Source organism: Oceanospirillum maris DSM 6286, assembly GCF_000422865.1.
In the GTDB taxonomy this organism is placed as follows: domain Bacteria; phylum Pseudomonadota; class Gammaproteobacteria; order Pseudomonadales; family Halomonadaceae; genus Oceanospirillum; species Oceanospirillum maris.
The window spans coordinates 1-57,671 of sequence record NZ_AUGW01000014.1 but is presented as its reverse complement, the minus strand read 5'-3'; the positions used below and the strand labels follow the sequence as shown (position 1 = coordinate 57,671).

Genomic DNA, 57,671 nt, shown 5'->3' with positions numbered 1-57,671 from the left:
GTGAGACAGCGTTACCGGTGTTACATCTTTATTTTCAGTATTTAAACAATAAGAATAACGACACCTGTGTTTTAAGGTGGCGCCTTTTCCAGAGCGTTAAAGGGTTTTGTTATGGCAGAGTTACTTGGTTTTCCGCCGCAGGTTCTATTTGGACAGTTGCTAATCGGCCTAATTAATGGGTCTTTCTATGCGCTGCTGAGCCTGGGTCTGGCTATTATTTTTGGTTTATTAAACATCATTAACTTCGCTCACGGTGCTCAGTACATGCTGGGTGCATTCGTGGCATGGTTAGGGCTTAAATTTTTAGGTGTTAATTACTGGGCCGCCCTAGTGTTAGCTCCTGTGGTGGTTGCAGCAATAGGCATCGTCATTGAGAAAACGATGCTGCGTCGTCTCTACAAAGAAGATCATCTGTATGGATTGTTACTTACCTTTGGTTTGGCACTGATTATTGAAGGGTCTTTTACTCACTTCTTTGGTGTTTCAGGTCAGCCATACTCTGTGCCGGCTGCATTGAGCGGTGGTAATAATCTAGGCTTTATGTTCCTGCCAACGTACCGGGCATGGATTATTGTTGCCTCTCTTATCATCTGTTTTGGTACTTGGTACATGATCGAGCGGACTAAGCTGGGTGCTTATCTGCGAGCGGGTACAGAGAACCCTCAGTTACTGCAGGCCTTTGGGATTAATGTTCCTCTGCTTATTACGCTTACTTACGGCTACGGTGTTGCTCTAGCAGCCTTTGCTGGAGTGCTAGCGGCTCCTATTTATTCGGTAAGCCCTGTGATGGGTTCAAATCTACTTATCGTTGTATTTGCGGTAGTTGTTATTGGTGGTATGGGCTCCATTGCGGGTGCCATTGTCACGGGTCTTCTAATGGGTTTGATTGAAGGTCTTACGAAAGTCTTTTACCCAGAAGCGTCTACAACAGTGATCTTTTTAGTGATGATTATTGTGCTCTTGATTCGCCCTGCTGGACTGTTCGGTAAGGAGGCTTAACCATGACGACTCAAGCTTTAAAAAGTGCTACGAAGGGCAAAACAATGAATAAAACAAAACTGTCTTTTCTTGTACTTCTGTTGATTGGTTTGGTGGCACCCTATGCCATTTACCCTGTCTTTTTGATGAAGTTACTTTGTTTCTCTCTGTTTGCCTGCGCCTTTAACTTGATGTTGGGCTATGGCGGCTTACTCTCTTTTGGACATGCGGCGTTTCTGGCGACAGGTGGGTACATTACTGGCCATACGATAATGCAGTGGGGACTAACCCCAGAGCTAGGTGTTCTGTTCGGTACGCTTTGCGCTGCGGCAATGGGCTTTCTCTTTGGGAAGTTAGCGATCCGCCGACAAGGTATCTACTTCGCGATGATCACTTTGGCGTTATCGCAGCTTGTGTTCTTCCTTTATGTTCAAGCTCCGTTTACCGGTGGTGAGAATGGCCTTCAGGGGATTCCCCGTGGCAAGTTGTTTGGTCTATTCAGCTTGGAAGACAATTTACCAATGTACTACTTCGTCTTGGCTGTCTTTGTGATTGGTTTTGCGATTATCTATCGTACTATTCACTCACCGTTTGGTCAGATTCTTAAGGCGATTCGTGAGAATGAACCAAGAGCGGTTTCTCTTGGCTATGATGTGACTAAGTTTAAACTGGTTGCTTTTGTAATCTCTGCAGGCCTTGCAGGTCTTGCGGGTTCGACTAAGAGCTTGGTTTTCCAGTTAGCTTCTTTGACCGATGCCCATTGGCATATGTCCGGTGAAGTGATCCTGATGACACTGCTTGGTGGCGTGGGTACCATTTTTGGTCCTATCGTTGGTGCTGCAACCGTTGTTACTTTGCAAAACTACCTGTCACAGGGGCCGCTATCTTCTTGGGTTCCGGTTATTCTCGGCCTTATTTTTGTTATCTGTGTACTCTTGTTCCGCAGTGGTATTGTGGGCGAGATCCAGAAGTTTATGAAGAAAAACTTTAACTGAGTTCACTTTAGCTTTTCGTATTGCACTGTTTTATAAGAATTTTTATATGATAAGTGCCTGTAGGCCTGCAGATTTCATGCAGGCTTTTTTTTGCTTTACGCTGCGGATAAAATTGCGTGCTGGTAATGGAGAGATTGGATGTCTGATATTCTACTTTATAAACAGAAAGGGGCGGTGGTTACCCTAACGATCAATCAAGATGAGACTCGCAACGCTATCTCATCGGATGAAATGATTGATGCTTTTGACAGCGCAGCAAAGCGCATTAATCGTGATGATTCGGTTTCGGTGGTTATTTTGACAGGCGCAGGCAAGGCCTTTTCATCGGGCGGCAATGTTAAGGATATGAAAGACAAAGCCGGTATGTTTGGTGGCTCCCCGGTTGAGTTAAGGGAGGGATATCGTCGTGGTATTCAGCGTATTCCTCTCGCGATGAATAATTTAGAGGTACCTCTGATTGCCGCTGTTAATGGCCCTGCGATTGGTGCAGGATGTGACTTAGCGATGATGTGTGATATTCGTATCGCATCAACAAAGGCCAAGTTTGCGGAAAGCTTTGCCAAAATAGGCATTATTCCTGGTGATGGTGGTGCATGGTTTTTACCCCGTGCAATAGGTATGTCTCGAGCCTGTGAAATGGCGTTTACCGGTGAAGCGGTTGATGCCAGTACGGCTCTAAGTTGGGGAATGGTTTCTCAAGTGGTAGAGCCTGAAGATTTAATGGCTGCGGCAGAAACAATGGCGAGTCGTATTGCAGTAAACCCACCGAGAGCGCTAAGGATGACTAAAAAATTGCTCAAAGAAGGACAGCGTGTTTCTTTGGAAACGCTACTTGAGTTGTCAGCTTCGATGCAGGCGTTAGCTCATCATACTTCGGATCATACCGAAGCGGTGTCTGCGATGCTGGAGAAGCGAGCGCCTGAATTCAAAGGAATGTAAAATTACGTTACGCTTTGTTCTACGGGTAACAATTCTTTCGACGCTAAATTTTTTTTAGAGGTTAAATACTGTTAACGTGTGTTCTTTTTAACGCTTGGATTTGTGATAATCTTTGCTGTTAAATATTGATCCTAAGATCTCCTAGGCCATTTGGCCTGATTGCTGGCTGCTTAATGAAAGAACAATCCACACGTTATTGGACATTTCTGATTGTGTTACTTGGTGTCTCTTTATCCTTAGGGGCTGCTCGGTTGATGCAGTTGTCTGAACAAGAACAGCTGCAAAATGGATTTGAAAAAGCGGTCTCCGATCGAGCTTCTGTCTTTGGGCGGGAGCTTAATGGGACATTAGAGACTCTTTACACGCTTCGCACGCTGTTTATTCCTCAAGTAATCCCTAAATCCGATGACTTTGACTATGTGGCTCGTACTAGCCGTCATCGTCATAAAGATATCGTTGCTTTATATTGGGTGTCCGAAATTGATGCCCAGAAGCGGGCTTTATTTGAACGGGATGTTCAACGGGTAAATGGCTCGTCTCAGTTTCAGGTTTTGCAGCAAGATGAACAAGGACTATTACATCCTTCAGCTCAGGCAAAGGGCCTGCAACGGCCTTTAGTCTATTATCATGGCGGGATGGCTCAAGCACTACCCGTCGGAATTGACCTTAAAAATAACCCCTCTATTGAAGACCTATTGAATGAGGCCAAAGCGAGTGGTCGCTTGGTACTGTCCTCAGGACATATTGATCTGCAAGATCGTTTTGTTAAAAAAGTAGCTTATCAAACCTCCTTGGTTCATGCGGCGCTTGCGATTCCGTTAAGAGGCTATCCCAGTAAAGTGGCCGGTTATATCGTTGCTACTATCAATCTTGAGGTCTCATTTAAAGATGCTCTGCGGCAGCTACGAGTGGCGGGCATTGATATGAAGTTGTGGGACCAAACCGGTAGGCAGTCTCCCGTTTTGCTTCATCACCATATCAGCCGAACACGCCTTGATGTGGATGCCTCGCGCTCAATTTTGACATCCGTATACCCCGCAGGTAACCGTGAGTGGTTCTTAGAAGGTATTCCTAGTTATTATTATTTTAATAATAGAGCCACCTGGTTACCTCAGCTGGTATTTCTCATAGGCTTGTCAGTGACAGGGTTTTTGATCTTTGCTTTTAGGAGTATGGCCAGTAAAAATGCTCGGATGCGACAGGAGTCATCCCAGCTGATGAGCTCTAATCAAGAGTTAGCGGTAATCTCCCGTACCGATGCTTTAACTGGCGTCGCCAACAGACGCTATTTTGATGAAACCCTTGATAATGAATGGAAACGGGCATTACGGAACGGAACGCCGCTGACTCTTATTATGGTTGACGTTGATTGTTTTAAGCTTTTCAATGATTATTATGGGCATGTAGAGGGCGATGAGTGTATTTACACGGTGGCGCAAACATTGAAAGATATGATGTCTCGCCCGATGGATCTTGTGGCTCGCTATGGTGGTGAAGAGTTTACGATCTTGTTACCAGACACTAATGAACATGCGATCATTTTGGCGGAACAGTGTCGTAAGGCTATTGAGCAGCAGCATATTCCTCATGCAGCCTCAAAAGTTTCACCTTATGTCACTATCAGTATGGGTATCGCAACCCTTAAGCCTGAACAAAGTTTAGATGTATTGGAGTTGATACTCCAAGCTGATCGCGCCTTATATCGCGCGAAAGAAAAAGGGCGTAATCAAGTCGTGCAGGCAGAAATAAATGATGAGTCTAATATTGACTCTGTCGTGCCGCCCTTAACGTAACGCGCTTTTAATTGCTGAATACTGGTTTCCAGTCACCGGATTCTGTACTAGATCAATAGACATTCTATTGTTGCCATTGTTAACGCCTCATCGCTTGAGATTTTTTTGGGGCTGGTAGATAGTCCCTGTTTAACCTGTGATATAAATGCACTTTTAGCCAATTAAGGAAGAAATTATGGCCGAAGAAAAAATAGGTAATACGAAAAAAATTAGTAAGAAACTCTACGAGCAAGAGCTTGAGCGGCTACAAATTGAACTGGTTAAGTTACAAGAGTGGGTAAGACACACCGGTATGAAGGTGGTTGTGATCTTTGAAGGCCGAGATGCAGCCGGTAAAGGCGGTAGTATTAAGCGCATTACCGAAGCACTTAACCCTCGGGTTTGTCGTGTGGCCGCGTTGCCTGCACCGACAGAGCGTGAAAAAACGCAGTGGTATTTTCAGCGTTATGTTGAGCACCTTCCTAGTGCCGGTGAAATTGTCTTGTTTGACCGTAGTTGGTACAACCGTGCAGGGGTTGAGCGTGTGATGGGTTTTTGTTCTGATGATGAGTATCAAGAGTTTTTACGCTCATGCCCAGAGTTTGAACGCATGCTGGTACGTTCCGGTATTACTCTTGTTAAGTATTGGTTCTCTGTTTCTGATGATGAGCAAGAGCGTCGCTTTAAAGATCGAATTAATCGCCCTCACAAGCGTTGGAAGTTAAGCCCAATGGATCTGCAGTCTCGCACCCGCTGGGTTGAATATTCGAAAGCGAAGGATGCGATGTTTGTACATACCGATATCCCAGAAGCGCCTTGGTATGTCGTTGATGGTGAAGTTAAAAAGCGTGCGCGGCTTAATTCGATTAGCCACTTGTTAAGTTTGATTAACTACGAAGATTTAACGCCAGAGCCTATTGAGCTGCCAGAACGTCAAGCGGATACCGGTTATGTTCGCCCTCCACTGGATTCTCTCAACTTCGTTCCCGATATGTACTAGAATTGGGTCTGGCTTAATTTACGCCAAACAGAAACCCTATAATAGACATTCCATAACAGCCTCGGTTTGCCGAGGCTTTTTATACGAGAGAACTTTATGCTAGACGTTAATGCGTACTTTGATGATCAGGTTAAATCGATCGGTTTTGAGAACACTCAAGGCCAACTTACTGTTGGTGTTATGAATGCTGGTGAGTACACCTTTGGCACCCGTCAGCATGAAACAATGACCGTGGTCTCTGGCGCTTTAACGGCTAAACTGCCAGGCAGTGATACGTGGGTTACGTACAGTACGGGTGAGCGATTTGAGATCGATGCGAATCAAAGTTTTGATCTTAAAGTAACAGAACCAACGGCGTACCTGTGTCAGTATCGTTAGAGTCTCCCGTTAGACAGAGATAAATAGCCATTAAAGCCCGCTGCCGCGGGCTTTTTATTTTGCTACGGGCTTCTTTTGTAGCGAGCTGTTTTGACAATGAAGAGGAAAGTAATATGTTACGCCGACGATTTATTCAAGGGGTTGCAACAGGTGTTGCAGGTTTGTGGCTTCCTTCTGTCTATGGGCTAACATTTGATGAGTATAAAGCGCAGCAAAGTACTTCTTTTCAGGACTATAAAGCGCGTTTTAAAGCCGCAGAGTTGGTTTTTAGTAGCGAGATTAGACAGCATTGGATGACGGCAGAGCTAAGCTCTAGTTATCAGTTTGTGCAGTATTCAAATGATTTATGGCTTCGCTCTAAGGTGGATTTTGAAGCGGGCACGATCACTCTTGAGGCTCAAGGTAGCTCTCCGGCAGAATCAGGCAAAAAGATTAAACAGGCACTACAGGACTTGTTAGGTCTTGATACTCAGCAAGCTTATTCTAATGACCCTGTGCAGCAGTTGGTTGATCGTTCAGACGCCAAAGGCAATGCTAAAGTAGTCCCTAAGCAACCTGTAGTAGGAGATCTGTATCAGGGGGTTTCCGTTGCTGAGATTCTAGCCACCGCGAAGATAAGTATTGAGGAAGACCGTAAACCTGTTGCTAAAGTAGTGATCAAGCTTCCAGAGGGTAGTACGTCGAAAAAAGCATCGCAATATAAGGTAATGGTAGAAAAATATGCCGCTAAGGAAAAAATATCAGCAGCCTTAGTGATGGCGGTAATGCATACCGAAAGCTATTTTAACCCGATGGCTCGAAGCCATATCCCAGCGTTTGGTTTAATGCAGATCGTACCCGAAAGCGCAGGGCTGGATACAACGCAGTATTTATCCGGCAAAGCTAGAATTATGCGCGCAGCAGAGCTGTACCAGCCCGAAACCAATATCCAGTCCGGTGCGGCTTATTTACATTTATTGTACTACCGCTACTTGAGCCATATTGATGATCCTGTCAGTCGGCTTTATTGCACGATCGCAGCTTATAATACGGGGGCTGGGAATGTTGCTAGAAGCTTCACCGGTAGAACAAATGTTGGTCAAGCGGCGGTGATGATCAATCGATTGCAGCCTCAGCAAGTTTACACGCATCTACGCAAAAACTTACCCTACACCGAAACCCGTGATTATTTAGAAAAAGTGACAAATCGAATGGCGCTCTATACTGCCTAGAACGCTGTTCGTTAAAAAGAATGGCCTTACTTAGGCGCCGCCCTGCGCTCAAGCCCTGTTTCATCCATCATGCGCGTTGAAATCTCTTCGACAGAAAAGTGTGTTGAATTGATATAGGGAATACCAAAACGCTGATAGAGCATTTCTGCCTCTTCGACTTCCATTTTGCACTGCTTTAAAGAAGCGTAGCGACTATCAGGCTTTCGTTCATGACGAATATTAGCTAGACGCACAGGGTCAATGGTTAAGCCGAACAGTTTGTGTTTGTAATGGCGTACGGATTTTGGCAGTTCCCCGTACTCAAAATCATCATCCGTCAGCGGATAGTTTGCTGCCCGAATACCAAACTGAAGCGCCATATAAAGGCACGTTGGTGTTTTACCGCAGCGAGAAGGGCCTAGCAGGATGATATCAGCTTTGTCGTAATGGCGTGTGCGCCCACCATCATCGTTCTCAATGGCAAAGTGCACAGAATCGATTCTATCCTTGTAAACCTGATCATCTTCTCTGATGGAGTGAGACTTTCCAACGCTATAAGAGCTTGCAGAACCGAGCTCCTCTTCCAAGGGAGCTAAAAATGTTGAGAAAATATCTAATGTAAAAGCGTTAGCGCTTTCAAGAATCAAGCGGATATCATCGTTGACAATCGTATCAATGACGACCGGACGAATGCCATCGGTTTCGTAGACCTCATTAATAAAAGCCACAAGTTTGGCGGCTTTCTCCGTGGAGTCGACAAAAGGTTTAATAATATAGCTAAATTCGGTGTGCTCAAATTGGGCCAGAAGACTACGACCCAGGGCCTCGACAGTAATGCCGGTGCCGTCGGAAATAAAAAAGGCGGTACGTTTCATGATAAATCGCCTGCAACTTCATGGTATCATTAGGGAATTGTGGCTCTATTGTCGAATAATTCGTCTGAAAAGCAAGCTCAGGGGGAAATATAAGTTGAACGCATACATCGCGTGGTTTGATCAGCTTGGCATGAATGATGTTGAGCATGTCGGTGGAAAGAACGCCTCTTTAGGTGAAATGATTAGTAATCTGGCGGGAGCCGGTGTTTCTGTTCCGGGTGGCTTTGCTACGACGGCACAGGCTTATCGTGAATTTTTAAATTATGAAGGTCTGGCAGATCGCATAAACACAGAGTTGAATAAACTTGATGTTGATGATGTGAATGCCTTAACCAAAACCGGTGGCGAGATTCGGCGCTGGATCTTAGAAACACCATTTCCACCCGCTCTAGAAACGGCTTTAGAAGAAGCCTACTGTCAGCTACAAGATGGTAATGAGAATCTTAAAGTTGCAGTGCGGTCTTCCGCTACGGCAGAAGATTTGCCAGATGCCTCTTTTGCGGGACAGCAAGAAACCTTCCTAAATATTCAAGGGTTAGAGCATATTAAAACAGCGGTCAAAGAAGTGTTTGCCTCTCTGTTTAATGATCGCGCTATCTCCTATCGTGTACACCAAGGCTTTGATCACTCGTTAGTGGCGCTGTCTGCAGGCATTCAGAAAATGGTGCGCAGTGAGACAGGCTCCAGTGGTGTCATGTTTACGCTGGATACCGAATCTGGTTTCCGTGATGCGGCCTTTATTACGGCATCTTATGGCCTGGGTGAGACCGTCGTTCAGGGCGCTGTTAATCCCGACGAGTTTTATGTACATAAGCCAACGCTGGCTGCAGGTCGTTTTGCTGTTTTACGCCGTAATCTTGGTAGTAAAATGATCAAAATGGTTTATGGTGAAGCGGCTGAAACCGGTAAGTCTGTTGAAACTGTTGATGTAAGCGTCAAAGAGCGCAATCAATTCTGTATCAGCGATGAAGAAGTCATGGCTTTGGCTCGCCAAGCGGTGATTATTGAGCAGCATTATGGTCGTCCGATGGATATTGAGTGGGCTAAAGATGGTGATGATGGCCAGCTTTATATCGTTCAGGCGCGTCCTGAGACGGTTAAAAGTCGCGCTGATACGAATGTCATGGAGCGTTATCTGCTTAAAGAGCGCGGTGAAGTTCTGGTTGAAGGCCGCTCGATTGGTCAGCGCATCGGTAAAGGTGCTGTACGCATCATTATGGGCCCTGACGAAATGGATAAAGTTCAGGCAGGGGATATTCTGGTTACAGATATGACCGACCCTGATTGGGAACCCGTGATGAAACGTGCATCTGCTATTGTCACGAATCGCGGTGGCCGTACCTGCCATGCGGCTATTATCGCCCGTGAACTGGGTATTCCTGCGGTCGTTGGCTGCGGCGATGCCACAGAGCAATTAAAAGAAGGTCAGCTTGTTACGGTTTCTTGCGCAGAAGGTGATACAGGTTTCATCTACGAAGGAGAGCTGGACTTTGAACGCATGACCAACAATGTTGATTCCATGCCGGATATTCCGTTCAAAATCATGATGAACGTAGGTAATCCTGATCGCGCCTTTAGTTTTGCCAGCTTACCTAATGAAGGTATCGGCTTGGCGCGGCTAGAGTTTATTATCAATCGCATGATCGGCGTACACCCAAAAGCCCTGATGGATTTTGATACTCTGACGCCCGAGCTACAGCGCAGTATCTCTAAGCGTATTGCTGGGTATGCATCACCGGTTGATTTTTATGTTGATAAGCTGGTTGAAGGTATCTCTACGCTTGCTGCGGCTTTTTATCCGAAGAAAGTGATTGTGCGTCTGTCTGACTTTAAGTCAAACGAGTACGGTAACTTGATTGGCGGTAAATTGTATGAGCCTGCAGAAGAAAATCCGATGCTGGGCTTCCGTGGTGCGTCCCGCTATATTTCTGAATCTTTCCGCAGTTGCTTCGAACTAGAATGTCGAGCTTTGAAGAAAGTACGTGATGTCATGGGGCTGACCAATGTTGAGATTATGGTGCCATTTGTCCGCACCTTGGGCGAAGCTCGGGAAGTGATCGACTTGCTGGCAGCCAATGGGTTGAAGCGAGGCCAAAATGATCTGCGCGTGATCATGATGTGTGAATTACCGGCCAATGCTATTTTGGCGGATCAATTCTTGGACTACTTTGATGGCTTCTCTATTGGTTCCAATGATTTAACCCAGCTAACGTTGGGATTGGATCGTGACTCGGGTATTGTGGCGCATCTATTTGATGAGCGTAATCCTGCGGTTAAAGCTCTGTTGCATATGGCGATTAGCGCGTGTCGAAAAGCGGGCAAGTATGTTGGTATTTGTGGACAAGGCCCATCGGATCACCCTGATCTGGCAAAATGGCTGATGGAGGAAGGGATTGATAGTGTTTCTCTAAACCCAGACGCTGTTTTAGAAACTTGGTTTATGCTGGCTGGAAAAGATAGTAAGTAGTTATTGGTTTTTATACTCTATTAAAATAGACCTCTTTAATTGTTGTTAAATTAAAGAGGTTTTTAATATGCTTTTGTTTTACTTTTTTCTATCAATATCAATTAGATAGATATAAATGTAAAATCACTCTTTATCGATAGACAATTGTTAATAAAAAAAGTAACTTGTCGGCAGTCAGTCAGATTAGCTGCTGACGCCTTTCTTTTAAGATTGATATAACATTACAAGGACTTGTCCATGAAAAAGCTTATTGCAGGCGCAATTCTACTAACATCTTCTTCCATGGCATTTGCTGCTGGTAACCACGGCCCTGCAGGTTGTGGTTTAGGTTCTTCTGTACTTTTCCCAGATGCTTCCAAGTGGTATGAGCACGTTATGGCTGCAACCACTAACGGTACTTCTGGCAACCAAACATTTGGTATGACTTCTGGTACTCTAGGTTGTCAAGACGCTAACGGCCCTCTTGCAGGTGGCTTGGCTTTTATCGATAACAACATGGATCAACTAGCGATGGACGCTGCTAAAGGCGAAGGCGAGTCTTTGGCTGCTTTGGCTGAAGTAATGGGTATCGAATCTCAAGATACTGTTGCATTCAACCACGCTGTTCAGTCTAACTTTGATAGCATCTTCAATGCAGATGCAACATCAGGTTCTGCATACGAAGCTATGAAAGCTGTGATTGCTAAAGATGCTTCTCTTCAGAAGTACCTAGGCTAATCACTTAGTTTTAATAGTGTTATAAGAAGCGCGCCTAGGCGCGCTTTTTTATTGTCTGTTTATTGATAGCTTTTTATTAAAGTAAATATCTACTTATGGAGTGTCTGATTATATGCGCTGGTCAGGGATACTAGGCCTTGCTATGGCAGCGGCGACTGTTTCATTACCACTGGTTGCTTATGCAGAGACAAATGATCTGCCAGATACCAATAGATTGCAGGCGATTGCCGATCAAACCCAATGGGCTCACTTACTGCACTATCGTCCGCATCCTTACACTTTTCGTTATGAAAGCCAGAATGATAGCGCTGATTTTTTCCTCGCAGAGGAAGGTAAAACCAGTCTTCTTGCTGAGCTGACCGCAGATTTAACCGCGTTTATGCAAACGGGTATGGCAGATAATAGCTCTGCGCAATGCCAATTCCCTGCGCGCTATCAATGGGTAAAACAACAGCTGCCTGACATCGCGTTTGTGGATCAACCTTGTTCTGATTTTTCTCAATGGGAGAGTGAAATTGACGCCTCTTCACTGACATTGATCTTTCCGGCTGCCCATATTAATTCGCCATCGTCTATGTACGGTCATACCCTTGTTCGGATGGACCGTGAGGGCAAGTCGAGTAGTAAGCTTTTATCCTACAGTGTCAATTTTGCAGCCAATGCTGACCCCTCCGATAATGAACTTGTTTTTAGTTATAAAGGCTTGGCTGGTGGTTATCCGGGCGTTGTGTCCGTTATGCCGTATTATCAGAAAACGAATGAGTACCAACATTTAGAATATCGAGATATTTGGGAATATAACCTGAACCTAACAAAGCCAGAGGTGGATCAGTTTGTACGCCATGTTTGGGAAACCAAAGACACCTATTTCGATTACTACTTTTTTGATGAAAACTGCTCCTATCGTTTGCTGGCGCTATTGGATGCCAGCTCGGAGCGTTCAGATTTAGCCAAGCACTTTAAGTTTACAGCTGTGCCGGTTGATACGATTCGGGCGTTGGATGATGCGGGTCTGATTGATGATACGGAATATCGAGCCTCTGCCGCCTCTGGACTTGAATATAAGCGTCAACAGGTTTCTAGGCAGGTTCTTGATACGGCAAAATCGCTTATTGATAATGAGGTTGATGTTGAGCGTGCTCTGGCCGCGTTAACGGAGCAGGAGCAAGCTCAGGCCTTAGAGTTGGCCCATGCCTATGCTCGGTATTTAGCCATTAAGAAAAAGAAAGATAGCCCTGAACTAAGAGAGAGAACGATCAAAATTTTGTCGGCTCGCTCTAAGCGATCTATTGATGCTGGTTTTATCGAGCCTCCAACACCAGCTATTCGTGATGATCAAGGCCATTTAAGTTCTCGGCTGGGTGGTTGGGTTGGACAGGTTTCGGGCGATGGCCCTATTACAAAGTATGCTGATTTGAGCTTACGGCTGTCGTATCACGATATTATGGATCTGCCTGATGGTTATGTGCCTGGCTCCCAAATTCAGATGGGGCAATTTGATGCTCGTATCTGGGAAGATGGCGATATTCGGTTGCAACGCTTTACGCTAATTGATGTCCTATCGCTAAGTCATCAAACCTACTTCCAAAGCCCTATCGCTTGGGCGGTGACGACAGGGTTAGAGCGATCTCTGGGAGAGAATGCCGAGCTATATGCCTTTCTTAAAGTAGGGTTTGGTCAAGCGTATTTAACCGACTGGGGGCGTTTTTATGGTTTAGCGGATGTTCAGCTACTTGCCGATAATCAATTTGATAAAGGCTATCAGTTAAGCGTTGGGCCAAGAATCGGCTGGTTGCTGCAGAAGAGCTTGGTTCAAGCACAGATTGAAGCTAACTTCCAAGAGTTTAATGTAGGTGATAAAACTCAGCGCCGAAATATCTTGGCAGCGCTTGGCTATAAACTGGCAGATAATGTGCAGTTGCGTTTAAAAGCTCAGTTAAGCCAGTTTGAGCATGATGCATTAACGCTTGACCGTGAAGAGGTGTCTGCCGGTGTGCAGTGGTATTATTAAGCGGCCTCTGTCTAAGTTGATTGTACTTGTTGCGGCCTCTTTCCTGCTGGTGGGCTGCTCTAGTACGACATCTTTCTTTTTTTATCCTCAAACCCGCTGGGTATCAACGCCGGAAGACGTTGTCCAGCCCTACACTAATGTTATTCTTACGGCTCAAGACGGTACACGTTTGCATAGCTGGTGGCTTCCAGCGCAAGGCGAGGATAAAAAGATTGTTGTGTTGTACCTGCATGGTAATGCGCAAAATATCAGTACCCACAGCCATAGTATTTATTGGCTTGTGAAGCAGGGGATTAATGTTTTGGCGCTAGATTATCGAGGCTTTGGCGCGTCCCAAGGAGAGGCTTCATTGCCTGATATTTTTCAAGATATTGAATCGGCGACGATTTGGATTCGACAGCAGCATCCTAACAAGCGCTTGGTGATTTTAGGTCAGAGTATTGGTGCTGCCCTTGCCATCGACTTTACGGCTAAAGCTGCTGAGCGCTATCAGATCGAGGCACTGGTTCTGGACGCGCCTTTTGAAAGCTTTGCTGGGGTTGCTCGTGATGTTACCCGTCAGAATATGATTAGCATGCTACTGTATCCTTTTACGGTGCTGGTACCGGATACATGGGACCCTATTGATCGTATCGCTGAAATCAGCTTGCCGACGTTAATGATGCACAGTCCTGATGATGGTGTTGTCCCTTATCGGCATGGGCTGCAGCTGTTCCATAAGCTGCAAACAAATCCTAAGGCTCAGGGCTGCTGGATAACCAGTCGTGGTGCGCATATTGCTTCTTTTGCTTATGAAGATATTCGACTGGCAACGCTCCAGTTTATAGAAGAAAATAAATGTCATTAGTGTTTTAATAGCAAAAATATCTATATTGTAGCATGCTTGGTGGCGATAACGCCTAAAGGCTAAACTCTGGCCGATTTATTCTGCTAAAATAGCGGCTTAAATTTAACTCTTGTAAATAGTAGGGGCTGGAAATGTCTATTGAGCGTATTGAAGTCGGTCAGCGTATGAGCCGTATTGTAAAAAACAACGGTACAATTTACCTATGCGGTCAAGTTGCGGTGGACTCTAGTGCTGATATTAAAGAGCAGACGCGTACGACTCTTGAAAAAATCGAGACGCTGCTGGCTCAGGCAGGTTCCGATAAACATAATATGCTATCGGTGACGATTTATGTGCGTGATATGAAAGATTTTTCAGCGATGAATAAAATTTGGGATGCATGGGTTCCTGAAGGTGCAGCCCCGGCGCGTGCCTGTGTTGAAGCGCGTATGGCAAGCCCGGAATTACTGGTTGAAATGTCAGTGGTTGCCGCAGAAATTGTGGCGTAAGTCACGGTTTAAGGTCTGCTAAGAATAAGAACGACTAAAAAAAAAGGGGGGCTCGCATTGAGCACCCCTTTTTTGTTTTATTTTTTCTATACCACATTATACCGTGTCATGCATTTCTGTCGCTTGCAGTGTGTTTTCTAGCAGTGCAGCTCGGGTCATTGGGCCAACACCACCGGGAACAGGGGTGATCCAACCGGCTCGCTGAGATGCCGTTTCAAACTCAACATCACCGACAAGCTTGCCTGTCTCTAAGCGATTGATACCGACGTCAATAACAATAGCACCTTCTTTAACCCATTCGCCTTTTACTAAGCCGGGCTTACCAACAGCAACCACAAGAACATCCGCTTCAGAAACTTCTTTCTGCAGATCTTTGGTGAAACGGTGAGTAACCGTCACGGTGCAACCTGCCAGTAAAAGCTCAAGTGCCATCGGGCGACCTACGATATTGGACGCACCAACAATCGTTGCTTTCTTGCCATGCATATCTTCACCGGTGCTTGCCAGTAGGGTGATGATGCCCTTGGGTGTGCAAGGGCGTAATACAGGCAAGCGTTGCGCTAGGCGGCCAAGGTTATAGGGGTGGAAGCCGTCTACATCTTTGTTGGGTTGGATGCGTTCAAGAATAAGATCTGAGTCGAGATGCGCCGGTAACGGAAGTTGAACCAGGATGCCATCAACTTCTGCATTGGCATTTAAATCGTCGACCAGTTTAAGTAACTCATCTTGAGACGTTGTTGCAGGTAAGTCATAAGAGAAGGATTTAAAGCCTGCTTGTTCGCAATCTGCTTTCTTATTGCGTACATAGACTTCAGAGGCAGGGTCTTCGCCCACGAGGACAACGGCTAAGCCGGGAACGCGTTGACCGTTGTTAATGCGTTCATTAACTTTCTGAGTGATGTTGTCTCTAATGTTTTGCGCAATTTGTTTGCCATCAATGATTTTGGCGTTCATTGTCTAGGTGTGCTCCTGACCGTGCTATGTGACTGATAGGCCTATTTTCGCATGTTAGTCACCTTGGGGGAATATCCCTGTCTAATGTCTTGTATTTAAATGAAAAACTTAAATTTTTTTTGAAAATAGTATTGACGACTTAACTGGACGTATGTAGAATGCGCCCCATGTTGAGACAGGCACTGCTTGAAGCCGCTCACATATGTTAGTCGAAAGAAAATCGGGATATAGCGCAGTCTGGTAGCGCGCCTGCTTTGGGAGCAGGATGTCGGGGGTTCGAATCCCTCTATCCCGACCAATTCTGGACTTGTAACGCGCCTATAGCTCAATTGGATAGAGCAACGACCTTCTAAGCCGTAGGTTGCAGGTTCGAGTCCTGCTGGGCGCACCAGTGTTCGGCTTTCAAAGTTTTAACTGGGTAGCCAGTATCGTTATTAAATTTTTAACGTTCTGAATATTTAGTTTCGGCGGTGAGCGTAGCTCAGTTGGTAGAGCCCCGGATTGTGATTCCGGTTGTCGTGGGTTCGAGCCCCATCGTTCACCCCAGTTTGATTGATGTTTGTTAGTAATAAGTGGTTTATGTTTGTTATAGCGCAGTCTGGTAGCGCGCCTGCTTTGGGAGCAGGATGTCGGGGGTTCGAATCCCTCTATCCCGACCATCTCCTTCTCATTTATGCATCTGCATAGATGAATTGTGGTGAGCGTAGCTCAGTTGGTAGAGCCCCGGATTGTGATTCCGGTTGTCGTGGGTTCGAGCCCCATCGTTCACCCCAGTTTGATTGATGTTTGTTAGTAATAAGTGGTTTATGCTTCCGGCAACGCAGTCTGGTAGCGCGCCTGCTTTGGGAGCAGGATGTCGGGGGTTCGAATCCCTCTATCCCGACCATCTCTTTCTGTTGGTCTTGCTCCTTCTTTGTTTTTGCCTTCCTTTGATTTTTCCTAACCCTTTGATTCTTAATATTTTATATTTTTTCAGGTTAGTGGTGATTAAAATTAAGAGTTGGATCCATTTTTTTCATATTCTTTGCCTTCTTATAGCCTGTAAGAGCGATAACCGCTTGCTTGCGAGTGTATCTACTCTTAAAATCTCCCTCTTTCGGCTTATTTAAAGAAGCATTAAAGTATTGCGAGGATTTTTCATGCAAGTTTCCGTTGAAACGACTTCTGGTCTTGAGCGTCGCGTCACAATTCAGGTGCCAGCAGCGCAAATTGATGAAGCAGTTGAGGAGCGTCTGAAACAGACTGCTAAAAGCGCACGTATCAACGGCTTCCGTCGTGGCAAGGTGCCAATGAGCCACGTACGTCGCCAGTTTGGTGGTGAAATACGTGCTGAGATTGTTTCTGACGTTATGCGTAACAAATACGTAGAAGCAATTACTGCTGAGAAGCTTAACCCAGCTGGCTTCCCAGAGATCGACGCTACTGTTAATGAAGCAGGTAAGGATCTTGAGTTTATTGCAACACTGGAAGTTTACCCAGAAGTTGAAGTAGGTTCTGTTGCAGATCTAGCGGTTGAAAAACCAGTAGCCTCTGTTTCTGATGAAGATCTGGATAAAATGGTTGAAGTTCTACGTGAGCAACAAGCTAAGTGGAACGAAGTTGACCGTGCAGCGACAGAGCAAGATCAAGTTAATATCGATTTTGAAGGTTTCATCGATGGTGAAGCATTCGAAGGTGGTAAAGCTGAAGGCCACGATTTAGGTCTATCTTCAGGTACTTTCATTCCAGGCTTTGAAGCACAGCTAGTAGGCGCTAAAGCAGGTGAAGAGAAAGACGTGAACGTTACGTTCCCTGATGATTATCAAGCTGAACAGTTGAAAGGCAAAGATGCTGTATTCAAAGTTAAAGTGAATAAAGTATCCGAGCAGCAAAAACCTGAGCTAAATGACGAATTCTTCAAGCAGTATGGTGTTGAAGAAGGTGGTTTAGAAGCATTCCGCGCCGATGTTAAGAAAAACATGGAGCGTGAGCTGGCTCAAACGATCAAAGGTAAGGTTAAAGAACAGATCGTTTCCGCTCTTGTAGAGCGTAATGAATTTGACGTTCCTAAAGCTTTGATCAGCAATGAAATTGATGCACTGCGTCAGCAAGCTGTTCAACAGTTTGGCGGTCCATCTAATTTTGATGCGTCTGCGCTACCTGCAGAGCTGTTCCAAGACCAAGCGGTAAAACGCGTTAAGTTGGGTCTTTTGATGGCTTCTGTTGTTGAAAGCAAAGAGCTAAAAGCTGATGATGCAACGATCCGTGCCTATGTTGAAACACTGGCTGAGTCTTACCAAGACCCTCAGCAAGTTATTGAGTACTACATGGGTAATGAGCAAATGCGTCAGCAGCTAGAGTCTGCGGTATTAGAAGAGCAAGTTGTTGAGGCGCTATTGTCTGAAGCAGCTGTAAATGAAGTTGAAATGTCTTATGACGATGCGATTAAACCAGCTGAAGAAAAAGAAGCTGCTTAATCTCTAATATCGTTTTGACGACTTCATAGCCTGACCCCTATTATGGGGGTCAGGCATTTTTACGAAGGGAATATGCATATGAGCAATTCGCACGATATGATTAATTCAGGCGATGTTATTAATTCAGGCTTAGTGCCGATGGTTGTTGAGCAATCAGCTCGGGGCGAGCGTGCATACGATATTTATTCGCGGTTACTGAAAGAGCGCGTTATCTTCCTTGTCGGCCCTGTTGAAGATCATATGGCCAACTTAGTCGTCGCTCAGCTGCTGTTTTTAGAGTCAGAAAATCCGGATAAAGATATTCATCTCTACATTAATTCTCCGGGTGGCTCGGTAACGGCTGGTATGTCTATTTACGACACCATGCAGTTTATTAAACCTGACGTTAGTACTATGTGTATTGGCCAAGCAGCCAGTATGGGTGCTCTATTGTTGGCTGGTGGTGCTGAAGGTAAGCGTTATTGTCTGCCTCATTCTCGTATGATGATCCACCAACCATTGGGTGGCTTCCAAGGGCAGGCAACGGATATTGAGATTCATACTCGCGAAATTTTAACCATTCGCGAAAAACTGAATAAAGTATTGTCTCACCATACCGGTAAGCCGATCGAAGAGATCGCTAAAGATACTGACCGTGATAACTTCATGGATGGTGATACAGCGGTTGCATACGGGCTGATCGACAAAGTTCTGGATCAGCGAACGCAGGGCTGATTGTTCAGCGCTGTTGAATTTTACGCGGCAGCATACTTCCTAATGAGGTCGCTGTTGCGCTTGAATAAACCGAGGTAACGAATGGGCCAAAATGATTCCGGTAATGATGGCGGCAAGCTATTGTACTGCTCATTCTGCGGAAAAAATCAGAATGAAGTACGCAAGCTGATTGCCGGCCCTTCTGTTTATGTTTGTGATGAGTGCGTTGATCTTTGCAACGATATTATTCGTGAAGAGATTATGGAAGATAAGCCTGAATCTGAGTCAGACCGTCTACCTGCACCGAAAGAAATTCGTACGACACTTGACGAATATGTTATTGGTCAGCCAAAGGCTAAGATGACATTAGCGGTTGCTGTTTATAATCACTATAAGCGTCTGCGCCATGATAGTCGTACCAAAACAGATGTTGAGCTAGGCAAGAGTAATATTTTGCTTATTGGTCCAACAGGTAGTGGTAAAACACTGTTGGCAGAAACCTTAGCGCGTTTATTGAACGTACCCTTTACAATCGCTGATGCGACTACGCTGACAGAAGCCGGTTATGTGGGTGAAGATGTTGAAAACATCATCCAAAAGCTTCTGCAAAAATGCGACTATGATGTTGAAAAGGCGCAGCGCGGGATCGTTTATATTGATGAAATCGATAAAATCTCCCGCAAGTCTGATAACCCATCGATTACACGAGATGTTTCCGGTGAAGGTGTTCAGCAAGCACTATTGAAACTGATTGAAGGTACGGTTGCTTCTGTTCCTCCTCAGGGCGGACGTAAGCATCCACAGCAAGAGTTCTTACAGGTTGATACCTCTAATATTCTCTTTATTTGTGGTGGTGCATTTGCAGGCCTTGAGAAGGTGATTCAAGATCGCTCCTCCAAAGGCGGCATTGGCTTCTCTGCTGAAGTGAAGAGTAAAGAACTTGAAAAATCTGTTGGTACCATGCTGCTTGATGTTGAGCCAGAGGATTTAGTTCGTTTTGGTCTGATTCCTGAGTTTGTTGGTCGTTTACCTGTCGTAGCGACGCTGCAAGAGCTGGATGAAGAAGCGCTGGTTCAGATCTTGAAAGAACCTAAAAATGCATTAACCAAGCAGTATGCTAAGCTATTTGAGATGGAAGACGTAGAACTAGAGTTCCGCGATGAAGCCTTGCAAGCTGTTGCTAAAAAGGCAATGGAACGCAAAACAGGTGCTCGTGGCTTGCGCTCTATTCTTGAATCCGTTCTTCTGCCAACCATGTACGAGATCCCTTCAACGGAAGGTGTCTCTAAAGTTGTGGTTGATGATAGTGTTATTCGTGGTGAATCAGAGCCTCTGTTGATTTACAGTAACGAGAAACCAGATCTTGTCTCCGGTGATAAGGGATAAGGTTTGTATCAGAAAGGGGCCCTAGGGGCCCTTTTTTTTTGACGGTTCTTTTCTTGCGATTCTTTTTTGATGATCAGAAATACGATAACTTGAACAATTTTTCACGCCAGATCAAAGGGTTGTAATATTTTTTAACGACCCCATTTGTCTAAAATAGATAAGATTTTTAACGTATTGGATTGGCCGGTACGTTCCGGTTTAGAGGTGGTTCTGCTATGGAGCAGAAACAAACAAAAGACGCATTAGATACGCAGACGTTCCCGCTATTGCCTTTGCGGGATGTTGTTGTTTTTCCACAAATGGTATTGCCTCTGTTTGTTGGACGTGAACGTTCTATTAATGCTTTAGAAGCGGCAATGGCTGATGGAAAGAAGGTTTTCCTAGCAGCGCAGAAAGAAGCAGGTGTTGATGAGCCTGCAGTGGATGACCTGTATCGAGTCGGTACGGTTGCATCGGTATTACAGCTGCTTAAATTGCCCGATGGTACGGTTAAAGTACTGATTGAAGGTGATTCCCGTGCAGAGCTTGAAGCGGTAGTGGACAGTGGTGAGTTTTTAGAGGCCAGTGTTGTTATTCGTGATCCTGAAGCGTTAAGTGATCGCGAGGCTGAAAGCCTATGCCACGTACTAATGAATCAGTTTGAGCAGTACACAAAGCTCAGTAAGAAAGTTCCTGCTGAAGTGTTAACGTCGTTAAAGAATATCAGTGATCCAAGCCGTTTAGTTGATACCATGTCGGCTCACTTGTCTTTAAATGTGGCGGAAAAGCAAAAACTGCTGGAATCAGACAAGGTTCGCGATCGCATTGAACAGTTGATGACTTACATCGAAACTGAGATCGACCTGCTTGAAGTGGAAAAACGTGTTCGTGGTCGTGTTAAACAGCAGATGGAGAAAAATCAGCGCGAGTACTATCTGAATGAGCAAATGAAAGCGATTCAGAAAGAGATGGGCGAGCTGGACAACGGTACCTCAGAAATTGACGAATTGGCTGCACGTATTGAAAGTGCGGGCATGCCAAAAGAAGCAAAAGACAAGGCTGAGACTGAGCTTAAAAAGCTTAAGATGATGTCGACAATGTCTGCTGAAGCCACAGTGGTTCGTAGCTACATCGACTGGATGGTTAGCCTACCGTGGAAAAAACGCTCTAAAGTTTCCCACGATATGGAAAAGGCAGAAGAGGTTCTAGAAGCGGATCACTACGGTTTAGAAGAAGTTAAAGAGCGCATTTTGGACTATCTTGCGGTTCAAAAACGCGTGAAGAAGCTAAAAGGCCCTGTTTTATGTTTGGTTGGCCCTCCTGGTGTTGGTAAAACATCGCTAGGTCAATCGATCGCCAAAGCGACTAATCGTAAATATGTGCGTATGGCGCTAGGCGGTGTGCGTGATGAGTCTGAAATTCGAGGCCATCGCCGTACCTATATTGGCTCTATGCCAGGCAAGCTATTGCAAAAAATGTCGAAGGTGGGTGTGAAAAATCCACTATTCTTGCTAGATGAGATCGACAAGATGGGTATGGATCACCGTGGTGACCCTGCATCGGCACTGTTAGAAGTGTTAGATCCAGAGCAAAATAGCAAATTTAATGATCACTATTTGGAAGTTGATTATGATCTTTCCGATGTGATGTTTGTTTGTACTTCTAACTCGATGAATATCCCAGGCCCATTGCTTGACCGTATGGAAGTGATTCGTTTACCGGGTTATACCGAAGATGAAAAACTGGCGATCTCTGAGCGCTATTTGGTTAAAAAGCAGTTTGAACAAAATGGTTTAAGTGATAAAGAGCTGTCTTTTGATAAAGACGCCTTGCTCGAACTGATTCGTTACTACACCCGTGAAGCCGGTGTCCGTGGCCTTGAACGTGAGATTGCTAAAGTTTGCCGTAAAGCCGTGCGAGATATTATTAAGCGTGGTTCAGAAGGCTTTAGCGACATCATCGAACTCACTCAAGAGAAAATTGAAGAGTACTGTGGCGTTCGTAAGTTTAGTTATGGTCTCGCTGATGTCGAGGATCAAGTTGGACGTGTAACGGGCCTTGCTTGGACACAGGTTGGTGGTGAGCTACTTAATTTAGAAGCGGCCTCTGTGCCGGGTAAAGGACGTACAATCCATACCGGTTCCCTTGGCGATGTTATGAAAGAATCGATTCAGGCGGCAATGACCGTTGTTCGTGGTCGAGCTGAAGGCTGGGGAATCGATCCGCAGTTTTATGAGAAACGTGATGTGCATGTTCACGTACCTGAAGGCGCTACACCAAAAGATGGCCCAAGTGCGGGTATTGGTATGTGTACAGCGTTGATTTCTGTACTTTCAGGTATTCCTGTTAAAAGTACGGTTGCTATGACCGGTGAAATTACCCTACGCGGTGAAGTATTGCCGATCGGTGGCCTGAAAGAAAAATTGCTGGCGGCCCGTCGTGGTGGTATAAAAACGGTCATCATACCGGAAGAGAACCGAAAGGATCTTAAAGAGGTTCCGGATGCCATTAAAGATGAATTGGACATTCGTCCTGTTAAGTGGATTGATGAAGTATTAGAGATTGCTTTAGCCTCTCAACCGGTTCCATTTGTTGCTCCTTTGGCCAAGGATGATGCCTCAGCGGGAAAAGATAGCGGATCTCAAGCAAGTACTCATTAGATTACTTGACGCTTTGAAGGTCTATTGGTATAAATTGCGCCTGTTTTTTCTGCGTAAGCCACCAATAAATCTGCGCATTTGTTTTTGGCCGTGTTGGCCATATTGTTAAGGGGTGAAGAGTGAATAAGTCTGAACTGATTGATGCGATTGCAGCGTCTGCTGATATTCCTAAAGCTGCTGCTGGTCGTGCACTAGACGCGATGATCGAAACCGTTTCTGAATCTCTTCAAAAGGGTGATTCAGTAGTATTGGTTGGCTTTGGTACTTTCTCTGTAAAAGAGCGTGCAGCTCGTACAGGTCGTAACCCTCAAACGGGTGCTCCGATCGAAATCAAAGCCGCTAAAGTACCTAGCTTTAAGCCAGGTAAAGCTTTGAAAGACGCTGTAAACTAAGATTCGGTCTTAGAGTAAAAGATTTGGATCGGTAGTTCAGTTGGTTAGAATACCGGCCTGTCACGCCGGGGGTCGCGGGTTCGAGTCCCGTCCGATCCGCCAAATCGAAAAAAGCACATCTTCGGATGTGCTTTTTTTTTTAAGTGCCCTTTCTCAACGATGCTTAGGCGAACATTCTATTTCTGTACCATCTCTCATTTAGTTTCTGTACCATCGTTCATTTAGTTTCTGTATTTGTAGGAACAGCATTTTGTATTGCCGCCCAGACGGTTATAATCATTTTAATTTCACATACACATTTATAATTTAAACCCACAAGAGACATTTAAATGCTTCAGAACATCAGGGATAAGTCATCCAGTTGGGTGGTTAAAGTCATCGTAGGTTTTATTATCTTAACCTTCGCCATGTTTGGTCTTGATGCCATTGTTGGTGCTTTCACTGGAGGCAGCGATGAAGTTGCCACTGTCAACGATGCTAAAATCAGCCGTTATGATTTAGAAACAGCAACACAACGACAAGTGCGCCAGGTTCTTTCTCAAATGGGGCCTGATGCGGATCCTTCTAACCTGAATGAGAATCTCATTCGCCAGCGTGCGCTTCAAGGTTTAATTGATCGTGAAGCAGCGCTACAAGCAGCCCAAGAGGGTGGCTTAGTGGTTAGTGAGCTTCAAATTGATCGCTTGATCTTAAGCACGCCAGAGTTTCGTGGACCTGATGGTCAGTTCAGTCCTGACCAGTTCAATACCATGTTACGCACGGTTGGTATGATGCCGCGCCAATTCCGTGAAGAGTTACGGAAAGATGTTCTGATCAACCAATTCCAAGGCGGTGTTAGCCTTAGCGAGTTTCTACCCAAGAAGTATGTTGAGCAGGTGATGGCATTAGATAGCCAAACTCGTGATATCAGCTACGTTGCTTTAAAAGCGGAGCAGCAGCTTGATGTTTCAGTGTCTGACGCTGACGTTGAAAGCTACTATCAGGACAATCGTACATTGTTCAGTCTGCCTGAGCGTGTACAGCTAAACTATATCCGTATCAGCCAAGATGATTTTCTAGCCGATGCCACCGTGACCGATGCAGAGCTTGAAAGCGCTTACAACCGCTATGAGCAGACCAGTCGCCGTCAAGCCAGCTACTATGCCTCGCATATCTTGCTCGACACCGAAGAGCGGAGCCAAGATGAAGCGGTTGCAGAGCTTAACGCACTCAAAAAACGTATTGATGAAGGTGCTTCCTTTGCTGAATTAGCGAAGGAGTTTTCCGATGATATCGGCTCTTCTGCTAACGGCGGTAAACTCGGCCTTGTGGAGCCTGACAGCTTTGATGCGGATTTTGAACAGGCGCTGTTTAGCTTAGAAGAAGGTGGTGTGTCTGATCCTGTTGTAACAGAGTTTGGTGTGCACTTGGTTTATCTGGATAAAAAAGAGCTTCCCGTTGTGGCTAGCCTTGATGAGATGAAACCGACCTTACTAGCAGAGTTAAAAGCGAATAAAGCCGCTAAAAAATATCTGTTGATGACCGAAGAGCTGGCTAATGCGGCTTTTGCATCATCTGACCTTCAGGCTCCAGCCGAAGAGTTTAAGTTAGATGTTGAGTCTACAGCGCTATTTTCTGCGCAAGGTGGCGAAGGCATCGCTTCTCATCCGAGTGTTATTCGTGCCGCCTTTTCTGAGGTTGTTAAAGACAACGGTGAAAACAGTGACCTGATTGAGCTTGATGATAAGTCTGCGGTTGTGATCCGTGCTGCAGTTGTTAAAGCACCCTCTATTCAGCCCTTGGAAGAGGTTGCTGAACAGATCAGCCAAAAGCTAACTTTGGAGAAACAGGTTAAAGCGGTAGAGAAGCAAGCAGAAACCTTGATTGCAAGTGCAGGTGAGGCTGGCCTTGTTAACGTTGCTGAAACAGCCAAGCTTACTGTAGAAACAGTAGCGGGGGTTTCCCGTGTTGATCAGTCTGTACCTCGCGCTGTGGTTCAGCAGGCATTTTCTCAAGCTGAGGGCAGTGTTAAACAGGTCGTTTCCGGTGATGTGGTTTACTTGGTACAAGTTACTGGCGTGGCTCAACCAGAAATATCTGAAGAGTTTGTCGCTTTCTATGAACAGGCGATTCGTTTATCTCAAGCCCGTAATACCGTGCAGCAGGTTCGTGCTAGCGTTGCGTCCCAAGCAGATATTACGCGTCTTTAGAGCTATACGGTGAGCTTTTGCTTACCGCTTTTCATAGCGTAACCATATGAGACCAGCCTTATTTGAGGCTGGTCTTTTGCTATCTGGGTGGGCATAGAGAATTACTGGATAGGTTATTTAATGTATTACGGTCAAGCTATCTCTTTTTTATCAACCGATAGTCGATAAACTAACCGTCCTAATGAATAGCCTAGTAGTGCATAAATTAGGCTATAGCTTGCGGTATTGGTGTCTGGGTAGGGTAGGGGCCTAAGGTAAAAATAGTAAGCGAGGAGTAAGCATAATACGCTGCCTAGGGCGCGATAGAGTTCTTCAGCCTTTGGGCTGGAAGGTATCATCTGGCGGATAATTCCTGAGCCAACAACCCCCATGCTTAAGCCTATAACGGCACCCCAAATAAGATCTAAAGGCCAATGCACACCGATGGCGATACGGGACAGTGCAATAAGGTTGGCGAGAATCAAAATTAAAGCTTGGACAGGTCTTGAATCAATGAGGGTTAGCCATGTCCCTGCAACAAAAAAAGCGGTGGCTGTATGCCCTGATGGTCGAGCCGGAGAGTTAATATCCGTTGTAATAAAGTGAAATAGTTGATGATCCAGCGCTAGATGAGGGCGGGTAATATCCAGTCCGATTTTTAGACTATAAACACAAAGGGTGCAAAGTGTTCCCGTAATCATCGTATGGAGCACAAGGTGAGGATATTTATGCCATAAAAGGCTAATGAGTACTGCGCCTACCAGTGTGCTGCCCATATTGGTGATATTTGTCCAGATCATATCAGGCAGGTGCTGAGCCAGTTTATTAATATGGATAAATAAAATCTGATCCGCATCCGCAAGGCTGATAACAACACCGACAACGATTAATGGAATGATTAACCCAGCCAAGCGTTTATGGGTTAAAGCAGGGCATTTACCGGTGAACATAAAGTGTTTACTGGTCAAGATGAAGCACCTTATGGCACATGGCCCGTGCCACTGTTGGATCATGGGTAATCAATATATAGCTGACCTGATGTTTAATTTGCAGTGACTTTAGCAGCTCCACCACTTGTTTCTGCACACTTTTATCTAAGGCAGAGGTAGGTTCATCCAGTACGATCAGTTTGGGTTTCAGGATTAAAGCCCGAGCAATGGCAATGCGTTGGCGCTGTCCGCCAGAAAACTCATGGGGGTAACGATGACGGCTATCTCTATCTAGGCCAACTTCCTGCATTGCGGCGCTGACTAAGGCCTCTATCTCTGGTTCAGGGGCGGGGTAATGCACCCTTAAGCCCTCAGCAATAATATCGCCTATGGTCATACGAGGACTTAAACTGCCAAACGGATCTTGCAGTACCACTTGTATCTGCTTTCGGGCTTGGCGCATCTCTTCGGCGGATAGTTGGCTAAGATCCTGCCCGTTAAAATGGATTGAACCATCACTTTCGATTAGACGCAAAATAGCCATTCCTAAAGAGGTTTTACCGGAACCGCTCGCCCCTAAAAAACCAACACACTCCCCTTGCTGCAAGCTAAAATCAGCATCGGTGACCGCTTTAATATGGCCGACCACTTTTTTGAAGAGCCCTTGGCGAATGGGATACCAAACATTAAGGTGTTCCACCTTAAGTAGCTCTGGGGCAGATTCTTTTAACGGAACCGGCTCACCTTCAGGATCGGCCTGTAGCAGCATACGGGTGTAGTCATGGGTTGGCTGGTTGAAGATCTGTTCGGTGGTTCCTTGTTCGATAATCTCGCCGTGCTGCATCACACAGACACGGTCAGCATAATCACGCACAATATTCAGGTCATGGGTGATTAACAGCACTGCCATCTGGTATTTCTGCTGCAAAGACTGAATCAGATCTAAAATCTGCCCCTGGATCTGCTGATCTAACGCCGTTGTCGGTTCATCGGCGATTAAGAGTTCGGGTTCGTTGGCGATAGCCATGGCAATCATGACACGTTGGCGCTGGCCACCGGAAAGCTGATGAGGTAGGGCTTGATAACGCTCTTCTGCCTGCTCAATGCCAACTTCTTTAAGCCGTGCAACGGTCTCCTGAAACAGTGATTCTTTGCTGAACGGACGATGTAAGCGGATGATCTCCGCGACCTGTTTGCCGATACTTTGCAGCGGATTAAGCGATGACATCGGCTCTTGAAAGATGACCGAAATACGATTGCCCCGCAGACCCATTAACGTACGTTCGTCGGCCTGACCAAGCGCTTGCCCATCAAATAGAACCTCACCGGAGAGCTGTTGGGCGTTAGAGGGTAATAAGCGAGGAATACTTAAGGCTGATAATGATTTGCCAGAGCCGCTTTCACCCACTAAACCCAAGGTCTCACCGGCAGATAGGCTAAAGGAAACCTCTTTTACGATGGGAGGCTGGTCGCCAAAGGCAAGGGTCAGGTTATTAACCTGCAGCAGTGGAGTTGAATGTTTCATCGGGAGCCTCCGGTATGACGAGGATCAAAGGCATCCCGTACGCCTTCACCAATAAAAACTAACAGGGTGAGCATAATTGAGAGCACCATAAAGGCGGTAATACCTAACCAAGGGGCATGTAGATTAGCTTTCCCTTGAGCAACGAGCTCTCCCAGGGATGGCGAGCCCGGTGGCAAACCAAAACCAAGAAAATCTAATGCGGTTAATGTTGAAACGCCACCGGTAAAAATAAAGGGCATAAAGGTCATAGTGGCTACCATGGCGTTGGGTAGCATATGACGCCACATAATCAGATGATTTGGAACACCTAGGGCTTTGGCCGCGGTGACATACTCAAGGCTGCGACAACGTAAAAACTCGGCACGCACAACATCCACCAGCGCCATCCAGCTAAATAGCAGCATAATACCGAGCAGCCACCAGAAGTTAGGTTCCACAATGCTTGAAAGAATAATCAGAATAAAAAGCGTTGGCAGGCCGGACCAGATCTCAATAAAACGCTGCCCCACTAGGTCTATTTTTCCGCCAAAGAAACCTTGTATCGCCCCGACAAAAACGCCAACCAAAGTACTGCCTAGGGTTAAAGCGATGGCAAACAGCATAGAGATACGAAAACCGTAGATCGCCCGAGCAAGAACATCCCGCCCTTGGTCATCGGTGCCTAGCCAGTTCTCGGTTGTTGGGGGGCTAGGGGCCGGCTGATCCAGTTGGTAATTAATGGTGTCGTAACTGAAATGGATTAACGGCCAGATGATCCAGCCTTCCGCTTCTATCAGCTCTTGAATATAAGGATCGGTGTATTCCGCTTCCGTGGTGAAATCGCCGCCGAAGGCTGTTTCTGGGTACGACTCAAGCACTGGAGTAAACCACTGCCCCTGATACTGAATCAGTAGCGGTTTATCATTCGCGATCAGCTCCGCAAATAAGCTTAACGTGAATAACAATGTAAAGACGATGAATGCCCAATAGCTGCGCTTATTACGTCTAAAACTGGCCAGTCGACGCTGGGTAATGGGAGAAGAGGTTAGGGTTTTTATTGCCCGTAAAGAAGAAAATAGAGTCATATCAGCGATTCTGTCCTTCAAAGCTGATTCTTGGATCAACTAGAATATAGGTGATATCACTGATCAGTTTTAATAATAGGCCGATTAGGGTGAAGATATAAAGTGTGCCAAAGATAACAGGATAGTCTCGTTGCATAACGGCTTCAAAACCCAATAAACCGAGGCCATCTAAAGAGAAGATCACCTCAATTAATAGTGAGCTGGAGAAAAAAATACCGATTAATGCTGCGGGCATACCGGCAATAATCAGTAGCATCGCATTTCGAAAAATATGCCCGTACAACACCCGTTTTTCAGAAGCACCTTTGGCTCGGGCGGTCATCACATACTGTTTATTAATCTCGTCTAAGAAGCTGTTTTTGGTGAGCATCGTCAGTGTGGCAAAGCTTGAAATTACAGAGGCTAGCACCGGTAAAGTAATATGCCAGAGATAATCACCTACTTGGGCATACCAAGGCAGTTGGTCAAAATTATCGGAGGTTAATCCTCGTAATGGAAACCAGTCAAGGTAGCTGCCACCGGCAAAGACCACGATCAGAAGAATCGCAAACAGGAAATTGGGAATAGCATAACCCACAATAATAATGCTGGATGACCAAACGTCAAAGGGTGAGCCGTGCTGAACCGCTTTTCGGATGCCCAGTGGAATCGATATCCCGTAAACAATTAAGGTCGTCCAAAGCCCTAGGGAGATAGAAACAGGCATCTTCTCTAAGATAAGATCCCAGACTGACTTATCCCGAAAGAAGCTGTCACCAAAATCAAAGGTTAGGTACTGGCCTATCATCTGAATAAAGCGTTCGTGGGCGGGTTTATCAAAACCGAACTGGCGTTCAATATCTTTGATGAGCTGTGGGTCAATACCCTGTGCGCCACGATAATCGGAACGGCTGCTTTGGGATTGTAGCTCTGCCTGTTCGCCTGCGCCTATGCGAGTGCTGGACTGACTATCTAAACCATCCAGCTGTGCTAAAACTTGTTCCACGGGGCCGCCGGGGGCGGCCTGAACGATAATAAAATTGAGCAGCATAATTCCGAATAGTGTCGGAATCATCAGTAGTAAACGCCGCGCGATATAGCTCCACATAGGCAATTCCTAAAGCGCCCGCTGGCAGGCGGGCTTATCATATTCAAATAAAACGTTGGGTCAATTGTTTGTTCATGGCCGACTTATGGTTTATACATGGCTTAATTAAGGTGCCTGATACCACCATGTATCGGTTGCTAGCTGATACGGCGGTGTTTTTTTAGGATGTTTTATCGCTTGATCGTAGGCCACGCGGTATTGGGTGATACCAAAGTGAGGCACTAAATAGTGACCCCAAAGTAGAACCCGATCTAACGCCCGAGATGCGATAACCAGCTCATGACGAGAACCGGCAGTGATCACTTTTTCAACCAGTGCATCTACGACAGTGTTTTGAATGCCGATAATATTTCTGGAATCGACTTTGTTGGCGTATTCTGAATGCCAAAACTCCCGCTGCTCATTGCCCGGTGAATTAGATTGGCCGATGCTATGCACCATCATATCGAAATCAAAATTACGCACTCGGTTGATATACTGCGTGGTATCGACGATACGAGTATTTAACGTGATGCCTAAGCGTTCAAGATTCTTTTTGTATGGGTGAACGACACGTTCAAAGGTTGAGTCATAAAGCAGCATTTCAATCTCAACGGGTTGGCCGTTTTGATCAATACGTTTGCCATCTTTAATCTCCCAGCCGGCTTGTTTTAGCAGGCGGGCTGCTTGGCGAAGTTCCTGTCGAATATTGCCATCAGCCTTGGTTTTGTTTAGGGCAAAAGCTTTGGTAAAAACCTCTTCAGGGAGTTGATCTTTAAAGGGAGCCAGTAATGCCTTTTCTTCTACAGAAGGTAAACCGGTTGCGGCCAGTTCAGAGTTAGAGAAATAGCTCTCGGTTCGGGTATACGCGCCGTAAAACAAGTTTTGGTTGGTCCACTCAAAATCAAAGGCTAGATTGAGTGCTTGGCGCACCCGAATATCCTGAAATTTATCACGGCGAAGGTTAAAGACAAAAGCCTGCATACCGGTTGGGTTCTTATGATCAATATTTTCTTTAATGATACGACCTTCGTTTAATGCCGGTGACTCATAGGCTGTCGCCCAGAATTTTGAACTGTTTTCACGTCGAAAATTTAAGCTGCCTGCCTTAAAGGCCTCAAGGGCAACAGTGCCATCACGGTAGTATTCAAATACCAATTGATCAAAATTATGACGACCTTGGTTAATAGGAAGATCCTTTCCCCAATAATTGTCAACGCGTTGATAGTGAATAGAGCGGCTACTTTCTACCTTGGCGATTTTATAAGGGCCAGAGCCAAGGGGAGGCGTTAATGTGGTTTTGCTAAAATCGTTATCCTGCCAGTAATGTTTTGGCAATACAGGTACTTGCCCAATAATTAAGGGTAGCTCTTTGTTGTCCGTGATGGTGAAGTTAAAACGCACCTTGTTTTGATCGACTTTTACGATGTCTTTAATGTCGGCATAGTACGCGCGGTAAAATGGACGACCTTGCTCACGTAATGCATTGAAAGTGAAAATGACATCTTCTGGTGTTACCGGTTTGCCATCGTGAAAGCGAGCCTGCGAGCGCAGTTCAAACTCAACCCAGCTGTTGTCATCGGCTTGAGTAATGGTTTTAGCCAGTAAGCCGTATTCAGAGAAGGGTTCATCGGCGGAAGATTCCATCAAAGTATCGTAAATTAGGCCGATGCCTGATGCGCTGACCCCTTTGATAATAAAAGGATTTAAGGAATCAAAGGTGCCTAAGGCCGCTTGTTTAAGAGTGCCACCCTTGGGTGCGCTGGGGTTAACATAGTCGAAGTGTTGGAAATCTGCAGGGTACTTTAAGTCGCCGTGCATCGCCAAGCCATGTTGTGGCGGCTGGGCCATCAAGGTTGGTGATAGCGATAGGGTTAAACATAAGCCGGCAAGCTGGCTTAGCCACTTAAACTGAGAAATTTTTTTTAGCCTTGGTCGATGCTTTAAATGCGACCGGCACGTTGAGATGGATAAACATTTTAAAGAGGTCGGCATATTAGGGCTCCTGTCAATTTCCTTATATTCTTCAATAAGCTACGAAGATTTTTTATCATTATGGAAGCATACGGAACTGAGAACGATAGGCAACAAAAAAGGGTGCAGAGCACCCTTTGTTCCGAGATCAGCCAGATTAAGACTTAAAGCCGCGCGTTAGGTTCATTAGCGGCTGCGAGTCACGTCAACAAACAATGTTAAACTTTGGCCTGGTTGCAAATATTTGCGTTTATCGATCTTATTCCAGTTTACAATTTGCTTAACGCTAACGTTAAATTTGCCGGCAATAAGCGCCAGCGAGTCACCTCGACGGACACGGTAGCCTACCCGTCGAATAATCTGGCGGTCTTTTTGGACATTTGAGGCTGAAGGGCTCGCTTTTGACCAGATAATCAGTTTCTTACCTGGCATTAACGGATCGGTTGGTGCCATACCGTTCCAGCGGGCTAGCTCACGTATGCCCACTTTGTGTTTGCGAGATAATTCCCAAAAGCTATCGCCTTTTTGTACAAAGTGCTCAATTTTTTTGCCGCCAGTATTGCTGCGATCATAGCTTTGTTTGTTCTTCAGTCGCTGGCTTGAGCTAAGTGCGTAATGGCTGGCGCTAGCCTTAGGGATCGGAATTAACAGTTTGCTGCCTGCTCGGATCGAGTTGCCTCGGATTTGATTGGCATCTCGTATCAATTCAGGGGTTGTTCTAAAGCGTTTAGCAATATTAATTAGGTTATCGCCAGAGGCTACTTTGTATCGCTGCCAAGCAATACGTTGACGGGGGGGGACTTTGTTTAAATTTTCTTTGAAAATTTCTGACTTTTCAATCGGCACCAGCAAGCGGTGAGGCCCGTTAGGTGAGGTTGCCCACTGGCTAAAACCAGGGTTTAACAGATAAAGTTCGTTGATTGAAATATCGGCCATTTTGGCGGCCTGAGCCAAGTCGATCTGCGCCTCGGTATCAACCGCCGCAAAATATGGCTCGTTTGGCAGATGTCGCAATTTGATACCGTATTCATCGGCATTTTTAATCAGTTTGGCCAGTGCGATCAACTTAGGCACGTAGGCTCGGGTTTCATCTGGTAATCTAAGAGCCCAAAAATGCGTTGGTCTTCCTGCTTCTCGGTTTTTGCGAATCGCTTTATTAACGGTTCCACCACCAGAATTATAGGCTGCAAGAGCATGCATCCAGTCGCCATCAAAACGGCGAGCTAAGCGATCAAGATAGGTGAGCGCGGCATCGGTGGAGTCCAAAACATCACGGCGACCGTCATACCACCAATCATTTTCAATACCAAAATAACGGGCTGTAGATGGGATAAACTGCCACATACCCGACGCCCGTCCGTGGGAGTAAGCAAAAGGATCATAGGCGCTTTCTACAATCGGCAGTAGTGCAAGCTCACCGGGTAGATTACGCGCTTCAACCTCTTTAACCACATGGAACATATAGCGTTCAGCGCGGGTAAATACTCGGTCTAGGTAATGGGGGTGGCGTTTATACCAGTTCAATTGAGCAGCGATGCGCGGATCGTCGCCATCAAGATCTAGCTTGAAGCTTTGAAGCAGGCGATCCCAGAGATTAAATTCAGATAGCGCTGGGGTTTCCCATGAGCGCCATTCAGTACTGGGGTTAGTTTGTTCTGCATTGGCAAGACCTAAATCATAAACCACCTGCTGGCTTTGTGCTCGGTAGGTTTCCAGTGCAACAAAGCTTTCTGTGGCAGGCGTAACCGCTGATTTTGCCGTATCCTGCCCTTGCCATGATTGTTGGTTTGGCTTGGTGATACAGCCGCTTAATGCCAATGACAAGGTGAAAGGTAAGAGGCAATAACCGGCTTTTTTAAATTTATTAACCATCATATATGAGATAACTAAACACTTATTTCTTGATTAAAAGTTATTTTTCCACTGGCGAATAACGGTGAAAACTTCAATAGGATCAATAACTAATGACCCTGCCTGCTCCATGGCGGCGGCAATAACAGGGGGCTGACGATTTCTGAGGAACGGATTATGACATTTTTCCGCAGCGATTGTCGTGGGTAAAGTCGGTAAATTACGGTCACGAAGACGGTTGGTGTTTTGTATGGCTCTGAGCACATAAGGGCTATCGGGCTCCACCGCAAGAGCGAATTTAAGATTGGCTTGGGTGTACTCATGGGTTGGGTAAACTGAGGTTTCATCCGGCAGCGCCGCTAACTTTTGCAGGGAGGCATGCATCTGTTCTGGTGTGCCCTCAAAAATTCGACCACATCCTGCAAAGAAGAGGGTATCGCCACAAAACAGCAGCTGCTCATTTTGGGCATAAAAACCAAGGTGATCTAACGTGTGACCTGGAATTTCAAGCGTTGTAAAGGTGCAATTTAAAATATCCAGTGTGTCATCTTCTTTTAGCACCACATCGGTGCAGCTTGGTACGTCTGCGCCATAGGCTTGTATGCCATAACGCTGTTTTAGCTCGATAACGCCGCCAGTATGATCTTGGTGGTGATGAGTGATCAATATTCCTTTTAAGCTCAGATTAAGCTGTTCTAAGGATGCTATTACCGGCTTAGCATCGCCGGGATCGACAACCCACGCTTCTTTCTTGTCATTGTCGGCCAGTAACCAGATATAGTTGTCATTGAACGCTGAAATTGGTTTGATTTCTAGCATAAAGGTATCCATTGGCTAAGGTGGTGAAGACGGTTGCTTAAGTCTCTGCATCGGTTTTCTGCAGTATTTAAGTACCTGTTTTATAGCATAATGAATGGCCTTCTAGCATTATTTCAATACTCAGGGCATAAAATGCTCGTTAGAATGGTGTAGCAAAAGTATTTTTCTAGCGTGGATACGAACAAGGCGAATAGGTGAATCTGTGGCGTTTAGTGGATTGCGAAAAGATAGACGAGAGTTATCTGCTTTTACGGATGCTTTAGAATACTGGTGGCGTCAGCCTTTAGGACGAGAGCTGTTAGACGCTGAATCTGTTCAGCTGGAACCTTTTTTGGCAAAAACCTTTGGTTATCACTTTCTTAATTTGGGTGTTTCCCCCCATGTGAGCCTAGAACATTTAAGCCCTATTAAGCACTCGATGGTGTGGAGCCCGGCATTAGTGACTGATGCGGGAAGCTCTGTTTTAGTGTCTCAGGCTGATGCGTTGCCTTTACCGGATGACAGTATTGATGTGGTGGTATTGCATCATCTGCTTGATTTTGTTGAAAATCCTCATATGGTGCTGCGGGAGGCTGCTCGGGTGACCCAGCATAAGGGGCATCTTATTATCGTTGGCTTTAACCCTGTCAGCACTTGGGGGGCTTGCCGAGCGGTTCACTCCCGTTATTCTGTACCTTGGGGAGGGCGGTTTATTGGTTTAAGTCGCTTAAATGATTGGTTAACGCTCTTGGATTATCGAATTGAAGATGTTCAAACGGTTATGCGTCGACCCGCGATTAATAACAGTCAATGGTTGGAAAAAACCCGTTGGTTGGACTCTATTGGTTGGCTAAATAGCTTTGGAGCCGCGTATATCGTTTGGGCGAAAAAAGAGGTCGGTTGCTCAACGCCGATTAGACAACCTTGGCAGCAAAGACCATTTATTTCTGGGGTAGTATCACCGGCTTCAAAAGGGGTGGCAAGTCGAAGTGGGACTAATACTCACGCTGCAATATCTAAAAATGCAGACAACCAAGAACCTGCGTCAATCAATAGCTCTAAGCTTTAGTGAGTGATGGTTCTTTTTGTTGTGGCTCTTTTTATGCCTCTTCTTATTGGCTCTTCCTTAACCGTTCTTTGAATAGCGTTGGTTTATTGGCAGCTGAAAATATAGAATAGCCCCTGCCGATAAGCGAAAGATTATCATTAACAAGTATTTATCGTCGTTTGTGTGGAGTTTAGATTGAGTAATCTAGTACGAATTTTTACGGATGGTGGTTGTAAAGGTAACCCAGGCCCAGGCGGGTGGGGAGCGATTCTCTATTATGGTGACGTGACCAAAGAGATTAAAGGCTCTGAGCCAGAGACAACCAATAATCGCATGGAGTTAATGGCCGCGATTCAAGCTTTGGAGCTATTAAAGCGTCCTTGCACGGTTGAGTTAACCACCGACTCCCAGTATTTGCGTCAAGGTATCACCCAGTGGATTCATAACTGGAAAAAACGGGGCTGGAAAACCTCTGATAAAAAGCCGGTTAAAAATCAAGATCTTTGGCAGCGCCTTGATGCAGCCGTTGACCAGCATAAGGTTGAGTGGTCTTGGGTTAAGGGGCACGCGGGTCATCCTGATAATGAGCGCGCCGATGAACTGGCCAACGAGGCGATTGCCGAGCTATTAAGCTGCTAAGTCGTCATCGGTTTATTTAAGATATTGACTCCACAAAACTCATTCTATGAGACAGGTTCTATGAGACAAGTTGTACTAGATACTGAAACCACCGGCCTTGAAGCATCTTTGGGACACCGTATTATCGAAATCGGCTGTGTTGAGCTGATTAATCGCAAATTTACAGGCCGTACTTATCATCAATATATTAAACCTGAACGGGATATTGATGTTGAGGCGCAGGAAGTACACGGTATCTCCGCAGAATTTCTGAGTGATAAGCCTGTGTTTGCTCAGATTGCTCAAGATTTTTTCGATTTTATTCGAGGCAGCCAGTTGGTCATCCATAACGCCCCCTTTGATGTGGGCTTTATGGATCATGAGTTTAAATGGCTAGATGAAGCTACAGGCAGTCACTTTGGTAAAACCGTAGACCATTGCCAGATTCTTGATACATTGGTGATGTCTCGTCAGATGCATCCTGGTTCACGGCACTCATTGGATGCCTTGTGCAAGAAATACGATATTGATAACTCCCACCGTGAATTGCACGGCGCATTGCTCGATGCTGAGATTTTAGCGGATGTTTATCTTCGTATGACCGGCGGTCAAACGGACTTAAAGCTGGTTGCCGAAAGTGACAATGAAGGTAATGATCACTCCGATGCGTCTACGATTCAACGCTTAAGTTCAGATCGAATTGCTCTGCCTATTATTATGGCGGATGATCAGGAAATGACCCTTCATCAGGAAAAAATAGCGGCCATTGATGGGCTGTGGAATCGCATAGATTAATCATCGCCTGTTATTAGAAGGATTTTATGAGTCAATATCGTAGTCAACAGAATGTTATCCAGCAGGCTGCTTTTTTTCCTAAGCCATTGGTTAAGTGGCTGCTGCCGCTCTCATTTTTGCTGGCGCTTATCTGCTATTTTCCTGCAGAGCTGGCGTGGCGCTATAGCGGCCTAACGGAGCGTTTACCGAAAGCGTTAGGGCTGGCCAGTATCAGCGGTAGCATTTGGAATGCTGAAGCGGTGCTGGATCTGCAGCACCAGAAGCAAACACTTCAATTAAAAGTTGGCTGGCGGTTAGGTTTTTCAGCGCTTTGGCAGCAAGGGTACTGGTTGGCAGTTAATATGACGTACCCCGGTACATCCTTACAGTTGCTGGCATCTCCCAATGTGACGTTAACGGGGTTAACAGGAGGTCAAGGGGTGCTATCTGGAGCGATCAATCCATTATTGATTAATCCGCTGTTAAAGCGCAATAAAGCCTGGATCGACGGTGATATTACGATTAATCGGCTTGACTGGCGAATTGAAAATGCTCGACCTAGTTTCCTGCAAGGGACGGTTATCTGGCAAGGCGGTGACACTTACTTTATTCAACCGGCTAAAGCCGATAGGCCGCAGTTAATTCGTTATCCTCAGCTAGCGCTTAAGGCAAAAACCGATGCGGACGGTGTTATTAACGCCATTGTAACAACACTTGAACAGCCTAAGGCCTTGGTTGATGTTCGTTTAAACCCCGATGGATGGCTGTCGGCCACGGTTTTTGGTCGATTAAAACAAGCAGTTCCTGACTTACCGGTACCAAGAAAACCCGTCGAACAGGCTTTGATTAAGTACAAGGAGAAGCTGTTTTGAGTCTTAATCTTAGTCCGTTGCAGTCGTTTGTAGCGCCTTTTTTTAATCGCATTGCACCGTTTTTAAAAGCAGGCTTAGGCGCTGTTATTCTGAGCGTTTGTGGTTGGCAGGCCGGTGCTTTGGTCGCAACCAGTCTTCAAAAAAATGCCCCAGTTACACTATCCAATAGGCAGATTGAGGACTGGCTTATTGCTGGTCAGCGGCCGGTTAGTACACCCAACTCACTGGCCTATGACCGGCTTTTTACTCGACAAGATATACCAGACCGAGCGGTTATTGTGCCAAAAACACCGCTTAAAATGGTGCTTAGTGCGGTTTTTGTGGCCCCAGAAAATAAAGACTCCGGCGCGATCATTGCGACGTTAAACCGCACTGCTCGTTACTATAAAGTCGGTGATAATGTTGAGGGCAATATACACCTTAGTTCTGTGCAAGAGGATCATGTGGTATTAGATAGAGACGGTAATGCCGAAGCGCTCTATTTTAAAGAGAAAAAACCGGGGACCAAAGGTACCTTATCCCCTGCCGTAAATGCTCCCCCAAGACAGCAGCCCGCTCGTCAAATTGGAGCCGTTGCGCCACGTAAAGGTTTGCCTCCAGAGCTACAGTCTTTGCCCGATACTGAACTTGGCGCTGATATTCGTCGCTTAAACTCCACTGCGTTTATGCGAAAGTATCAGCAAAAATTCCAAGAAGACCCGCAGGCACTTTTGATGCAGGCCGGTATGAGTCCAGCCCCAGGCGGTGGTTATGAGGTAGGTAACAGTCCCTATGCTTCGCTATTAACCTCGGCAGGCTTGGAGATGGGGGATGTTATTTTATCGGTCAATGGTAATTCCCTCGGTAGTCCGCAAAATGATGCTCAGCTTTTAGGGCAGCTGTCTCAGCAGAAAGAGGTTGAAGTGTTGATTCAGCGAGGCAGTCGGCAGTTTGCAGTTTCGTTTCCGATAAGTCGTTAATATTGTTATATTTTTGCGAGATACGTTTTCGCTATCATTTTTAATGATTCGCGGATCGTTAATAACCATCATCACAGAGTTAATGCCAACAAGAGACACGGAGTTTCGGTGATTAAAAAAATTATTCTAATAGGTCTGCTTTTGTTGCCACTGCCTGCCTTTTCTGCAGGACAATGGAAAGTGAATATCCAAGATGCAGAGATCGAAGCGTTTATCGGTCAAATTGCTGATATTACAGGCAAAAGCTTTATTGTCGATCCCCGTGTTAAGGGCCGAGTGACCGTTATTTCCCGTGCCTCTATGAGCGATAGTGCTATTTATCAGCTCTTTCTCTCGGTACTGAATGTTCATGGTTTTGTGGCCGTAGAAACAGCGGATGGCGCTGTTAAGATTATCCCTAATGCAACCAGTAAGCAGGAAGGTTCTCGATCTCGATCCCGTACCGGTGACAACTTTATTACTGAGGTGATTCAGCTAAAATCAGCTACGGTTGCAGAAGTCGTCCCTGTGCTAAGGCCTTTGGTACCTCAATATGGGCATTTGGCGGGAGTGCAGTCTTCTAATGCGCTGATTATCTCCGACCATGCAGCCAATATTGCACGCTTAAAAGAGATTATCGAGAGCATTGATGGTGGTAAAGATGAGCAAATTGAAGTCATCAACCTTAATTATGCTTGGGTTGGTGATTTAGCGACGTTAATTGAAGAGCTAGTACCACCGCAATCAGGCCGTTCAGCCAAAGGGCAAGCGGGACGCTTTACTATTGTTGCCGATGAACGCTCTAATCGCTTAATTCTGAAAGGTAGCGACCAGGATCGAGATCGTATTAAACGGCTGATTACCAAGCTTGATCAGCCCTTCGAAAATAAAGGCGTGACCCAGGTTATTCAACTAAATTACGCAGAAGCCGTTAAGGTGGCGGATCTGCTGACTAAATTGATTAATGATTCCGAGCCTGCCAATGCCAAGGGTGTACCAACAGAAAAAGCACAGTTTCAAGCGGATGAATCCCTTAATGCTCTGGTGATTCGCGCAGAGCCTGCGGTGATGTCCGAGGTAAAGAACCTTGTTTCTCAATTAGATGTGCGTCGGGCACAGGTGCTTATCGAGGCAGTTATTGTTGAAGTGAGTGGCAGTAACGGTGAACAGCTTGGTGTGCAGTGGCTGGTGGGGGATTTTGAAAATGGCCCCGTGGGTGGCACAAGTTTTGGCAACGCTGGGGTTTCAGCGGGTTCAGCTATTGCTGATGCTGCGACCACAGGTGGGGCGGCTTCCGTGGGTAAGATCAATGGTGCTTTCTTAGGGGGCGCTATCAGTGCCGGTGGCAATGATATTGGTCTGTTGGTTCAAGCTTTAATCACCGCTTCTAATGCGAATCTGCTTTCAACCCCTAGCGTAATGACGCTGGATAACGAAGAAGCGGAATTTGTGGTTGGTCAAAACGTTCCTTTTTTAACGGGCACCACCACCAGTTCTACCACCACCAACCCCTTTACGACGATCAGCCGAGAAGACGTTGGGGTAACGTTAAAAGTAAAACCTCAGATTAATGATGACGGTAGTGTGCGCTTAAAAGTACACCAAGAAGTATCCTCCTTGGTGCCTTCGGACAATCCTTTAGCCACCGGCTCCGCTGACCGTATTACCAATAAGCGCTCGATTGATACCACGATTTTGGTCTCCGATGGCGAGACCATTGTATTAGGTGGTTTGATACAAGATGATGTGCAAGAGTCGGTGAGCAAGGTTCCTTTGCTGGGTGATATTCCTTTACTTGGCGTATTGTTTCGTAGCACTCAGATTACAAAAACCAAACGTAATCTTCTGGTATTCCTGCGGCCGAAAATCATTCGTGATGGCAATCGCTTGAAAGCGATCGCGAATGCCAAATACCAAGGAATCTATCAGGTTGAGGCTCGTAACGGCGGCTTAAGCAGTCATTCAAGTCGTGATAAAGACTCTGATAAAGCAGGGGCTCAACCTTCAGGGCGTGTTGAGCAGCTATTTGATGGTGGAACGCGTTTTGACAATGGAACAGACTAGCATGGTTTCTGATGCGCCCGCGCCTTATATAGCGGCTCCTTTTATGGAAAGGCGAATATTGCCGTTCACCTTTGCCAAGAAACAGGGCATCTTAGTTATGCCTGCTAATGTGTCATCGGATCAGCCATCTGAACGCTTAATCGCCATTGCCCGAGAGCCACTAAACCGTGCTGCCCTTGGCGAGGCGGTGCGTTTTTGTGGCCCCGTTTCTACCTTGCAAATACTGTCACCAACCGAATTTGAACATCAGCTCACTCGGCATTATCAATCGGATTCCTCTGAAACCTTACAAATGGTACAGGGAATTGGTGATCAGATGGATCTGGCCAGTCTTGCGGATTCTGTCTCTGAAACCGAAGATCTGTTAGATCAACAGGATGATGCGCCCATCATCCGCTTAATCAACGGCCTATTGCAGGAAGCGATTCGTGAAGGTGTTTCTGATATTCATATCGAAACCTTTGAGAAGCGCCTATTGGTACGTTTTCGTGTGGACGGTGTTTTACGGCCAGTGGTAGAGCCTAAGCGTGCCCTTGCGCCTTTGCTGACTTCTCGTATTAAGGTGATGGCAAAGTTGGATATCGCTGAAAAACGGGTGCCGCAGGATGGCCGTATCTCTCTGCGTTTAGGCGGGCGAGAAGTGGATGTTCGGGTTTCAACGCTACCTTCCAGTAATGGTGAGCGTGTTGTACTGCGTATCCTTGATAAAAATGCCGGACGCATGGATCTGGCCCAACTGGGTATGGCTGAACAGATCCACGAAGGGTTAAGGCAACTACTGGCTAAGCCCCACGGTATTCTCCTGGTAACAGGCCCGACGGGTTCCGGTAAAACCACCACGCTTTACGCCTCTCTTTCGGCATTAAATGATAGCAGTCGCAATATTATGACGGTGGAAGACCCTATCGAGTACAACCTTGAAGGGATCGGCCAAACGCAGGTCAATCCCAAGGTTGATATGACATTTGCCCGTGGCCTTAGGGCGATGTTACGCCAAGATCCTGATGTGGTGATGGTGGGTGAAATTCGAGATATCGAAACCGCAGAAATTGCTGTGCAGGCCAGTTTAACCGGTCACTTGGTGCTCTCTACGCTGCATACCAATACCGCTGCCGGTGCTGTCACACGGCTACAGGATATGGGGATTGAACCTTTTCTGCTGGCCTCTAGCCTATTAGGTGTGCTGGCTCAGCGCTTGGTTCGAGTGCTCTGTCCTGAATGTCGTAAGCCCTATCAACCAGATCAAGCGGAACGCCAACTGTTAGATCTGCCCGTAGATCACGACGTAACGCTTTACCATGCCGATGGTTGTGATCACTGCAATCAGCAGGGCTACCGTGGCCGAACGGGGATTTATGAGCTGCTACCGGTTGATGATGGCGTACGTCGCTTAATCCATCAACAGTCTGGCGAACAGGAAATTGATCAGTATTTACGCCACGGGATAGCCCAAGGTGGCAACGCTTATCAAACGATTCGACAAGATGGCCTACGACTTGTACTTGCGGGTATCACCACGGTTGAAGAAGTGCTTCGTGTGACACGAGATGATTGATAGCGAATATATGGCCATGATTGGCAGCGATATTAATGGAGTAATGGCCTATGGCAGCCTTTAATTATCAGGCCGTAACGGCATCTGGCGCTAAAAAAAGAGGGGTTATGGAAGGCGAAAGTCCGCGCCATATTCGTCAGTTGCTGAGGGATAAAGACCTAATTGCGGTATCCGTTGATCTGGTTGCTGAGTCTAGAGATAAGCCAAACCGTTTTCTGTCTGGCCCCGGAATGTCAGTCAAAGAGTTGGCACTTTGTACCCGCCAGATGGCGACGTTGGTTCAGGCGGCAATGCCCCTTGAAGAAGTACTGCACGCGGTGGCCGCTCAGTCAGAACGCCCCAAAGTAAAAAGCCTGCTGTTAGGTGTGCGCTCTAAGGTATTGGAAGGGCATACACTGGCTGATGGTATGGCGGATTTTCCCAATGCTTTTCCTGAGATGTTTCGCTCAACGGTTGCAGCGGGTGAGCACGCGGGCCATCTTGATCTGGTACTTAATGAGCTGGCGGATTATACCGAACAACGGGAACACGCTCGGCAGAAAATCCAGTTAGCGCTACTATATCCGGGGTTGTTAACCGTTGCGTCTATTGCCATCGTTAGCTTCTTGCTGGCGGTGGTGGTGCCGGATGTGGTGAAAGTCTTTACTCGCACCGGTAACGATCTACCACCGTTAACCGCAGGCTTAATCGCGGTGAGTGACTTTTTAAACCAGTATGGAATACATCTTCTGATACTGCTGGGCCTTGGATTTTTGGCATTCTCTTCCGCTTACCGTAAACCGGCATTTCGCTTGAACGTAGACCGTTGGTTGACGGATTTTCGCCTTACCCGAAAAATCAGCCGAGGTATTAATGCCTCTCGTTTTGCTGGAACCTTAAGCATCTTATCCCGCAGCGGTGTGCCTCTAGTAGAAGGGCTTACGATTGCCGCCGCCGTGATGCCCAATCACTTTATGCGCCAGCAGGTTCAGCAGATTGCAACCTCGGTAAAAGAAGGGCGATCATTGTTTAAAGCTTTAGAGCAAAGCGGGCGTTTTCCGCCGATGATGATGTATATGATCGCCAGTGGTGAACGTAGTGGTGAGCTGGATAACATGCTCGATCGAGCGGCCAAGCAACAGCAGAAAACCCTAGAGGCGATAGTCGCTACGGTTGTTGGCTTGTTTGAGCCTGTGGTTTTGATTGCGATGGGAGGCGTCGTACTGACCATCGTATTGGCTATTTTATTACCTATTTTAAATATGAATCAGTTAATTGGTTAAGGAGTCATGATGAATCAGCAGATTAAAAGCAGGGAACAGACTAAACAGGCACATAAGCCCTTAGTTCATCAGCGTGGTTTTACGCTGATCGAAATTATGGTTGTCGTGGTTATTCTGGGTATTTTGGGCGCGTTAGTTGCACCGTCTATTTTAGGCCGCCCAGATGAAGCTCGCGTTACCGTAGCGAAAAATGATATTCGCTCCATCAGTAATGCCTTAGATATGTATAAGCTGGATAACTTCCGCTATCCCAATGCCAGTGAAGGCTTAAAAGCCTTAGTGGAAAAACCAGCCAGTGCTAAAAACTGGAACCCTGACGGTTACTTACCACAAATGCCAGAAGACCCTTGGGGAAACCCTTATATCTATCAACGTCCAGGAGAGAAAAGTCGTCACTTTGACCTCTATTCTTTAGGGGCTGATGGGGTTGAAGGCGGTGAAGGTACTGATGCAGATATTGGCAATTGGGATAAATAGCCTTGCCTACGGCAATACGCCCTAAGATAGCACCGGCTCAAGCCGGTTTTACCCTAATCGAGATCCTAGTGGTCGTGGTTATTATTGGGATTTTACTGACCACGACCGTCGCACTGCGAGGCGGCCACTCTGATCAGCGAACGTTATTAGCGGAGGCGGAGCGTCTGCGCAGTGTCTTTCTCTTGGCCCAGCAAGCGGCGGCGGAACAGGGTTTGCCGCTAAAATTGACGGTAACAGAGCAGGGTTATCGGTTTGAGCAGTTTATGCCGAACTATCAAGATGACCCTGAATCCGTCGAGAATGGCGCGCAAGTGAGTGCTGGCTTACCTTTGTACCTATTGGTACGACAGCCAGAAGGCCGCTGGCAACCGCCGGAGGCTAGCGCCCTCCGGGACTACAAGCCAGAGCGTGAGTTTAAATTTCAACTTAAGTTGGCGTTTGGTTCAGGGCGGAGAGAGGGCGACAGCGAGGAAAGAGAAGGTGATGCCTCTGAACTCTTGATCCCAGCTTCTGGAGTGACGGCTGGGTTTACGATCCGCTTCTATCTAGTTGACTTACCCAGCCGTGTCGTCACGCTGACCAGTGATGGCCTGTCCATTCCCGACTACGCATTAAGTACGGAAATAGGTGATGAATAGGTGAATAGGTGAGTGGGTGAGTGAATAGGTGAGTGGGTGAATAAGGTGAATAGGGTTAATTAATAGGTGAAGAGAAGACTAAGTGGCTGCAGAACAAACAGGATGCAATTCGAGATGCCGATAGAGATAAACCGTAAGCTTTCTCAGATGATCATAACGCAGCAGCAACAGCTTTCTGCGGCCATTCCCCCGCGCATAAAAAGCCAGTGGGCCGCCCTGCCTGCACGGGATCGAAGCGCGCTAAAAATACTGATTGCGGTGCTGGTTTTAGCGCTGTTTTATCTGTTCCTGTGGCAACCTGTTATTGAAAAAGTTAAGGCAAAGCAGCAGTGGCAGACCAGCCAAGAGGAGCGTATTGAACGTGCTCAGCTGGCCGCCTATGATCGCCTAAATCGATTTGGCATGATCGACCCTATGCCGGTTGATCTTTGGTTGAAAATGGAATTACCTCAGTATCGGCTTAGCTTGATTTTGCATAAAGCCAGTAATAACCCTAAACAGCCAAGCCAATTACAACTCCGTTATAGCGACGCGCGCCAAGCCCAAGCATTTTTAGTGTTGTTTAGTCGCTTTAGCCAGTTGAGTCAGGTTCAAGTGGATCAATCCAAGCGTACGATCGCTTTGGACTACCGGCTTAATGCTGACTATGCGGAGCTTATTCAGTAGATGAGCTGCTTCGATAAGCATCTACGGCATCAGCGTGAGCGTCTGGCGACTCAAAAGGGCTTTACGCTACTTGAAGTGATGATCGCTTTAGCTATTTTAGCGATTGCATCCGCTGGTCTTTTAACCGCCAGCAGTGGTTATTTACGCCAGAGTGCCCAGTTGGAGCAGAACGTAGTGGCGAATTGGGCCGCTCAGAACTGGATTAATGAGCTTAGATTGGTGGGCGTTGCTCCAGAGATTGGTGAGGGGCGTGTAGAGGCACAGCTAGCAGGACGACGCTTTTTGCTGACATCTGACGTCAAGGCAACAGATTCACCTTTTTTGGTTCGAGTGGATATCAAAGTCTTCGCCCATGAAGAGGGACAGCTAAACCAAGGCACTTATGCCCTTGCTCAGCTGACAACTTTTATGCGAAGTGAGCAGTAATCTATGGGTCAGAAAAAGCTCATTATGGTTCAAGAACACTCAAAGGCTCAAGCCGGCTTTACGCTGCTTGAGTTGTTGATTGCAGTCGCGATTTTCGCATTTATCGGGCTGGCCGGTTATCAATTATTGAATAGTGTCATCGGTACCTACGAACATACCCGCGAACGCTCTACCTCCTTTAGCCAGCTACAAAAAGCGGTCAGCATTATTGAGCAGGATATAAAGCACCTAAGCCGTCGATCTATTCGCGATGAGCTGGGTGATCCGCTACCGGCCTTTAGCGCCCATTATCGCGGTGGCCTACCGTTAGAGTTTACCCGTAGTGGTGGGTGGTTTATGGCTGATCAAGGAAATGCCAGCACTGGTGTTAAGCAGCGTATCGCCTATCGTCTGGAAAACGATCAATTACAGCGTCTGATCTGGCCGGTACTGGATCGAGCGCAGGATAGTAAGCCTCAAGTACAGTTGCTACTCAATCATGTGAGTCACTTTAATGTGCGTCTTCTCGGTATGACTGAACAGGGAACAGGAGCAGGCATTACGACGGAAAGCCAGTGGCAAGACTTCTGGCCGGTGGAAAATCAGCAGGGACAGATCGATTTCCTTGCCCTACCTAGGGGAGTTGATATTAGTTTTACCCTAAAAAGTTATGGACAGGTACGGCGGATTTTTTCACGGGAGGGCATTTGATAATGTTTTTTCGTGTTATTTCTAAGGTTCGTATTTCTAAGGCTCATGTTAACGGTGTTTCTGTCCCCCTCAAAAAATCACCCCGCGTAGCCTCTTTACATAAACAGTCCGGCGTAGCCTTAATCAGTGTGTTACTGATTTTTGCTATCGCAGCGGTACTGGCCACACGAATGATGAGTCAAGGCAGTTTACAGGCAGAGCAAGCCAGTCTATATCAGCAGCAAAAACAGCTAGAAGCCTATGGCTTGGGGGCGGAAAGCTACGCAATTGCCCTGTTAAAAGAGGACTGGCGACAGGATCAGTCCGCTGGCGATCAAGCCTATGATCATCCTTCAGAATCTTGGGGGCAGTTGGATCTGTTTCCCTTAGATGCTGATATGGGCACGACTGAGCAGGATCAAATTCGGTTACGAATTTTACCCCTTGATGGTTTCTTTAATCTGAACAACCTTTTAAAAGCAGAAAGCGGACAGCTTGATGCCGTTTATATTTCTGGCTTGCGCCGCTTACTGGCAGCTCAACAGCTACCGGAGGGATTAGCGGATCAGACCCTGGATTGGATCGACAGCAATACGATTCCAACCGGGTTAACCGGTTCTGAAGACAATGACTATCTGCTAAAAGCACCGCCTTACCGGAGCGCTAACCAGTTGTTGCTCGACACCGATGAACTGGTTCTATTAAACGGAGCCAGTCAAGAAGAGCTCTACCGGTTTAGCGAGCAGGTGGTGGCTTTACCTGGAAACACAACGCTGAATATTAATGCGACTAATCCCGAGGCGTTAGCCGCATTATTAGCAACCAGCCCAGAGCAGGCGAAGCAGCTCTTAACAGGAATAGAATATACCCCTGTGGTTTCGGTGAGTGAGTTCTTATCTGAACGTGCCCTTGACCCGAACTTAGCCGCATTATTGACCTTACGTAGTCGGTTTTTTATGGTGAGCACCCAAATTGATTGGCAAGATCAGCGTTTTGGATTAACCACTTGGTTGGAGCGTGATTTAGATACAGGAGTTATTCATATTTTGCAGCGTCGTTTTCAGCCCGTGGCACAGAGTCGCTTTCAGCGGGGAGAGGCCCTTTAATGATGCTCCATCGATTTCAGTACAGAAGGACTTTTATGCTATGTCGTTAAATGTTGCCGTGGTTTATCACCCCAATGATACCCAAGGCCAGCCTCTACTATGGTTTAATTTAGCCAGCAATCCCCAGCACGCCAGTGAACGTGGTGATTTTATCGATTTTCACCATTGGTTAGAGAAAAAGCAGGTTCAAGCCGACAGTCGTCATAGCAACCTATACCTGTTTTTAGCTCAAGAGTTGGTCAGCTTTCATCAGGTTAACGTGCCAGAGGGGGTAAAACGAAATGTGCAAAAATTGTTGCCGGTATTACTAGAGGAGCAGATTGCACAGGATATTGATGAGATCGCAGTACATTATGTTGCTGAAGCCATCAACGAAACGGAAGACGATACCCACGCCAATACCGCTGTTTGGGACAAAAAAGCCTTAGCACAGCTTATGGGGGCGCTAAAAACATCAACGGGAGAATCTGGGGATTCATCTCGCCGTCACGATATCCGCATCAAGGCCTGCCTGCCTATTTCGGCCTGCGACGGCCTAGCAGATATGTTGCCAGAATATGCCGTTAGAGCAGACTTTTGGCAGATATTACCCCAAGTCCCTAGCGATGACCGTGTTGCATTAAAACATAGCGATAGCGGCGATCAGCTTAACGTGCAGTTGGAAAGCCATCGCTGGAACCTCGTTAGCCCAGAACAGAGCGAGATAAGCCCACTCTATGGTGTCTTTGCGCTAGGGTTACTTGCCGCCAGCTTATATCTGGTGAACCAGTGGCTATCACTTTGAACCAGAGGCTATCGCTTTAACGCGCTAAATGTCGCTTGGTTTTATGGGTGGCTTCTGCGGTTAGCGGGTCTTCTGGCCAAGGATGCTTTGGATAACGCCCGCGCATCTCTTTACGCACTTCTGGATAAACTTCTCGCCAAAACGTTCCTAGGTTAGACGTCACCGCTAGGGGGCGGCCTGCCGGTGAGAGCAGATGAATACTAACGGCAACACCGGCAATATCCGGTACGGTTTCTGTGCCAAACATCTCCTGTAGTTTTGTACTCACCACAGGGGGATTTTGATTGTAATCAATGGCGACTTGCCGGCCCGATGCCACTTTAATATGGCTTGGCACAAGTTGATTTAATGCTTGCTGCTGATTCCAACTAAGGCGGCTTTTCAGCAACTGGCTCATTGGCAACTGTTGCCACAGTTTTTGATTTTTTACACCATTAAGAAAAGGTGCCAGCCAATCGTTTACGCTAGCGAGCAATGCGGGGTCGGAGAAATCTGGCCATGTTTCTTTTTTATTGTTTTGATGTAAAAACTGCAATCTTTGGCGCAGCTGTTTATCGCTATCTTGCCAAGGAAGGCAACTTAAACCCTGTGCTTTAACCCGCTGGCACCCTGCCTGAATTAACGCGCTATCATCGGGTTTCTCACCTTGCTTCTCATCTAGAACTAAATCCCCTAAGCGGGTTTGTACGCTGTTAATTAAACGATCGTCCTGCCAGTGACAGAAGGGCTGCTGTTGGATTTTATCCATTAACTGATTCTTTACTGTATTTTTATCCAGTTCTAGCCAAAGCGTTAATGTTTCTCGACTATCTTGACTAAACGAACGGGCATGTAATGCAATTAAAAATAGAGGCTTTTGATGGCTTTTGAGCTGTGCTTGGCGGCCATTGCTCAGTTTATAAATACCGGCTTGATCGTCGGTTTGGCCTGTGGTTTTACTGCTTTTCGTCGCTTTTAGTCCGATTTTATCGGCGTAAGCCAAGCAAAGACTGGCTTTGAGGCTTTGCAAAAACTTAGCATCAGCCAGCTGTGAGAGTAAGCTCTTTGCGGTGTTCCCATGGGCACTATTTTCTCTGTTGGAACTTGATGATGTTGATGAAGGGAGACTGTTCTTATATCCAGTTTCTTTAGTCTTAATCAGATTAAGACGTTGGCTATCCCTTAGAAGACGTTGAGCTCCTAAATTAATACGCTGGGTTAAGGCTTTACTCGCACTGTCTTTGGCGTTAATAAGCTGTTCACAGGCGGCGAATAAATCATTTTCAGGTAGGTGTGCGCCCTCTTGCAGCAGACTAAAGACAAAAGCGCAGGCTTGTAGAGCCTCTATCGTTGGGCGATTAACCGCTAAATGGCTGTTGGGTGAAGTAGTTAATGAATCACTTAATGGCGCATCTGATGACCCCTTTAGCAAGGCAAGCCAGCCTCGGGCTAAGTGGGCGGATAGCACCAAGTGGCGACAGAGTGCGCCGTGATCGGTCAGTTGATAGGCTCCCGCGTGGGTGTTCAGTCCAGGGGATGCGGGGCGAGAGATTAGATCCAATTGCTCCAGTCGTTTTAGAGCGCTTTGCCAGCGGGCTTTGGGTGGCGGTGTCACCCAATCAAACTCATCGGGGTTATCAGAACCCCATTGCACCAGTTGCAACGCCAGCTCACTCAGATCCTGTCGGTTAATCTCCGGCTCCGGCTGAGATGCCAGTGTACTTTGCTGGTCTTGGCTCCAGCAGCGGAACACGCTACCCGCTTGCGTTCGACCGGCACGGCCTGCCCGTTGCTTGGCTTCTGCCCGCGTTACCGATCGGGTATGTAAACGCACCACTCCCGCTTCTTTATCAAAACGGGCTTCCCGCGCTAAACCGGAATCCACCACCAAGGTGATACCTTCAATGGTTAAACTGGTTTCGGCGATCGCTGTGGCGAGTATGCAACGGCGCTGGCCGTTATCACTGGGGGCAATCGCCGCTTGCTGCTCGGCTAATTTCTGTTGTCCGTGAAGCTGGCGCAGGTCGACTTTTGCGTTTAAACACGGCTGGCTTAATGCTTGATAAACCCGATTGATCTCGCCAACACCGGGTAGAAAACAGAGCAGATCACCGTCTTGGTTTTCTAGAATCTCAAGGCAGGTGGCAATGGTGGCATCAACCCGATCCGATAGAGCAAAGCTGGTTCGGCTGTAATGATATTCAAGGGGGTAGGTGCGGCCTTCACAAAATAAAATGGGTACCTTAAGCGCGGCTTCTAAGGCTTCTTGGGCTAACGTTGCGGACATCACCAAAAGCCCTGTCGGGTTCTCATCTCTATAAAGCAGATTCATCTGCCGACAAAGAGCAAGAATCAGATCGCTTTCCACCGTGCGCTCGTGGAATTCATCCAAAATAACCAAGCTAACGCCTTCCAGTGTTGGGTCTGTTTGCAGCATCCGCAGTAATACCCCTGACGTTACCAACTCTAAGCGGGTTTGCGCGCTAATTTTCTGATCCTGCTTTACCCGATAACCGATACGCTCCCCAACGTATTCACCTATCAGCCCCGCCATATAAGTGGCTGCCGCCTGTGCCGCCACTCGCCTAGGGGCCGTCATTATGATTTTTCCCCCTTGGAATGCCGGATGCTGCATCAGTGCAATGGGCAACCGCGTCGTCTTACCTGCCCCCGGCTCTGCGGACAACAGGGCCAATTCTTGAGATTGAAGTTGACGTACCAGCTCCGGCACCTGTTCAAGAATCAGTTGTTTATCTGAGTTGGAGGAGTCTTCTGGGCTAACAGGTGAAACAGGGGGAATCATAGATAAAGCACTCTGCGGATAGAAACGGATAAAATAGATGGTAATGCAAATAAATCAAGATAATAGATCAAAAACAGAGTGTTAAGGATAGCGGTAAACCGTGCAGGTGAGTAGGTGTTTGGGGGCTATTCCATTTATCCTGCCAATAGAGCTTTCAGTGACAGGTCGAGGGCTATAAAATCGAGGGTTTTAGAACCTATTACGGTTTTTACACGCTGCCCTTGGTTAGACACCCTCTCTTTTGGAAGCCCTCATGCTATTTTTTTCCTCTTCCTCTCTGTTGTTTAAGCGCCTTATCCGATTGGTTTTTATATCTTTTCTATGGATATTATTGGCGCTGACATCGGTAGGAGCGGTCGCTAATGAGACGGTTAATATCGGGCTTTTGGCTCCAAGAGGCGATTTGATCGCCCGCCAGAAATGGCAACCGACCTTTGATTGGCTTAGTCAGCGGATTGATGGTGTGACGTTTAAGCTGCATCCGCTAACCTTGGTTAATATGGCGGAGGCAGTAGAGCGGCGCAAGGTGGATTTTATCATCACCAACCCCGGTCAAGCGGTACAGCTGGGCCGTCAGTTTGAGCTGTCTTGGATCGCAACGTTGACGAAGCCAAACATGGGGACTCACGGTGTTGGCTCTGTGTTGGTGGTAAAGCAGGCATCGAAATATAAGACATTTTCCGACCTCTATCAGCAGCCCATTGCGGCGGTATCGGAACAAGCTTTTGGTGGCTATTTAACCTTGTATTTTAGCCTGCTTGAGCAAGGGCTAGACCCCGACCGTTTTTTTGCCGATACCCATTTTCTAGGCTATCCCGTGGATGACAGTCTGTACCTGCTACAGGATGACGATGTTGCTGCGGCAGTTGTACCTGTCTGTTTACTGGAGACCATGATTCATGATGATTTGTTAGCGCCTGAAGGGTATCGGGTGATTGGGGCGAACGCTGCGAACAACGGCCCCTGTCAGGTGACGACGAACCTATACCCTAACTGGTCGATTGCCAAAACGGCTCATGGTAGTCCTGTATTGGCTAAGCAGATCGGTCAGGCGTTGTTGGCGCTGCCACCATCTCACTTTGCTATTCAGGCCGTTGGAGCCAGCGGTTGGACGACGCCTGTTAGCCATTTGTCTGTTGACCGACTGTATGAAACGCTAGATCTTCATCCGCTAATGCAGCCGTTCTGGAAGCAGGCTTTGCTTTGGTTGAAGGTTCATAGGGATTGGGCTTTCGTGGCTTTAGCGATGGTTTTCTTGATGGGGATGTATCACTGTTGGCTACAGATTCGCTTTAAACGCAGTCAAGTGGATTTGACTCGTACCCTAACGGAACTAGCGGAGAAACAATCCCAGCTGGAACACGCTCAGCGTATCGCCATTGTCGGTGAGCTTGGTTCCTCCATTGCCCATGAGATCAATCAACCCTTGAGTGCCATTCGCAACTTTACTGAAAGTGCCCGCTTACGCCTGAAGAAAAATGCCTCGCCTGATAAAATATTCTCAGTTCTGGATCAGGTGTTTGTGCAGTTGGATCGTACTGATGAGATCATACAGCGCCTACGTAAACTGATTAAACAGCCGAATATCGATTATCAGCGTTGTGACCTGAAGCTGCTGATCGCTGACTGTTGTGGTCTTATGGCCCATGGGCTGAAACAGCATAGTATCCACTGGCGGTTTGAGTCTGATGCGTCTGACTGCGTGATAGCGGTGGATCGGGTCGGTTTGCAACAAGTGGTGGTTAACCTGCTAGGCAATGCGATTGATGCCTGTTGTGATTACCAGAAAGATGCTCAAGAGGGCAGCCAAAGCGATAGCAAAAATCATGCTTATACCGGACAGATTAGTATTCGTTTGATACAGCAGCCAGAGACGGTTCAGATCTGTATTACCGATAATGGCACTGGATTAAAATTGGATGGCTATCCAAAGCCATTTCTAACCACCAAGCCGGAAGGTTTAGGCCTAGGACTGGTCATTTGCAGGGATATTGTCGAAAGGCATGGTGGAACTTTGCGTATCAGGGATACTGTGCCCCATGGTTGTGCGGTGATGCTTGAGCTGCCCAATCGAGATGCAGCAACACTACAATATTCTAATAAAAAATAGGGACTTCGTAATGCAACACCTTGATAAACAGCTGCCGGTCTATATCGTTGATGATGATTTAGCGGCCTGTGAATCTTTAGCCGTGATGTTGGAGGATTATGAGTTTAACGTATCAGCGTTTACAGATAGCATAAACTTTCTGGATACCCTTGATTTTAATAGTAGCGGCTGCGTTATTCTTGATAGCCGGATGCCTAGGCTGAACGGTCAGCAATTGCAGCAATGTCTGTTGGATCAGAGTAGCCCGTTATCGGTCATTTTTCTGACGGGTTACGGTGATGTGCCCATGGCTGTAGAGGCTCTGCAGACCGGTGCCACGCACTTTTTCCAGAAGCCAGTACAGGCAGAGGCTCTGATTCCTGCTATTGAAGATGCTTTGCTGCGCTCTGTGGTCGAGAGACAGAAACAACAGTTGCAGGTCGCCTTTGAGTCCTTAACCGCTCGGGAGTTGGATATTCTAAAACTGCTGATCAGCGGTTATCGTAACCTACATATTGCTAATAAACTTTGTATAGCGGTACGCACGGTAGAGGTGCATCGCGCTAGTTTGATGAAAAAGCTTGATGCTAATACCATCGCTGAGCTAGCGTTTCGTTATGGGAGGATAAACAAAAATCTGTAATCGTAGATCTTGCCTGCATAATGGACGATAAAAAAATGCCACCGTCTCAGGTGGCATCGTCTAGGGTTATTGGCCGTCTACCGTCGCTGACGGATAACTGTCCTTACCCAGAAGTTTACCGTTAGTTTCCTGTCCGTAGTAACCTTGGTGGTTATGATACTTATCACGGTTTTCCTGTAGATCACCTTTAAAGCGTGGGTCCTGAGGCCGTTCATGGCTATTAACATAAGCCGCTACATCCCAAGCTTGCTGTTTGGTCAATGTTGCGCTTTTACCCAGAGGCATATTCTCATAGATAAAATAGGCAGCCGTGTTGATCCGGTGCATACCCGCGCCCCAGTTATAGGCGCTAGCACCCCATAACGGTGGAATATAAGAGCGTCCGTCGTTACCGCGTATGCCTTGACCGTCAGCACTGTGACAGGTTGAGCAATAGGCGCTGTACACGTCAGAGCCACGCTCTATTGAGGGTGTTTGTTCAGGCTGGGCCAGTTTGGGATAACCACGGCCTTTTAGACTTGAACGATCTTCAACCGGAAACGCCTTGGTGATCTTATCTGGGAACGGGAAATCCGCGCCTTTAGCGCCTGCCTGTAGGTGTTTTGCACTAACTTCTGGCACTGCTTGGCCTTTCATACCATGCCTATCCATCAGGCCACCCATCATCATCCAGTAGGAATAGGCACTCAAGGCCTTAATTTCCTCAGAGTCATAAGTCGGTGGTACGCCGTTCATTGAGTAGGTAAAGCAGCCCTGAATGCGCTCTGCATAGCTATTCACCTTATCGTTCTTCTTACGGTAAGCCGGATAGGCGCTGTAAGCAGCCCAAAGAGGCGCGGCATTGGCTTTCTGACCGGCTTGCATATGGCAGTTAACGCAGTTCTGATCATTACCGACAAACTCACCGCGCATCTGCTGGGAATCGACAAACAAAGAGTAACCCAGCTTAACCATTTTCCCGAACTCGGTCTCCGGTACCTGATCCAGCGAGCGAGGTTGAAGATAATCGGTATCCATCGCTTTTTTCACCGCAGGTAGCTCGGTTTGACGGTCCGGCAGCTCATTGGCAGCAAAAACGCTGCTGGCAAAACTGATCGCGAGTAAAGAAAGAATAGTCTTCATGTTTACTGCCCCCCGCTTGGCAAGGTTGAGAAAAAGCCCGCAAGGCCTTTGATTTCATCCGTTGTTAGCTGAACGGCGATATGGGACATCATATTCAGCGGATCACCACTGCGTTTTCCCTGTTTCCAGTCATTGAGCTGTTTCGCTAGATAATATTCCTGCTGACCGGCAAGACGAGGGAAGTGATCCACGCCAACACCCGACGGGCCATGACAGGTAGCGCAGGCTGGGATATTTCTATCCCAATCCCCTTGATAAGCCAGCTTCTCGGCTGCAGAGGTAAAACTGACACGGTCACCGCGCTGCTCCGGTTTTGCCACCTTAGGTGCAGGCAGGCTAGCATAATACTCTGAGACCTGTTTGCGGATCGCAGGATCACTGACCGTAGCGGACATCGCCGTCATAATCGGGTCTTTTCGTTTTCCGGTTAGGAACAGATCAATCTGCTGGCTCAGATAGCCAGCATCCAGACCAGCCAACATAGGAGCTACATTAGCTAGACCCCAACCATTCTGACCATGACACCCAGAACAAACCGCAGCCGTTGGCGGCATATCCTGAGCAAAAGCCGAGGGCGACGCGAGCAGCGCCCCGAACATCAGTACTGGAAGTCGTTTCAACATGACAACACGCCTTAGCAATAATTTTTATTAGAATGAAAGTGTATTATTGGTGAAAACTAACCTGACAACTACTGTGGTTTTCCACATAAATTAACCCCACCATATACACAGTATATTTTGGGCTTTATAGAAAACCACGCTCGTTTTCTCCGACTTAATGCTCGGTTTACTGGTGCGGCGAGATTGGATAAGCTGTAAATTCAATGAATTATAGGAACGGGCGCGGGAATAACAGGCGCACGGTTATTGACGTATATGCGCATGCGCGTTTAGCAGGGAAGCAGCCAGATCAGAAAACGGAATTTTCCTTTCTAATCAGAGTCTTTCCTCAATTTTTGGCGGTATATTGAAATCGGCAAAACGCGCATGCCTATGATTAAAATGTTACATGCCAATGGAAGGTCATCCAGATGTTCAATAAAACTTTATACTACCCGTGGATAGATATTCATAATGACTCATGGGTTAAAACAGCAATATTGTATTGGGACGAAATTAATACAATCGTTCCCCATAGCATGAGTTCTCCATACCATAATCCAGTAGCAACCCTACTTGAGCAAGAAAGGATATTAAAACCATTTGAAGTAAATCCCTCATCAAGAGAAGTAATAGAAGCGTCTGATATAGCATTGCAGTACTTATCTTCGCCAGAAGGGATGCGTATTCTTACCGCTGGTGATGAGTACTCAAGGATTCATCCAAGTAAGTTTTCACATCAACTCCAACGGAGCCTTGGCTTAGGTAACAGTCGAATTCACTCAAGTAAAATGAGTCACCATTTAATGAAAACCATAGGGGCTGCTAGAGTAGATGATGACGGCTTTATGGGTATGGAAAGCAAATTCTCCTCGTATTACATGTCCGCATTAGCTAATAGGATTGCAAAACACAACAACCTTTCCACGGTAGCTGACTCTCAAATTTATAATCAATTTAATACAAAGTTGTCTATTGATGGCTATTCTAGTAATAAAAATAGGACATTTATAAAATGTCCTAGATGTAGAGAAATATTTGATAGATTTACTCAAGAGTCTATTAAGAGTACTGGTGAATGTCCTTCATGCGGCGAAGACATATTCTATTTTGCTCAAGAAAGAGAAAACAGGTTTAGGCCTTTTAGAGCTGAGCCACAACATCTCGTTGATGGAATGTTAGCTGAACTTGCAATTCAAAGTGTTTATATCCCCACCTCTGTTTCCATAGATAAACTTTTGAAATTTAGAATGGATCATTCTGATGAGCTAGCCGCTTTTCGTGGTGCTCTGCAAGATATTACTCAGTCAGTTCTTAGCTGCGATCAAGTAGATGATATTCGAGCACTAAGACAGCAAGTTAAAATTGCATATTCTGATAAAGTAAAACCTCAGATAAAATGCTTAAAATCTCAACTAAAGGGAGCTAAAATAAATTACGTATTAAGTGATTTTACAATAAGTGGTATGGCATCAGTATTGGGTACTACTTTAGCTAGTGATCTAAGTACTACTGCTATTTTGGCTGGGACTGGAGTGTCTATCGGTGTTCGAAGTCTGATGTATATGCAAGAAAGAAGAAATCTAAGGACTAATCCATATTCTTACGTACTTTCAATGGAAAATAAGCTTGGTTTATAAAGCATGTAACAAGGCATTTAAACGGAACTAAAACAGTTGGTTAGGTTCCGCTTCGCTTCACATTATAACCAACAATTTTAGTCCGCTTAATGCGGCGTTCAGGCTGTAGAAAAACCTCCCGAACTATGATCTGATCGGGTTTTGAAACGCAGGAGGCGGTGATGGCTCGATTTAAGCACTACGACTACAACCAAACGTCGATGGTGGTCATTAATTACCTGGATCAGTTGCAGCCCGGTACTTTTGAGCATGCTCTCCACTACCTCGTTTCTGACAAGCTGGATCTGTCCGCGTTTCACCAGCCCTACAAAAACGATGCTGAAGGCCGTCCGGCTTATGATCCG

The 57,671-nt window shown here is 46.4% G+C and carries 48 protein-coding genes, 5 tRNA genes and 1 pseudogene; 42 read left to right on the top strand and 12 right to left on the bottom strand.

Annotated elements, in window-relative coordinates; all coding sequences use genetic code 11:
- Positions 1 to 111 precede the first annotated feature (111 nt).
- The 7 genes from G517_RS0106650 to G517_RS18095 all read left to right on the top strand — a co-directional run bounded on the left by G517_RS0106650 (position 112) and on the right by G517_RS18095 (position 7,273).
- Positions 112 to 999 (top strand): branched-chain amino acid ABC transporter permease, encoded by an 888-nt coding sequence (locus G517_RS0106650; protein WP_028303755.1) that lies wholly within the window; start codon positions 112 to 114, stop codon positions 997 to 999.
- Positions 1,000 to 1,001: 2 nt separating this feature from the next.
- Positions 1,002 to 1,973: a branched-chain amino acid ABC transporter permease gene (locus G517_RS0106645; RefSeq protein ID WP_036590677.1), complete on the top strand. Its 972-nt coding sequence runs from the start codon at positions 1,002 to 1,004 to the stop codon at positions 1,971 to 1,973.
- 138 nt (positions 1,974 to 2,111) lie between these two features.
- Positions 2,112 to 2,912, top strand: coding sequence for a crotonase/enoyl-CoA hydratase family protein (locus G517_RS0106640; RefSeq protein ID WP_028303753.1), 801 nt, complete (start codon positions 2,112 to 2,114; stop codon positions 2,910 to 2,912).
- A 173-nt stretch (positions 2,913 to 3,085) separates the two neighbouring features.
- The gene (locus G517_RS20020) at positions 3,086 to 4,705 is read left to right on the top strand and encodes a GGDEF domain-containing protein (protein WP_028303752.1); all 1,620 of its coding nucleotides are present in this window, start codon (positions 3,086 to 3,088) and stop codon (positions 4,703 to 4,705) included.
- A 175-nt stretch (positions 4,706 to 4,880) separates the two neighbouring features.
- Positions 4,881 to 5,684: a polyphosphate kinase 2 gene (gene ppk2, locus G517_RS0106630; protein ID WP_028303751.1), complete on the top strand. Its 804-nt coding sequence runs from the start codon at positions 4,881 to 4,883 to the stop codon at positions 5,682 to 5,684.
- Between the two features lie 96 nt (positions 5,685 to 5,780).
- Positions 5,781 to 6,062, top strand: coding sequence for a pyrimidine/purine nucleoside phosphorylase (ppnP, locus tag G517_RS0106625; protein ID WP_028303750.1), 282 nt, complete (start codon positions 5,781 to 5,783; stop codon positions 6,060 to 6,062).
- Between the two features lie 113 nt (positions 6,063 to 6,175).
- The gene (locus tag G517_RS18095; RefSeq protein ID WP_051206178.1) at positions 6,176 to 7,273 is read left to right on the top strand and encodes a transglycosylase SLT domain-containing protein; all 1,098 of its coding nucleotides are present in this window, start codon (positions 6,176 to 6,178) and stop codon (positions 7,271 to 7,273) included.
- 26 nt (positions 7,274 to 7,299) lie between these two features.
- Here G517_RS18095 and ppsR read toward each other — a convergent pair whose 3' ends face one another.
- Complete coding sequence (gene ppsR / locus G517_RS0106615; protein ID WP_028303749.1) at positions 7,300 to 8,127, bottom strand: posphoenolpyruvate synthetase regulatory kinase/phosphorylase PpsR; 828 nt, start codon at positions 8,125 to 8,127, stop codon at positions 7,300 to 7,302.
- A gap of 94 nt (positions 8,128 to 8,221) precedes the next feature.
- On the opposite strand from ppsR, the gene ppsA reads away from it, so the two are divergent.
- From ppsA to G517_RS0106590, 5 genes are all read left to right on the top strand, one after another.
- Positions 8,222 to 10,594, top strand: a complete 2,373-nt coding sequence (ppsA, locus tag G517_RS0106610) for a phosphoenolpyruvate synthase (protein ID WP_028303748.1) — start codon at positions 8,222 to 8,224, stop codon at positions 10,592 to 10,594.
- A 237-nt stretch (positions 10,595 to 10,831) separates the two neighbouring features.
- On the top strand, positions 10,832 to 11,311 hold the full coding sequence (locus G517_RS0106605) for a DUF3015 family protein (RefSeq protein ID WP_028303747.1): 480 nt from the start codon (positions 10,832 to 10,834) through the stop codon (positions 11,309 to 11,311).
- 142 nt (positions 11,312 to 11,453) lie between these two features.
- Entirely contained in the window at positions 11,454 to 13,322 is a 1,869-nt protein-coding gene (locus G517_RS0106600; protein ID WP_157833166.1) for an Lnb N-terminal periplasmic domain-containing protein, read from the top strand.
- Positions 13,303 to 14,169: an alpha/beta hydrolase gene (locus G517_RS18090; protein WP_051206177.1), complete on the top strand. Its 867-nt coding sequence runs from the start codon at positions 13,303 to 13,305 to the stop codon at positions 14,167 to 14,169. Before G517_RS0106600 ends, G517_RS18090 begins: the two co-directional genes overlap by 20 nt.
- A gap of 131 nt (positions 14,170 to 14,300) precedes the next feature.
- Positions 14,301 to 14,657 carry a RidA family protein gene (locus tag G517_RS0106590; protein ID WP_028303745.1) on the top strand — a complete coding sequence of 119 codons (357 nt, stop codon included), beginning with the start codon at positions 14,301 to 14,303 and terminating at the stop codon, positions 14,655 to 14,657.
- Between the two features lie 96 nt (positions 14,658 to 14,753).
- Here G517_RS0106590 and folD read toward each other — a convergent pair whose 3' ends face one another.
- Positions 14,754 to 15,611 (bottom strand): bifunctional methylenetetrahydrofolate dehydrogenase/methenyltetrahydrofolate cyclohydrolase FolD, encoded by an 858-nt coding sequence (gene folD / locus G517_RS0106585; RefSeq protein ID WP_028303744.1) that lies wholly within the window; start codon positions 15,609 to 15,611, stop codon positions 14,754 to 14,756.
- A gap of 221 nt (positions 15,612 to 15,832) precedes the next feature.
- On the opposite strand from folD, the gene G517_RS0106580 reads away from it, so the two are divergent.
- The 11 genes from G517_RS0106580 to G517_RS0106520 all read left to right on the top strand — a co-directional run bounded on the left by G517_RS0106580 (position 15,833) and on the right by G517_RS0106520 (position 25,366).
- Positions 15,833 to 15,909 (top strand) — tRNA-Pro (locus G517_RS0106580).
- A 16-nt stretch (positions 15,910 to 15,925) separates the two neighbouring features.
- A tRNA-Arg gene (locus tag G517_RS0106575) sits at positions 15,926 to 16,002 on the top strand.
- 79 nt (positions 16,003 to 16,081) lie between these two features.
- A tRNA-His gene (locus tag G517_RS0106570) sits at positions 16,082 to 16,157 on the top strand.
- Positions 16,158 to 16,308: 151 nt separating this feature from the next.
- Positions 16,309 to 16,384, top strand: a tRNA-His gene (locus tag G517_RS0106560).
- A 366-nt stretch (positions 16,385 to 16,750) separates the two neighbouring features.
- On the top strand, positions 16,751 to 18,067 hold the full coding sequence (tig, locus tag G517_RS0106550; RefSeq protein ID WP_028303743.1) for a trigger factor: 1,317 nt from the start codon (positions 16,751 to 16,753) through the stop codon (positions 18,065 to 18,067).
- Positions 18,068 to 18,145: 78 nt separating this feature from the next.
- The gene (gene clpP / locus G517_RS0106545) at positions 18,146 to 18,781 is read left to right on the top strand and encodes an ATP-dependent Clp endopeptidase proteolytic subunit ClpP (RefSeq protein ID WP_028303742.1); all 636 of its coding nucleotides are present in this window, start codon (positions 18,146 to 18,148) and stop codon (positions 18,779 to 18,781) included.
- Between the two features lie 81 nt (positions 18,782 to 18,862).
- Positions 18,863 to 20,146: an ATP-dependent Clp protease ATP-binding subunit ClpX gene (gene clpX, locus G517_RS0106540; protein WP_028303741.1), complete on the top strand. Its 1,284-nt coding sequence runs from the start codon at positions 18,863 to 18,865 to the stop codon at positions 20,144 to 20,146.
- Positions 20,147 to 20,361: 215 nt separating this feature from the next.
- The gene (lon, locus tag G517_RS0106535) at positions 20,362 to 22,785 is read left to right on the top strand and encodes an endopeptidase La (RefSeq protein ID WP_028303740.1); all 2,424 of its coding nucleotides are present in this window, start codon (positions 20,362 to 20,364) and stop codon (positions 22,783 to 22,785) included.
- A gap of 119 nt (positions 22,786 to 22,904) precedes the next feature.
- Positions 22,905 to 23,177 (top strand): HU family DNA-binding protein, encoded by a 273-nt coding sequence (locus G517_RS0106530; RefSeq protein ID WP_028303739.1) that lies wholly within the window; start codon positions 22,905 to 22,907, stop codon positions 23,175 to 23,177.
- Positions 23,178 to 23,202: 25 nt separating this feature from the next.
- Positions 23,203 to 23,279 (top strand) — tRNA-Asp (locus G517_RS0106525).
- Between the two features lie 227 nt (positions 23,280 to 23,506).
- Positions 23,507 to 25,366: a SurA N-terminal domain-containing protein gene (locus G517_RS0106520; RefSeq protein WP_028303738.1), complete on the top strand. Its 1,860-nt coding sequence runs from the start codon at positions 23,507 to 23,509 to the stop codon at positions 25,364 to 25,366.
- Positions 25,367 to 25,497: 131 nt separating this feature from the next.
- Here G517_RS0106520 and G517_RS18085 read toward each other — a convergent pair whose 3' ends face one another.
- From G517_RS18085 to gloB, 7 genes are all read right to left on the bottom strand, one after another.
- Positions 25,498 to 26,313: a phosphatase PAP2 family protein gene (locus G517_RS18085; protein WP_036590674.1), complete on the bottom strand. Its 816-nt coding sequence runs from the start codon at positions 26,311 to 26,313 to the stop codon at positions 25,498 to 25,500.
- Positions 26,303 to 27,799, bottom strand: a complete 1,497-nt coding sequence (locus tag G517_RS18080) for an ABC transporter ATP-binding protein (RefSeq protein WP_036590723.1) — start codon at positions 27,797 to 27,799, stop codon at positions 26,303 to 26,305. Before G517_RS18080 ends, G517_RS18085 begins: the two co-directional genes overlap by 11 nt.
- A complete protein-coding gene (locus G517_RS0106505; protein WP_051206176.1) occupies positions 27,796 to 28,863 on the bottom strand; it encodes an ABC transporter permease in 1,068 nt (355 codons plus the stop codon). The genes G517_RS18080 and G517_RS0106505 overlap by 4 nt, the downstream gene beginning before the upstream one ends.
- A gap of 1 nt (position 28,864) precedes the next feature.
- The gene (locus G517_RS0106500; RefSeq protein ID WP_028303736.1) at positions 28,865 to 29,950 is read right to left on the bottom strand and encodes a microcin C ABC transporter permease YejB; all 1,086 of its coding nucleotides are present in this window, start codon (positions 29,948 to 29,950) and stop codon (positions 28,865 to 28,867) included.
- A gap of 105 nt (positions 29,951 to 30,055) precedes the next feature.
- Positions 30,056 to 31,924, bottom strand: a complete 1,869-nt coding sequence (locus tag G517_RS18075; RefSeq protein WP_084632102.1) for an extracellular solute-binding protein — start codon at positions 31,922 to 31,924, stop codon at positions 30,056 to 30,058.
- 165 nt (positions 31,925 to 32,089) lie between these two features.
- Entirely contained in the window at positions 32,090 to 33,778 is a 1,689-nt protein-coding gene (locus G517_RS0106490) for a lytic transglycosylase (protein ID WP_211224260.1), read from the bottom strand.
- Between the two features lie 30 nt (positions 33,779 to 33,808).
- The gene (gloB, locus tag G517_RS0106485) at positions 33,809 to 34,573 is read right to left on the bottom strand and encodes a hydroxyacylglutathione hydrolase (RefSeq protein WP_028303734.1); all 765 of its coding nucleotides are present in this window, start codon (positions 34,571 to 34,573) and stop codon (positions 33,809 to 33,811) included.
- A gap of 217 nt (positions 34,574 to 34,790) precedes the next feature.
- Between gloB and G517_RS18070 the strand changes: the two genes are divergently transcribed.
- The 15 genes from G517_RS18070 to G517_RS0106410 all read left to right on the top strand — a co-directional run bounded on the left by G517_RS18070 (position 34,791) and on the right by G517_RS0106410 (position 48,449).
- Positions 34,791 to 35,621 (top strand): class I SAM-dependent methyltransferase, encoded by an 831-nt coding sequence (locus G517_RS18070; protein WP_157833165.1) that lies wholly within the window; start codon positions 34,791 to 34,793, stop codon positions 35,619 to 35,621.
- Between the two features lie 174 nt (positions 35,622 to 35,795).
- Positions 35,796 to 36,239: a ribonuclease HI gene (gene rnhA / locus G517_RS0106475; RefSeq protein WP_028303733.1), complete on the top strand. Its 444-nt coding sequence runs from the start codon at positions 35,796 to 35,798 to the stop codon at positions 36,237 to 36,239.
- Between the two features lie 60 nt (positions 36,240 to 36,299).
- Positions 36,300 to 37,013, top strand: a complete 714-nt coding sequence (gene dnaQ / locus G517_RS0106470) for a DNA polymerase III subunit epsilon (protein ID WP_028303732.1) — start codon at positions 36,300 to 36,302, stop codon at positions 37,011 to 37,013.
- A 26-nt stretch (positions 37,014 to 37,039) separates the two neighbouring features.
- Complete coding sequence (locus G517_RS0106465; RefSeq protein WP_028303731.1) at positions 37,040 to 37,864, top strand: hypothetical protein; 825 nt, start codon at positions 37,040 to 37,042, stop codon at positions 37,862 to 37,864.
- The gene (locus tag G517_RS0106460; RefSeq protein ID WP_028303730.1) at positions 37,861 to 38,823 is read left to right on the top strand and encodes a type II secretion system protein N; all 963 of its coding nucleotides are present in this window, start codon (positions 37,861 to 37,863) and stop codon (positions 38,821 to 38,823) included. Before G517_RS0106465 ends, G517_RS0106460 begins: the two co-directional genes overlap by 4 nt.
- 108 nt (positions 38,824 to 38,931) lie before the next feature.
- Entirely contained in the window at positions 38,932 to 40,866 is a 1,935-nt protein-coding gene (gene gspD / locus G517_RS18065) for a type II secretion system secretin GspD (protein WP_036590672.1), read from the top strand.
- A 1-nt stretch (position 40,867) separates the two neighbouring features.
- Positions 40,868 to 42,421, top strand: a complete 1,554-nt coding sequence (gene gspE / locus G517_RS0106450; protein ID WP_051206174.1) for a type II secretion system ATPase GspE — start codon at positions 40,868 to 40,870, stop codon at positions 42,419 to 42,421.
- 50 nt (positions 42,422 to 42,471) lie between these two features.
- Positions 42,472 to 43,683 (top strand): type II secretion system inner membrane protein GspF, encoded by a 1,212-nt coding sequence (gspF, locus tag G517_RS0106445; protein ID WP_028303728.1) that lies wholly within the window; start codon positions 42,472 to 42,474, stop codon positions 43,681 to 43,683.
- A 9-nt stretch (positions 43,684 to 43,692) separates the two neighbouring features.
- The gene (gene gspG, locus G517_RS0106440; RefSeq protein ID WP_051206173.1) at positions 43,693 to 44,160 is read left to right on the top strand and encodes a type II secretion system major pseudopilin GspG; all 468 of its coding nucleotides are present in this window, start codon (positions 43,693 to 43,695) and stop codon (positions 44,158 to 44,160) included.
- Between the two features lie 2 nt (positions 44,161 to 44,162).
- Positions 44,163 to 44,798 (top strand): prepilin-type N-terminal cleavage/methylation domain-containing protein, encoded by a 636-nt coding sequence (locus tag G517_RS20015; RefSeq protein ID WP_051206172.1) that lies wholly within the window; start codon positions 44,163 to 44,165, stop codon positions 44,796 to 44,798.
- 114 nt (positions 44,799 to 44,912) lie between these two features.
- Complete coding sequence (gene gspM / locus G517_RS0106430; RefSeq protein ID WP_028303726.1) at positions 44,913 to 45,464, top strand: type II secretion system protein GspM; 552 nt, start codon at positions 44,913 to 44,915, stop codon at positions 45,462 to 45,464.
- Positions 45,465 to 45,890, top strand: a complete 426-nt coding sequence (gene gspI / locus G517_RS0106425; protein WP_051206171.1) for a type II secretion system minor pseudopilin GspI — start codon at positions 45,465 to 45,467, stop codon at positions 45,888 to 45,890.
- A gap of 3 nt (positions 45,891 to 45,893) precedes the next feature.
- Positions 45,894 to 46,580, top strand: coding sequence for a type II secretion system minor pseudopilin GspJ (gspJ, locus tag G517_RS0106420; protein WP_028303724.1), 687 nt, complete (start codon positions 45,894 to 45,896; stop codon positions 46,578 to 46,580).
- Between the two features lie 2 nt (positions 46,581 to 46,582).
- Entirely contained in the window at positions 46,583 to 47,665 is a 1,083-nt protein-coding gene (gspK, locus tag G517_RS0106415) for a type II secretion system minor pseudopilin GspK (protein ID WP_028303723.1), read from the top strand.
- Between the two features lie 40 nt (positions 47,666 to 47,705).
- Positions 47,706 to 48,449: a type II secretion system protein GspL gene (locus G517_RS0106410; RefSeq protein WP_028303722.1), complete on the top strand. Its 744-nt coding sequence runs from the start codon at positions 47,706 to 47,708 to the stop codon at positions 48,447 to 48,449.
- A gap of 16 nt (positions 48,450 to 48,465) precedes the next feature.
- Here G517_RS0106410 and G517_RS0106405 read toward each other — a convergent pair whose 3' ends face one another.
- A complete protein-coding gene (locus tag G517_RS0106405; RefSeq protein WP_028303721.1) occupies positions 48,466 to 51,231 on the bottom strand; it encodes an ATP-dependent RNA helicase in 2,766 nt (921 codons plus the stop codon).
- A 331-nt stretch (positions 51,232 to 51,562) separates the two neighbouring features.
- Between G517_RS0106405 and G517_RS0106400 the strand changes: the two genes are divergently transcribed.
- Positions 51,563 to 53,341 carry a sensor histidine kinase gene (locus tag G517_RS0106400; RefSeq protein WP_211224259.1) on the top strand — a complete coding sequence of 593 codons (1,779 nt, stop codon included), beginning with the start codon at positions 51,563 to 51,565 and terminating at the stop codon, positions 53,339 to 53,341.
- 10 nt (positions 53,342 to 53,351) lie between these two features.
- The gene (locus G517_RS0106395; RefSeq protein ID WP_028303719.1) at positions 53,352 to 53,963 is read left to right on the top strand and encodes a response regulator transcription factor; all 612 of its coding nucleotides are present in this window, start codon (positions 53,352 to 53,354) and stop codon (positions 53,961 to 53,963) included.
- Between the two features lie 66 nt (positions 53,964 to 54,029).
- On the opposite strand, the gene G517_RS0106390 is transcribed toward G517_RS0106395, so the two are convergent.
- On the bottom strand, positions 54,030 to 55,085 hold the full coding sequence (locus G517_RS0106390) for a c-type cytochrome (RefSeq protein ID WP_028303718.1): 1,056 nt from the start codon (positions 55,083 to 55,085) through the stop codon (positions 54,030 to 54,032).
- 2 nt (positions 55,086 to 55,087) lie between these two features.
- Positions 55,088 to 55,708, bottom strand: a complete 621-nt coding sequence (locus tag G517_RS0106385) for a c-type cytochrome (protein ID WP_028303717.1) — start codon at positions 55,706 to 55,708, stop codon at positions 55,088 to 55,090.
- A 410-nt stretch (positions 55,709 to 56,118) separates the two neighbouring features.
- Between G517_RS0106385 and G517_RS0106380 the strand changes: the two genes are divergently transcribed.
- Both G517_RS0106380 and G517_RS0106375 read left to right on the top strand, forming a co-directional pair.
- On the top strand, positions 56,119 to 57,327 hold the full coding sequence (locus G517_RS0106380) for a DUF6236 family protein (RefSeq protein ID WP_028303716.1): 1,209 nt from the start codon (positions 56,119 to 56,121) through the stop codon (positions 57,325 to 57,327).
- A gap of 161 nt (positions 57,328 to 57,488) precedes the next feature.
- Positions 57,489 to 57,671: pseudogene (locus tag G517_RS0106375) on the top strand (IS1182 family transposase); the annotation flags it as partial.

What these genes read in the sequence shown, in the direction of transcription:
- G517_RS0106650 (WP_028303755.1), top strand. Translation starts at nt 112, where the DNA reads ATGGCAGAGTTACTTGGTTTTCCGCCGCAGGTTCTATTTGGACAGTTG.
- G517_RS0106645 (WP_036590677.1), top strand. Translation starts at nt 1,002, where the DNA reads ATGACGACTCAAGCTTTAAAAAGTGCTACGAAGGGCAAAACAATGAAT.
- G517_RS0106640 (WP_028303753.1), top strand. Translation starts at nt 2,112, where the DNA reads ATGTCTGATATTCTACTTTATAAACAGAAAGGGGCGGTGGTTACCCTA.
- G517_RS20020 (WP_028303752.1), top strand. Translation starts at nt 3,086, where the DNA reads ATGAAAGAACAATCCACACGTTATTGGACATTTCTGATTGTGTTACTT.
- ppk2 (WP_028303751.1), top strand. Translation starts at nt 4,881, where the DNA reads ATGGCCGAAGAAAAAATAGGTAATACGAAAAAAATTAGTAAGAAACTC.
- ppnP (WP_028303750.1), top strand. Translation starts at nt 5,781, where the DNA reads ATGCTAGACGTTAATGCGTACTTTGATGATCAGGTTAAATCGATCGGT.
- G517_RS18095 (WP_051206178.1), top strand. Translation starts at nt 6,176, where the DNA reads ATGTTACGCCGACGATTTATTCAAGGGGTTGCAACAGGTGTTGCAGGT.
- ppsR (WP_028303749.1), bottom strand. Translation starts at nt 8,127, where the DNA reads ATGAAACGTACCGCCTTTTTTATTTCCGACGGCACCGGCATTACTGTC.
- G517_RS0106605 (WP_028303747.1), top strand. Translation starts at nt 10,832, where the DNA reads ATGAAAAAGCTTATTGCAGGCGCAATTCTACTAACATCTTCTTCCATG.
- G517_RS0106600 (WP_157833166.1), top strand. Translation starts at nt 11,454, where the DNA reads ATGGCAGCGGCGACTGTTTCATTACCACTGGTTGCTTATGCAGAGACA.
- G517_RS0106590 (WP_028303745.1), top strand. Translation starts at nt 14,301, where the DNA reads ATGTCTATTGAGCGTATTGAAGTCGGTCAGCGTATGAGCCGTATTGTA.
- folD (WP_028303744.1), bottom strand. Translation starts at nt 15,611, where the DNA reads ATGAACGCCAAAATCATTGATGGCAAACAAATTGCGCAAAACATTAGA.
- tig (WP_028303743.1), top strand. Translation starts at nt 16,751, where the DNA reads ATGCAAGTTTCCGTTGAAACGACTTCTGGTCTTGAGCGTCGCGTCACA.
- clpP (WP_028303742.1), top strand. Translation starts at nt 18,146, where the DNA reads ATGAGCAATTCGCACGATATGATTAATTCAGGCGATGTTATTAATTCA.
- clpX (WP_028303741.1), top strand. Translation starts at nt 18,863, where the DNA reads ATGGGCCAAAATGATTCCGGTAATGATGGCGGCAAGCTATTGTACTGC.
- lon (WP_028303740.1), top strand. Translation starts at nt 20,362, where the DNA reads ATGGAGCAGAAACAAACAAAAGACGCATTAGATACGCAGACGTTCCCG.
- G517_RS0106520 (WP_028303738.1), top strand. Translation starts at nt 23,507, where the DNA reads ATGCTTCAGAACATCAGGGATAAGTCATCCAGTTGGGTGGTTAAAGTC.
- G517_RS18080 (WP_036590723.1), bottom strand. Translation starts at nt 27,799, where the DNA reads ATGAAACATTCAACTCCACTGCTGCAGGTTAATAACCTGACCCTTGCC.
- G517_RS0106505 (WP_051206176.1), bottom strand. Translation starts at nt 28,863, where the DNA reads ATGACTCTATTTTCTTCTTTACGGGCAATAAAAACCCTAACCTCTTCT.
- G517_RS0106500 (WP_028303736.1), bottom strand. Translation starts at nt 29,950, where the DNA reads ATGTGGAGCTATATCGCGCGGCGTTTACTACTGATGATTCCGACACTA.
- G517_RS18075 (WP_084632102.1), bottom strand. Translation starts at nt 31,924, where the DNA reads ATGCCGACCTCTTTAAAATGTTTATCCATCTCAACGTGCCGGTCGCAT.
- G517_RS0106490 (WP_211224260.1), bottom strand. Translation starts at nt 33,778, where the DNA reads ATGATGGTTAATAAATTTAAAAAAGCCGGTTATTGCCTCTTACCTTTC.
- gloB (WP_028303734.1), bottom strand. Translation starts at nt 34,573, where the DNA reads ATGCTAGAAATCAAACCAATTTCAGCGTTCAATGACAACTATATCTGG.
- dnaQ (WP_028303732.1), top strand. Translation starts at nt 36,300, where the DNA reads ATGAGACAAGTTGTACTAGATACTGAAACCACCGGCCTTGAAGCATCT.
- G517_RS0106465 (WP_028303731.1), top strand. Translation starts at nt 37,040, where the DNA reads ATGAGTCAATATCGTAGTCAACAGAATGTTATCCAGCAGGCTGCTTTT.
- gspE (WP_051206174.1), top strand. Translation starts at nt 40,868, where the DNA reads ATGGTTTCTGATGCGCCCGCGCCTTATATAGCGGCTCCTTTTATGGAA.
- gspF (WP_028303728.1), top strand. Translation starts at nt 42,472, where the DNA reads ATGGCAGCCTTTAATTATCAGGCCGTAACGGCATCTGGCGCTAAAAAA.
- gspG (WP_051206173.1), top strand. Translation starts at nt 43,693, where the DNA reads ATGAATCAGCAGATTAAAAGCAGGGAACAGACTAAACAGGCACATAAG.
- gspM (WP_028303726.1), top strand. Translation starts at nt 44,913, where the DNA reads ATGCCGATAGAGATAAACCGTAAGCTTTCTCAGATGATCATAACGCAG.
- gspI (WP_051206171.1), top strand. Translation starts at nt 45,465, where the DNA reads ATGAGCTGCTTCGATAAGCATCTACGGCATCAGCGTGAGCGTCTGGCG.
- gspJ (WP_028303724.1), top strand. Translation starts at nt 45,894, where the DNA reads ATGGGTCAGAAAAAGCTCATTATGGTTCAAGAACACTCAAAGGCTCAA.
- gspK (WP_028303723.1), top strand. Translation starts at nt 46,583, where the DNA reads ATGTTTTTTCGTGTTATTTCTAAGGTTCGTATTTCTAAGGCTCATGTT.
- G517_RS0106410 (WP_028303722.1), top strand. Translation starts at nt 47,706, where the DNA reads ATGTCGTTAAATGTTGCCGTGGTTTATCACCCCAATGATACCCAAGGC.
- G517_RS0106405 (WP_028303721.1), bottom strand. Translation starts at nt 51,231, where the DNA reads ATGATTCCCCCTGTTTCACCTGTTAGCCCAGAAGACTCCTCCAACTCA.
- G517_RS0106395 (WP_028303719.1), top strand. Translation starts at nt 53,352, where the DNA reads ATGCAACACCTTGATAAACAGCTGCCGGTCTATATCGTTGATGATGAT.
- G517_RS0106390 (WP_028303718.1), bottom strand. Translation starts at nt 55,085, where the DNA reads ATGAAGACTATTCTTTCTTTACTCGCGATCAGTTTTGCCAGCAGCGTT.
- G517_RS0106385 (WP_028303717.1), bottom strand. Translation starts at nt 55,708, where the DNA reads ATGTTGAAACGACTTCCAGTACTGATGTTCGGGGCGCTGCTCGCGTCG.
- G517_RS0106380 (WP_028303716.1), top strand. Translation starts at nt 56,119, where the DNA reads ATGTTCAATAAAACTTTATACTACCCGTGGATAGATATTCATAATGAC.